Origin of the sequence: Labilibaculum euxinicum (assembly GCF_009795715.1) — a bacterium.
Classification (GTDB): Bacteria; Bacteroidota; Bacteroidia; order Bacteroidales; family Marinifilaceae; genus Labilibaculum; species Labilibaculum euxinus.
In genome coordinates this window covers 115,343-173,013 of the sequence record NZ_WTCR01000001.1, presented here as the reverse complement: position 1 = coordinate 173,013, position 57,671 = coordinate 115,343, and the positions used below count along the sequence as shown (strand labels likewise).

Below are 57,671 nucleotides of genomic sequence, written 5' to 3'. Positions count from 1 at the left end.
AGAAGCTATGAGATGCTGACCCGTTACCTGAATGAGAGTCTCAAAGAGCAGGGAGGAGCCATGATGGTGGAGTTCACAACGGAAAACCCCATCTCTTTTAATCCTTTTGTGCTGGAAGGGGAACTCAGTGTGGAACGCAAACAGACCATACTGTCAGTCATTTACACCATCTACAAGGAACAACTCTCGGACATGGAAAAAGATGTGATTGCACATTCGGTTACGGACTTTTTGCAAACGCCGGGCCTGGAACGCTCTTTCAATGGCTACTACAGCTTTTGCAGGGACTATATTCCTGATTTGGTGGAGAAGCAGTCCCTGGAATTCAACAGCCATGAGTATTTTTTTATTCTCAGCAAATACTTTGAGGGAGGAGAGTATGATTACCTGCTGAATAAACCCATGAAGACGGATGAGTTTTTCAATTGTCCTTTTCTGGTGTTTGAACTGGATAACATCAAGGATCATCCGGTGATTTTTCCGGTAGCCACCCTGATCATCATGGACATTTTTCTTCAGAAAATGAGACGACTCAGCGGCGTGAGAAAAGTGATCTGCATAGAAGAAGCCTGGAAGGCGATTGCCACTCCTCAAATGGCTGCCTATCTGAAATATTTTTTCAAGACCATCCGCAAGTTCTTTGGGGAAGCCATGGTGGTGACTCAGGAAGTGGATGATATCATCTCTTCTCCCATTATCCGGGATGCCATCATCAACAATGCAGATACCAGAATCCTGCTGGACATGAGCAAGTTCAAAAATAAATTTGGACAGATCAGTCAGCTTCTGGGACTGTCAGATTTTCAGAAAGAACAAATTCTATCCATCAATAAGAATCTACCGGGAGACCGGAAACTCAAGGAGGTATTCATTGCACTGGGTTCCTATTCCCGGGTCTTTGCCCTGGAGGTGAGTCGTGCTGAATACTTCTGTTATACCACAGAACAGAAGGAGAAAGAAATGATCCTGACCAAACTCTCCGGGGAGAATTCCCTGATTGAAATTCTGACAAATATGTAATCAAAAATGAAAAGAAGATGAAAACAAAATTAATTGTACTGGGAGTGCTTGTACTACTCATGGGAAGCAGCTTGCAAAAAGCTCTTGCTCAGGCACCTGTTACCGATGTGGGGGCAGGAATCCAAAGGGAAGCTCTTTGGACCAAGGAAAAAAGCATTCTGTCCAAAATCAATTGGTACAATGTGCTGATCAAAGCCTTGAACGGAGACATCAAAGGCCTGACCGGAGAAATGCTGGGCATCGACCAGAAGATGCTGGAAAGCCTGGAGAAAGTATCTGCTCTGATCAAGGACTACAAAAGAGTGCAGGAAACCAAAAATATGCTGGGCAAGATCACGGACATTTATACCCATAAATTGCCACAGCTCATCAAGGATGAGAACTTCACCAATCAGCAGGCCGTGGCCATCGTTCAATCCTTTGATTTGATTCTGGACGACAGTAGTCAACTGGTGAATACCGTCCTAACTACCATTCTGAAAGACAATCTTCTGATGATGGATGACAAGCAGCGCTACGATACTATCAATGGGGTGTACCTGAATGTGAAACAGCATTACGGAACCATTTGTTACCTCTACAACAAGCTGCTTTATGCTTCCTACCTGAAAAGTTATGAAAGCAATACGCTGGAAGGCTTTGCCATGTATTACTCGTTGTACAAATAATTTGATTCTCATGAAAAAATCAAAATTAGCCGGCATCCTGTTTGTTCTGTTTTTGCTTTTTCAATCAGCAGGAATAGTAAGCGGACAAGCCGTTGCCATCAAAAAATGGAAGGGTAGATACCCACAGATGAAGAATGATTACCCACTAACTTTTATTGCCTTTAAGGGGTGGTTGCCTCCCGTGCCTCACTTGTTTATCAAAACACCGCTCACGCATTACTACTGGAAAGTGAAATCCATGCCGGTAACGGATTCTGAGGAATTGGTAGGAAAAACAAAAACGGGATTGATGCGTCTGGCAGCAAAACTCATGGAGCGTTCCCAGTTCAAGGGAAGATACCAGGAAACAAACTGGATTAAAATACTGAATGCAGGGCAAAAAGAAATCGGCCAAAAATTATTCGACAGCCGCTTTGATCAATTGGAAGACCTCTATGGCCTTACCGAAACATTCATTGCCTTGTATGAGAATCTGGATCGTTTGGATCATCTGGAAAAAGGAGGGGCTGTCAAGAAAGTGCTCAAACAGGAAGCCAATGAAATGCTGGAGCAGTTTCTAATGGTCAATTTTTTGGAATCCGAACAGGGAGAGAAGCTGCAGGCTTTCACAGATCTGAAAATGGCTGTACACAAATTCAGTGGTGAGCTGGATTATACCTACAACAAACTGAAATACTTCAATTTATTTACGATGCAGCATAGCGGTTCTTATGCTTTTTTAACCCAATAAAACGAATGTCATGTTCTTACAAGTACTCACAACAGATGATTTTTTTGCCTTTACAGATACTTTGATTGTCGGCGGAATCGACCATGCCCGGCTTTTGGTGGACATGGCCAGAGCCATTGGGGGAATTGCAGCCTTCTTTTACATCTCCAAACGGATTTACGAGGAGCTCATTGCAGACAATCCCATTTCCCTTTTGCCTCTATTGCGTCCCTTTGCCTTTGTGTTGATTCTAAGTTTTTGGGGTGTTTTTGTGAATCTGCTCCTCGTGCCGACCAAAGGCCTGGCTTCCCTTTCAGAAAGCATATACGCCAACAAAAAGGCGCTGGTGGCCCTCTTGCTGGAGCAGAAACAGGATGCCATGCTGGCATCGGATTTACCCATTTTCTATGAAAATGAGGAGAAGGAAGCAGCTCTTTGGGACAAGGGTATTAATCTAATGCTGACCAGCTACAACATTATCACCGGAAGGGCCATTCAAAACCAGATTAACTTTTACATCATGGATGCCATCCGGCAGGTGCTGGAATCCATGTTTGAGGCTATTGTTTATCTGATTGCTTTTCTGCGAACGGTCTTTTGTGTCCTGCTGGTGATCTTTGGCCCCCTGGTTTTTGCCCTGTCCATTTTTGATGGATTTCAGGACAACTACCTGCAATGGATCGCCCGTTTTATCAATGTAAACCTCTATCTGCCCATTGCTCTTTTGATTCTCTCATTGGATCAGGAGGTGCTAATTTACATGCTGGAATGGGAGATCATTCAGATCAACAGCATGCTGATTTATCAGCCTCAAATGCTCTATGTCTCCAGCCTGATTGTTCCGGTTTGCGGAATCATAGGCCTGAGTATGGTGCCCAGGATTGCCTCCTGGATTGTACAGGCCTCGGGAACAGGTTCCGGAGGAGGAAGAATGGTCCGGACTGCTGCCACCATGGCAATTACCAAAGGCATGTTGAAATAAATACCAAAGGAAATTATGCGAAAAATATTCGACATTCAAAGAAAATTCCGATTCACCGTTTATGTGCTGCTCCTTACCAGTCTCTCCCTGATCGGGTTAAGCGTTTATGTGTTCTCCATTTCCCTGGATCTGGTGGAACGTTCCAAGCAAAAAATCTATGTGCTGGACAATGGAAAATCTCTTTTGGTCGCCCTTCGGGAAGACATCACAGAGAACCGGAATGCGGAAGCCAGGGATCATGTGAAACGCTTTCATGAGCTGTTCTTTACCCTGGAACCCGATAAGGAGTACATCGAAAACAATGTGCGGGAAGCCCTGTATTTATCGGATCGTTCGGCCATGGATCAATACCAGTCCTTCAAGGAGAACAATGTCTACAATCAGGTGATCGCCTCCGACATCAGCATGACCCTGCAGACCGACTCGATTGATCTGGATTTTTCAGCCTATCCCTACCGCTTCCATTTTTTTGGAAAGCAGAAGATTGTCCGCAAGTCCAACATCACCATTCGGAATTTAAGCACTTCCGGAGCTATGCGGAACATCTCCAGAACGGATAACAATCCCCATGGCTTTTTACTGGAGAACTGGAGGATAGAGGACAATAAGGATTTGGAAACCACCAGAAGAAAACAATTCTAAAAAAACATCATTATGGAAAAGAAGAGATCTACTAGGCAGATCAAAAGTCTTACAATGCTTTTTGATGACTGGCTAAGCAAAGCCGATGAAAAGGACAAGGCCTTGGCTCCGAATGTGAGAAAAGGAAAATGGGCACTGATTCTGTTTGCATTTTCCCTTCTGTTTGCCGGCTCTTTTGTCTGCTTGCCGGTGGCGCAGTTTTTAGGGACCAGGTTGGAATCACCCTCTGGAAATGCCTGTGAAACAAGAGAGATAGAATCCGGTACGGCAACATTTGAGATGCCGGTGGATTCATTTGAAAATCAACTTAAACGAAATTTACATGAGAACTTACCTGAAAAAAAATAAGGCCTTGCTGATCCTGCCTTTGCTACTGCTTCCCTTTGTGATCCTCATTTTTTACATTCTGGGAGGCGGAGAAAAGGCGCTGAATCAAAAGGTCCTGGCAAATCAAAATGATGGAAAAGAAGGAGCCAATTACATTCTTCCCGAAGCGGAAAGGAACATTGTGATTTTTGATAAAATGGAGGCCTATCAGCAGCAGGATCTGGCTGTTCAAATGGGAAATGAAAACTCCCAGGAAGAGCTGGATTCTGCAGAAAGCAGATTGTCCGGCAGTGAAAGACTGAAAGAGCCGGACAGTCTTTTGGTCCTTCTGAAAAAAGGATCCGAAGAAGATATTTCTGAACCCTTGCTGGCACACATCCGGCAAAAGCAGGAGCTGATGAAAGGGGAACTGGAAAAGGAAGCTTCCCGGGAAGAATTCCCCAATCAAAAGAAGATCCAAAAACGGCCTGTTAAAGAGCCGTTTACCGACATGCATCAGGAAAAGGAGTTGACAAGAAGTTTGCTGGATTCGGAAACAGGGCTGGAGGAACTGGAACAGGTCTTTGAGGAGAACAGCCGTCTGAATCAGGAAAATGATTCCCTGAAATTTGATCTGGAGCTGTCAAAAAGGCAGCTTTCCCTGCTCAAAGAAGAAGGACTCAGCAGCTTTAACCTGGAACAAAAAGAGGAGGTGAACTTCAACGGAAAGAGGACTTCCCATGCCATGATCCGGGCCGAAATTTATGAAAGCAGCAAGGTGCTGGACGGGAACCGCATCAAAATGCGTCTGCTGGAAGATGCCTGGCTGAACGGACAGAAAGTTTCCGGGAATACCTTTTTATACGGGATTTGTAAAATCAATAATGAGCGCCTGCACATCCGGGTTTCCAGTTTTCCCATTGCAGATTATTTTTTGCCCGTGGATTTGCAGATTCATGATTTGGATGGTCTGCCGGGTCTCTATATTCCGGACAATGCGGCCAGAAAGGTGAGCAAGGAGGTGGGGAGCAGAACCAATGCTTCAACGCTATGGGGAATGAGCAGTGATCCGCTGGCCAATATGGGTATTTCAGCAGCTGACCAAACTACGCAAATCCTCCTGAAAAGAGTCAGACTAAAAAAAATCAGCATCAAAAAAAATACCCTTGTTTATTTAATCAATCAAAATCAGCAGCCATGAAAAAATACAGCATTACCTTTTTTCTTTTGTTTCCCTTGATTCTGTTTGCAGAAAATCAGATCAAGGTCTGTGAGAACAAAGTCATCCATCTGATTTCAGAGGAGAAGATCACCTATCTGCAGCTGGGCAATCAGGATGTTGTCTTGGCTGAAATTGTGCCGGAACATCCCAATCTGGTCCGCATCAAAGCTTTGGGCGGATTTGAAGGAGAAAGCTCCATTACCCTGGTTTCTGGCGGACAGCTCTATACGTTGCTTCTGACTTATGGCACAGACCCGGAAAACGCTTATCTGCTTCAGGAATTTGAGTCCCGGGAGGCCGATCTGTACCTGGGCCAGCTGATGAGCAGGGAGGATCTGGATGAGAACTGCAGAAGGATTTTGGCAGATCAAAAGCGAAGCGGCAGAAGCCACAAAATGGCCAAAGACGGCATCAGTCTGCACTTGAGGAACATCTACCTGAGCAATGATGTCCTGTTTTTTGAAGTCGGTATTACAAACCATACGGACATGGGCTATGATGTGGAGAGTTTTCAATGGTGGATTGCTGATAAAAGGCAGTTTCGGGCCAGCAATGCTCAGGAGTATCAACTGCATCCCCGCTTTCAGTATTACTCGCAGGCTTACATTCCTGCTCAAAGCTCTGTCCGGGAAATCTTTGTGCTGCCCAAGCTGAATGTTCCCGATCAGCGGATCCTGCGCATTGAAATGCTGGAAAAAGCCTTGGGGAACACCGGACGAAAGCTCAGCCTGGAGCTTGAAAACAGGGATATTCTAAAAGCCGAAAATTTATAAGTCATAAAGGACAGGAAACAATGAGTGATGAATCCAGAGAATTGGTAAAGCTACATGAGGGATTTCGGTTTTTTTCCTACTCCCTTTTGATTCTGTCTTTGTACCTGAGCCAAATGACTTTTTTTAAAGGCGCAGGGATCTACCAGGAAGAATTGGAAGCCCTGTTCACCAAACTGATGAATCTTGAATTTTTAAGTTCGCCACTTTACTCCAAAACGGTCTGCCTGGTGTTTTTGATCATCACCTGCATCGGCACCAAAGCCAAAAAGGACAGGGAACTGAAGATTTCCACTCTGATCTTTCAGGTTCTGTTTGGCTTGCTTTTGTACTGGGGAAGCTTGCTGCTGGTCAAATGGCAGGCAGGACTTTATCTTTTGTTTTCCTTTTGGGGCTTTGTGCTTCTGAACATTGCCTTTGACAACATTTCCAAACTGATCAATGTAAATCTGATGAAAGATCGTTTCAACAAGGAGAATGAAAGTTTTCCACAGAACCAGGAGCTGAAAGAAAATGAATATTCGGTCAATCTGGCGAGTCTGTTTCAGTACCAGGGAGAAGTGAAACAGGGATGGATCAATGTGGTCAATCCATTTCGGGGAAGCATGGTGATCGGAACACCTGGATCGGGAAAATCCTTTTCTGTGGTACTTCCTTTTATCAAACAGCACTTGAACAAGGGCTTTTGCATGTGTGTGTATGATTTTAAATTTCCGGATCTGTCTGAGGTGGCTTACAATCATTTTCTGAAGGCCAAAAAGAACCGGAAACTGCCGGCCGCTTCGGCTTTTTACATCATCAACTTTGATGACATCCGGAAATCCTATCGATGCAATCCCCTGGCCCCGGAACTCATGGAAAGTCCCATTGATGCCTTTGAATCTTCCAGAACAGTTCTCTACAATTTGAATCGGGAGTGGATCCGAAAACAAGGGGAGTTCTTTTCCGAATCTGCCGTCTCCTTTTTTGCCGCGGTCATCTGGTTTTTGAAGCGCTACCAGAATGGGCAGTATTGCACCCTGCCTCATGCCATAGAACTTCTGCAGCTGGACTATGATGATCTGTTTGAAGTGCTTTCACAGGAAAAAGATGTGGTGAACATCATCAACCCTTTTCTCAATGCGCACCATAGAGGAGCCAGTGAACAGCTGGAGGGACAGTTGGGGAGTTTAAAGATTGCCATTTCCAAGATCAGCAGCCGGGAGATTTACTGGATTTGTTCCGGGAATGATTTCTCACTGGACATCAATGATCCCCAACGGCCCAAAGTAATTTGCCTGGCCAACAATCCGCTTCGCATTGAAATGTACGGAGCCGTACTTTCCCTCTACATCACCAGAATGCTGAAGGTGATGAACCGAAAGGGGCAGCGCAAATCCTCTTTGATTTTTGATGAGCTGCCGACCATTTATTTTCGGGGTTTGGATACCCTGATTGCAACGGCCCGAAGCAACCGGATTTCCACCCTGCTGGGCATGCAGACCATCGATCAGCTGATCCGGGACTACGGGAAGGAGCAGGCCAATGCCATTCTGACCAACATCGGGAATGTGTTTGCCGGTCAGTCGGTTGGGGATACGGCCAGGTTCATTCAAAGCCGAATGGGTAAAATTCTGCAAGAGAGACAGTCCGTTACGATCAACAGAAACACACAATCCACTTCCTTCTCCACCCAGATGGATTATCTGGTTCCGGAAGGGAAAATTGCCACCCTGCCGCAAGGAGTGATGGTGGGACAGATCGCCGATAATTTTGGAGAGGAGGTCGGCCAAAAGAATTTCAACAGTTTGATTCAGGTGGATGCCCGTCAGGTGAAAACAGAGGAGAAGTACTATCAGTCCATCCCTGATATTTATCAATTTGATAATGTGGAAGCTGTGCTGGAAAACAATCGCAGCCAAATCTGTGAAGACATACAGAAAATCTTATTGGAAAGTAAAAGAAATACGCAATAAGTGAAGCCTGTGTAAGTAGAATGCTAACAAGTAAAATTTGAAATGATGGAACAAACAACAAGAATTACCAAGGAAGAGATCCCTTTTGAAAAGCTGGAGAAAGCCGGGATCAAAAAAGATTTTGTGGACCGCATGGAAAGTCAGGAACTGAAAGATTTCTTAAATGGCTTCCGGTCTGCCAAACTCTATACGGTCAATGCCAACATCAATGAAGAGAAGTATCGGATTCCTGCGAAAATCAGGTTGCAGCAGGCAGAAGATGGCAGCGTGAACGTAAAGGTGCATCCCATTCAACGCCTGCACATTCCCGATGAATATCTGGGACACAAATTTACCAAGGAAGAAAAAACGGCTCTTTTGGAAGACAAACATTTGGGAAAGACCATTGAGATGACCAATCAGAAGGGAGAAAAGGACAATTACTATCTGTCTTTGGATGCCAAAACCAATGAGCTGATTCCACTTCGTTCCAAGCACATCCGGGTACCGGAAAAGATCAAGGGAGCAAGTCTTTCCGAAGAACAAAAACAGCAATTGGCAGCTGGAAAGAAAATCCATCTGGATGGGATGACCGGGAAAAACGGAAAGAAATTTTCGGCCTCTCTTCAGGTGGATGCAGCCAATCGGAGCATCAATTTTTCCGGTTTCAAACAGGAGAAAGAAAAGGAGAGGGAGCAGAAGACCGAAAAAAAGAAAGGAACAAAACAGAAAGTAGGATAAGATAATCGTGGTTGAGTTAAGGTGAGGGAGGACAAATCCATTTGTTTGGTGGTCTTCCCTTTTCTGAAAAAAGGAGCTTCAAACTTGACGACTAAAAAAATGTAAAGAGGGGAATGCAAGATGTGTTTTTGTTCCACAAAAACTCTTGTGCCTTCCGGCAGGGACTTTTCATCTGGGGATGAAAAGCTTGATTGTCCATAGGACAAGGAGGAATAGATATGAGACCTAAAACAGAAGAATACGATAAGTTGGAACATGGAGTTCGGATTCGTTTGACCCAACTGGAAAAGAAACTACTTCTAAAAAGATGCAAAAAGGAAGGCTACCGAACGCTGAGTGATTTTTGCAGGGCAAAGTTGGTGAAGAAACGAGAAATCCGAAAAATTGAGGTGAGTGAAGACTTTGTTCAGATCACCAAAAAACTGGATTACCAGCTCAATAAAATTGGCGTGAATCTCAACCAGGTTTCCAAGAATATCAATTCCGGTCAGGTTCATCAATTTGGAGCTTCGGATCGCGAAGTCTTTCTAAAAGTTTTGCAGGAACTTCGAAACTGTTTTTCCGTTTTGCAAAAGTACATGGATGTTATTGAATAAAAGCAAAAGCTTCACTCATGGTTATCGTTATCCATCAAACTGCCAGTACCGAGAATGCCTTCCTTTATAACGAAAAAAAGGTGGAGCAGAAAGCAGCCGTTTTTTTTCACAGCAGGAATACCAAAGCTATTAATCCCTTTTTTTTCGATAAAAGCCATCGTTTGAAAGAGCTTACGAACATTGAAAAGCTAAATCCTAGAGTGAAAAACAAATGCCTTCACATCTCCGTAAATCCATCTGCAGATGATTCTCTGAAATTAAATAATCCGATCATTCGAAAGGAAATTGACCAGTTTATGCAACACATGGGCTATGGCAATCAGACGTATTTCGTCTACAAACACAAAGATTTGGAGAGGACTCATTTTCACATCGTATCCACTCGGATCGACAAACAAAGCGGTAAGAAAGTCAAGGACAATCATGAGCGGCAGAAGGCTCAGAATTTCATTAAAGAATTAGAACTTAGACATCTCTTGGATAATCGTAAAAGATCAGAGAAACCTGTTTTTAAATTTTCAGCCCAAAGCCGAAACATCAAACAAAGCCTGGAGAGCCTTTTCTATCATATCAACCAAATGTCGGAGGTAAATTCCAAAGCACTGTATAATGAAACCTTAAAACTATTTAATGTGGAAATCAGAAAATCGGGTAGAGGACATATTGTGCTTGTGACCGATGGGAATGGAAAAGTAATTCGTTATCCGATTCGCCTGTCGAAGTTTAAAGAGAAGCCGAATTTTTATCAGGTGGAAAAAAAGACATCAATAAAAGAGAGAATTGCCACCAGTAAAGATGAAAGATTTAGTCAGGGCTTTAAAAGTGCATTTATGAAAGAATTATTGTTGCAAATTCGAAAGAAGGACTTAACTAAAGATATTTCTAAGCAATATCGATTAAAGAGAAAATCCAAAAGAAAATAAAACTCATGCTACCAAATAAGGACTTTCTGTTGAACACACCTATTTTGTACAATGCTAAGTTGTTTTCTCTGACTTATACAAGGGCACACTCTAAAAAGAGCACAAACAAGAAAAAAACTCATTCAGAAATAACAAGACTGCAAAAAATGGAATACAAAACAATGAACCGAAAAGAGCTTGCCATGAAATTAGATATTTCCACTTCAACTCTTGGGCGAAGAATGAAAAAATTGAATCCTGACTTTTTGGAACACATCAAAGGACATTATCTCTTACTTGAAAACGAAGTCAAATATATTCATGAAAATGTGGAGTGGAGAACTCAGTGGGAAATTGATACAGGTGCAAAATACCACTCCCAAGAAAATTAGAATCAATAAAATAAACCAACAACTAAAAAAGAACCAGAAAATGGAATGTGAAATTTGTGGAAACCCGATTGAAAATAAAAGGCGCGATAGTAGATGAATTTGGTGCTTATCCGATTATGGACATAGACAGTAGGGGAAATCACTAAATGATCAAAAAAGCTTCGGCAGAATTAAGAACCGTAGAACGGGAACATTTTAATACAATCCTTAACCTAAGAACCGAATACGGGGATAAGATCAGAACTTTGGAAGATACGAATCTAAAGCATGAATTTACGATTGAAAAGCTAAATGATAAAATAAGCGACCTAAAGGACAAACACACCTGAGATATTGCCGGGGCAAGTACTAGCACAACCAAGGATACTGTAACTGCAATTACTCAAATGCCTGCAATTCAATCGGTATTAGGGGCTTTTGCGAACAATCTGGTTCCTAGTAAAACAAATGCTTTAGGCGGTGTCGAAGATCAATTCAATGTACAGGAAAAACAAATTATTGATGCCATTCGAAGAATGCAACCCGATGTACAAGGCTATCTGGTTCAAATGCTCTATGTACTGTTTGCAAAATCTCATGAAGAGCAACTGGAAATATTCAGCACCTTACAAACTTACATGATGCAATCCGAGCAAAGCTCGGATGTGTAATTGCCAGGCAATTTGTATTCGAGCCAAATAATATTTTAGACTTCGGGAAATTGAGACCTGAATCACTAAAATATTAATTGGCTTTTTTCATACCCTCCGAAACGGATAAGCGATCTAGATAAGATCGGGATAGAAACTATTTAAGACCTAGATAAACACCCTTAAAACCCCTTTATTATAGCTCTATTTGTAGCCTTTATTCTCTGCAAAGGCTTCTTTTACTAGAGAAATAGAAATTTCCATCAAATTAATTTGTTTTGCTATCAGAAAGATCGTTTAAGTAGAATAAACGATCGAGATAGAATAGATAAGATCTGGATAAATACCCCTTAAAAACTCTTTACAAATAGCTCCATTATTACGTTTCACATTCTGTTTATGCCTATTAATCTACAGAGGTAGTTTTTATCACCGAATAAAAATACATCGTTTCTTGATTCAATATTTAGCTTATCCAGTTTTCAAAATAGCGACTTATTTAAAATGTGATTTCCCATGTCGGAAAGTTGACAGGTTTGACAATATGAATCTTAGTTTAGATTTAATACTTTAGTAAAAGTATTAGTGTCGTTTTATTGATGATTTTTAATATTAAAAGCATAATAATTGTAGACTCCCGCTCTATATAGGTCCGGAAATAAACTTTTATTATAAATATGAACGCCATTGCGTTTATTTAGAAGTTGTGCTTAATGCCAAAAAACAGAATGCCAGAAATTGAGAACCTAAAATATTTTGCGCTTTTAGAGGAATTTGAAACCTCTGACAAGTTGATTAAATTAGGTTTTGGCGAACTTCAAAATATCAATCTCAACAACGATTTTTACTTTCTTCCTTTTCAACTTTTATCGCAAGAATTTGAGAGATTTATGAAAGCCTACATTTGCTTGGGTTACTTCCACAAACACGAAGAACTTCCGAACTTTAGGTATCCTAAAAACTTAGGGCACGATTTAGAAAAATTACTAAAGGAAATAATCGACAATTATTACTTCGATTTCGACAGCCCTCAGTTTGATTTATACAATGAGTTTATCCAAACAAATTCTGATTTAAAAGAACTTCTATTTATACTTTCTGAGTTCGGTAAATTGGCAAGATATCACAATTCCGATTTGATTCCTGACAATGCGCAAATTGGAATCAATACAAAAAAAAACTACGGGAAGAGACTGAAAACGAGGCTCTTGATCCAGGAGATTATCGAAAGATGATGGGTTTTAATTTAAGTCACTAAGTTTATCAAAAAATATCCACTTACATAATTGTAGTCTTTGAAAAGTATATTTCCGCAATTCCGAGACAGTTATTTTTAAATGTTTAGGTCAAAAAGGTTTACAATTATCATCATTATCGTTTTTTGATTTTGGAATATCATATGAAAAAGATTTCGGGTAAAAGGATTATCGAAGTCAAACCACAAAATATTAAGAGACACCGAAAAAGGTTCATAAGAGAACAATGCTTGACGAAGTTCAGCGAAAAGTAAATCCTGAATATAAATCAAAGAAAATTTTGAAATCCGAATATAAGGGAGATTGGCCTTTTTATGCTGAAGAAGTAATTATTGAGTGTAGGCGAAGTCATTGGTGTATAGTAATAATTGATGGATTCGACTATGCTTCAAATGGTTTGGCAAAATGATGCTATAAATTGGAAAATCCTCACGATGCAGGAATGGCAGTTTTAGGAAAAAGCATATCTGATTTTATAAAAATGACTTTGGAATTAAGCAAAGCGGAAAAGCACTAAACACTAAGCATAACGTGTATGAAACATAGCTAATATAGGCTTTTAGAGAGGTTTGTGTATATTTACGAAGTTCGCCAAATTTTTAAATTTGGCTTTTAAGATTGATAAATTAAAAACAAAATATAAAAATTCGGCTCTGTGTTTATCCGAAAAGTTAGCGTCTTTTTATACGCTACGTTTCATACACAAGACCGTACCTGTAAATACAATTTTTGACATAGAAACATAGCCGCGTTTCTTCAACCTTTCCAATGTAATTGTAGTAATAAGAATTGGACTCTGAGCAATCGCCTATCTACCCTTTTGAGTTCTACTCCAAGCATAGACTTGCCCAGCTTCAATTCCCAATCTGATAAGGCTTCGCCTTTTCTTTTCAAAGAAGAGACGTTTGGTCAAATTTTTAGTTTGCCTGCCATTATCTAAATTCAAAATAAATAAAGATTTTTAGTTTATTTTTTAAAATGCATGAAGATCTTGTTTTTTTTCACTTAAAATCGGTGCTAATACAGGGGGTTGCTGCATTGGTGAGCTAGCATGGTTGACTAGAATCCTTAACTATAAGTGGATTTCGATTCATCATTAAATTGTTATGAATTTGGAAAGACGGTGAAAGCACTTTATGTTTGTGTCGTCAAATTCAATTAGAAATAGTTGATTTATACAGAAGAGTGGAGAGACAGGTTCGATGAAACTCTTGCAACCTGACACCAGTTAAGCTGCTAAGTCCTGATCCGATAGCTTATGGAAAATATAAATTAAATTAGAGATAAAAAACACATTCAACACTTTCGATCGCAACACTTTATTTAAACTCTGGGGATTATACCTGAAATCATAAAAAAAGATTTGCATTCCGAAAACATTAACATATTGTTGCTAAAACAACATCAGACACCTTAGACAAAAATGAGAAAAGTAAAATTACATATCGTGAAATTGAAACAGAACAATTGTTGCTGCTGCATGTACATACCTATCGACAAAGGATGAGCTCATAACGTGTAATTTAAATAATTATATACTAAGCCTTTCTGTGTCATCAGAAAGGCTTTTTTTTTTACAGTTAAATTTCAAAAGAAACATCCGCTAAATAAAAATTTAGATGAAAAGTACAATACAAAACATAGTTAAAAACCGTATAGATTCTTCTAACACAATGATGTGCTGCATTTGCTGTATGTGCTGTTGTATGCGCATTATTTTGACCTATCCGGGATATTATAACTATGATTGTACTATGTTCTAAAATCAAAACATATCACTTATAGTAAAGTCTTCCGGATACTCGGAAGGCTTTTTTTTTGCATAAAATCAAACATCCAAATATTTTTTTAATAAATTAAAAACATGACTATTCTAAATTCGACTAATCCATCCCAATCAGTAAAAAATGATATAAAAGAACTGGAATCAAAAATCCAATTATTTAAAAACGGCAGTATTGACCAAGAGAGTTTCAAAGGATTTCACTCCATAAGAGGTATTCATGGTCAGCGTCAAAAAGGAGTACAGATGGTTCGAATTAAGATTCCTTATGGAAGAATAACCGGACAACAGCTGACTAAAATCGCTGAACTTGTAGACCAATTCGCTAATGGCATGTTACATATCACCACAAGACAGGATATTCAGATTTATTCAGTAAAAATTAAAGATACTCCAGCTATTTGGAGTGAACTTGATAAAGTTGGATTAACAATTAGAGAAACCTGTGGTCATACTGTTCGAAACATAACAGCCTCCCCTTTTTCCGGAATTGATCCAAAAGAAATATTCGACGTTTCACCCTATGCTCAGGCGCTTTACGAATACATATTGTGGAATCCTTTTGGGCAAAAACTGGGAAGAAAATTAAAATTCTCTTTTTCATCAAATGAAGAAGACGAGGGACTGAGTTTTATTCAGGACCTTGGTTTTATTCCGAAAATTAAGATTATTTCAGGAGAAGAAAAAAGAGGTTTCAAGGTCATGATTGGTGGCGGGCTGGGAGTCTCTCCAAAACTAGCCGATGTTGCGACAGAATTTATTCCGGAAGACGAACTGATACCCTTCACTGAAGCTGTTATTCGTGTATTCGACAGATATGGAGAAAGAAACAACAGAGCAAAATCGAGATTGAAATTTCTAATTAAAGAGCTTGGTCTTTCGCTTGTAATTCAATTAATAAATGAGGAAAAAATAGCCGTTAAACATGAGAAATTCGTTATTAGCAGAGAATCTTACAATCAAATTGTTCCCAATTTAAAAGCAGGCAATACAAAAGATATCGAAATTTTAAATGAAGACAAATATTTATTGTGGTTACAAACGAATGTATCGAAACAAAAGCAGGAAGGATTTAATGCCATTCAAATTAAGCTGACGATGGGAAACATCGATAGCGATACAGCTAGAAAATTAGCCGGTATTGTAAAGCTATACGCGGCTGATGATATCAGACTAAGCATTACTCAGGGACTTATTCTGAAGTTTGTAACTAATGAGAATTTAAAAGGAATTTTCAATTTGCTAAACGAGATTGGATTGGCTGAGCCTGGAGCCGATAGCACTGCAGATGTGACATCATGTCCGGGTACAGACACTTGTGTCAGAGCCATAACAAACACAAGCAAATTATCTGGAGAAATTGAAAGAGTGATTATTGATGAATTTCCTGAGCTTATCGGAGATAAGAATTTAAGGATTAAACTAAGCGGATGTCCAAACTCTTGTGGGCAACAGTCAATAGCATCAATTGGTTTTCACGGAACAATATTTTCTGTTGATGGTAGACAAGCTCCAGGAAGCCAAATAATGTTAGGCGGAGGTATAACAGGTGACGGCAATGGTGTCTTTAGTGAAAAAGTAATTAAAATACCTGCCAAGAGGGTACCTGATGCACTTAGGATAATACTTTCAGATTTCACTAAGAATAATTTGGACGATAAAACATTTAATGAATACTATAACGAAAAAACTAAGACGTTTTATTTTGAGCTTCTTACTCCCTTAACAATTAAAACAAATCTTATTGAAAGTGATTTTTATGACTGGGGAAACGATAAAAAGTTTGAAACTAATAAGATTGCAACTGCCCCAGTAGTTGATATCAATTGGGCAGAAAGATTTACGAATGAGGCAAAAAATAGATTTGAAGAGTCTGATATTGCTTACGAAAACGAAGAATACGCAGATGCAATATTTCATAATTATGCTGCTCTTATTTCAATCGCAAAATCGATTCTTATAAAAAACAAGATTGCTGTAAACACGGAGATTGAAGTAATAAATGACTTTGATAATTTAATTACAAGTAAAAAGATAACAAGCAAGGAAAATAGCTTTAAAGACACAATACTTCTAATTAATAAACAAAGGCCAGCCAAAGCGTTTGCAAACAAGTATATAAGCAAAACAAGGAAGTTTATTGAAATCGACTTTTAAGATAAAGACATGGAAGCCAAAACAAATAAATATGACAAACCGGTTCTGACATTAGTAGGTGCAGGACCGGGAGATCCTGAACTAATAAGTATAAAAGGAACAAATGCACTTAAAAGAGCTGAAGTAGTCCTTTACGACGCTTTGGTTAATCCTGAAATTCTGGAATATGCACCGAAAAACAGCCTGAAAGTATATGTAGGTAAGCGAGCCAATAATCATAGTCACACTCAGGATGAGATAAACAAATTAATTGTTGACTACTCATATAAATATGGTAATGTAGTCCGATTAAAAGGAGGAGATCCTTTTATTTTTGGTCGTGGCAAAGAAGAGGCTGAATATGCTGAGTTGCATGGAATAAAGGTCGCCGTAATCCCAGGACTTTCATCAGCAACAACACTACCTGCACTTAAGGGCATTTCTTTAACCAGCAGGGGAATCAGCGAAAGCTTCTGGGTTTTAAGCGGGACAACACAAAATAATCAACTGGCTAATGATATTAAACTGGCAGCAAAATCATCTGCAACTATAGTTATACTAATGGGAAGAAATAAACTTTCCGAGATCGTTGAAATTTTTAAGAATAATAACAAATCAGGAGTTCCGGTTGCTGTAATACAAAACGGTTCGTTAGCAAATGAGAAAACGGCCATTTCTACAATAGAAAATATTGAAAAGCTCGTAGAACAAAAGAATGTGGGAACGCCAAGTATTATAATTATTGGAGAGGTTGTAAGGCAACATACCGAATACGTGTGTGAATATCTGCATTGCAATTTACTTCAGAACCAAATTAAAGAAAATGAAACGAGCCATGACTAGTGCTTTCGACACACAGGGAGGTGCTTATTGGCGACTTTCATATGGCCTTAACTAGAAAATTATAAACATATGAAGATGACGGATAAAATAAATATAAATCCCCTGTTGCCAATATTTATAAACCCGCTAAAGGTTAAATATTTAATTATTGGTGGGGGAAAAGCAGGAACAGAAAAATTGTTTTTTTTATTAAAAAACAGTCCTGACGCAAATATTACGATTGTCTCTCTTGAGGTTTCACTTAAGATTTATGAACTGTCAAATAAACATTCAAATGTTAAAGTTCAAAATAAGAAATTTGATCGTTCAGACCTCATTGATAAAGATATTGTGATAATTGCGACAAACCATTCAGACTTAAACCGCGAAATCAGACTTGAAGCTAAACAAATGCGACTATTGGTAAATGTTGTCGACAAGCCGTTGTTATCCGATTTTTATTTCGGATCTGTTGTTACCAAAGGAAATCTAAAGGTAGGTATCTCCACAAATGGGAAATCTCCAACATTCTCAAAAAGATTCAGAGAAATTCTTGAAAGCATTTTACCCGATGAAGTGGAGAGTGTTCTTGATAATCTCAATAAGCTTAGAAACAGTCTAAAATCGGATTTCACTGTAAAAGTGAGAGAATTAAATAAAATAACTTCAAATCTTATCATAGACAATGAAAGAATCTAAACAAAGAAGTATAATAAAGGGGCTTTCGTATCGCTTTATGGCAACATTCGCAACCATGAGTGTTTTACCTACGCGTTCACTTCAAATATCAGTTCAGCCTTTCATATTGGTGTTGCCTATTTTGTTGTGAAGCTTATTCTTTATTTTACAAATGAAAGAATATGGGCACGCGTTCGCTGGAGGTATTAAGCTACCAAAGGATATAGTCAAATGCAAAAACGGCTTTTAAAATCATAAACAATATTATAACTAATCCCAGAACAAATGAAAGCTAATATTAAAGAATTAAATGCAAAATATTCCCCACTGACGCCTGATGAAAGGATTCATGAGTTATATAAAGATTTTAGTTCCAATGAAATAATGATTACATCATCGTTTGGAACGTCTTCAATTCTGCTCTTGCATATTATTAATAGTATTAACCCACAACAAAAAGTTCATTTTCTGGATACTTCGTTTCACTTTCCTGAAACATTGAAGTACAAAGAGACATTAAAACAGCTATATAAACTTGATGTTGTTGATATAAAACCTGATGAATATCAGAATAGTTTTACCAAAAAGGAGAAAGTATGGAAAAGTGATCCCGACCTGTGTTGTGCTGTAAATAAAGTTGGTCCACTTGCCTCTGTAAAATCGGGATATAAAATCTGGATTTCAGGACTTATGCAGAATCAAAATAATGTAAGAGAAGACTTTGGAATTTTTCAGGAGGCTGACGGAATAATAAAATTTCATCCTTTAATAGACCTGACAGAGGAAGAAAAGAATAAGATAATTAAAGAAAACAATCTTCCTGAACATCCCCTTTTTGCCAGTGGTTATGAATCTGTTGGCTGTACACACTGTACAATAAAAGGGAAAGGACGTTCAGGCAGATGGTCAGGAAAATTAAAAACAGAATGCGGTTTACATTCTAAACCATCAAAACCAAAAGAGTAAATCACAAAATTGGAGGTAATCGTGAAAAAAGCAACAAATATATTCCCCATATTCGAAAAAACGGTCCCTCGTGCTTACAAGGAATCTGTTCTGAATCAGAGGGCAAAAGCAGTCTGGTTTACCGGACTATCGGGGTCAGAAAAATCGACAATTGCCATTGAACTGGAAAAAGAACTTTTCAAACTTGGCTATTTTTCCAACATTCTTGATGGTGACAATATAAGAAGCGGTATTACCCAAAATCTCGGTTTCTCCGATAACGACAGACTTGAAAACATTAGACGTATCTCTGAAATTTCAAAATTATTTGTTGAATCAGGTATTATTACAATAAACTGTTTTATCAGTCCAACTGAGGATGTTCGGGATCTTGCCAAAAATATCATAGGCGATGATTTTATAGAAGTATTTATCGACACGCCACTACATATTTGCGAACAGCGCGATATAAAAGAATTATACAAAAGGGCCCGAAATGGAGATGTTAAAAACTTTCCAGGCATCAACTCTCCTTTTATCAGCCCGAAGAATCCTGACATCGTGATAAAAACTGAAGACAGGAGTGTCAAAGAATTGGCAGAAGAAATACTTGAACATATCATAGATAAAATAATCGAAAAAAGATATTGAACCCCTTGAGAATTAGCTGAGTTTTAAGATCGAATACTGCTGTTTTGAAATTTCAATTTATATTAAAACGATACAAGATTTACAGAATAAGAAGCTGAATCGTTTTTGAATTGATCCCCTTATTATTTAACAAACTAAAAAAAAATACAACATGAAAAAATATAAGCTATCCAATTTACAGGAATTAGAATCCGAAGCCATATATGTCATCCGGGAGGTGGATTCTCAATTCGAAAACCCAGCCCTTCTTTTCTCAGGAGGAAAAGATTCTATTGTCATAGCACATCTTACACGAAAGGCTTTTTGGCCAGCGAAGATCCCTTTTACATTGGCACATATTGAAACGTGCTATTGTCTGATGGTACAAAACATGCTATGAAGGTTCCTAGTGGAGCGCAGACGGGTATTAAGATATTTATAAGCCATCTTTGAAATAGCTGGAGGGCTGACATCTGACTTACTTCTTGATTTTGATGTAAGTAAATCATTCGTAGTGCAGGGAAATACTAATTCACCAGCAGGTATTAAAGGATTTATTTTTAAGCCAGTAATAAAAGCTTCAAACTTGTCTACAGCAGGACGATTAACAGGTACTGTTTTTGATGCAGAGGAGTTGGCTATTGATGGCGCACAGGTTTCAATTATTGCTGCTGACACTGTATATACCACCTCTTTTACTGATGTTAATGGTGATTATACAATTATAGGTGTTGATGCCGGCACTTACAATCTTGAATATGCAAAAGAAGGTTACCAAATTACAACTATCGAGGGCGTTGAGGTTGTTGCAGGTAATGCAAATACTCAGGATGCTCAATTACTTACAAACTAAAAGCTAATTATAATCTTAATATCAGGCCTGTTTTCAACATTGAAAACAGGCCTCTTCTTGTATACATGTATTAGGTCGAACTAAGAGGCAGTATGAAAATTGAGAAAGTAACTAAAACAGTTTAAATCTAAGCCATAGAACAACAAGGCGGATTTTTCTTATCTGATATGTGTTAAACTTCAATTTTGTCATGCTCTGACTATTGGTAAGCTGTAAAATGTCAGGGTATGACTATTCAATGATTTTTAGGCTTTTGTCATTTTATTAGTCTTAACTGAAAATTGATGGCTTTACTTTAAGCTTGTGTATTTCAGAATAAGGATGTTTAAGATGACGGTTAATGTATATGCCTAAATATCGGTGCATATTTTGCCTCTGTGAAAGATTATAAAAGAAATAACATCAATCTGATCTTATTAACTGGTTCAGACATAGAACCAATAATGTAATTGAAATATGACTCTTTATCTAAAATTTATATGATTAGCTTTTCTTTGAGAGATTCTGGAATATTTTATGTTGATTTTTCTGACACTGTTACTGTGGAAGATATAAAGAATTATCTGTTCGAATTTGAGAGGCTTGATAATTTGCCGAAAAATATTTACTTACTATATGATTTAAGGGAGGTTGATATGAACCTTGAAATTGATGATATATCTTTTATTTCAAAATTAGCTGAAAAAGGGACTTCTTCATACAAGACAATTAGGACAGCTTTTCTTGTAGACACACCAAAGATAACCGCTTATTCTATTCTGTTTAATTTAGATACTTCTTCTGAAAAAGTATTAATAAATGTATTTTCTACAGAGGAAGCTGCATTAAAATGGCTTAAACAGCAAGTATCATATAACAATTATCTAAGAGAATTTTAGAGCTTTAAAAAGCCCAGGCAAGCTATTATGTGTAAATAACCTGTCCTAACAATGCATAAAAAATCATTGGCGTAAAATTTGAATAAGAATAGTAACGGTTTTGAAAAGTAGAAGCAATATAGTGCCAAAGATTTTTATACTAACCAGTTGAACTCAATAAACACTGAATATTTATTAGGGGACAAATAAGGGGGATATTAAAATATATTTAAGCAATCCTAGATTGCTGGCATACACTGCTTAATGCCTTTCGGGTTAGGTTCTGTTGGGACTATGACCTACCTTAATTCGTGTTGATATTATAGGTAAGGTTTAATTTGCACTTCAAATTTAAGTAAAGACTTTGTTCCAGCTATAGAAAATACAATTATAGGGCCTTAAAATGCACGATAATACTGGAGAGTAGCTTTAACTTGTTAACTCAGCTAAAAAGAGTAGTATATTGCACAAATCGTGGTATTTTAATGGAATAATGTTATATTTACACTTAAAAGAGCAATATAATGCACAATTACGAGATAATTCAAATACTAAAAGAACGCCGAATTATGATGCAGGTTACTCAGGAAACTTTGGCCGAAATTTCAGGTGTAGGATTACGAACTTTAAAAGAGTTCGAAAGTGGAAAAGGAAATCCAACCTTGCAAACCTTGCAAAAATTGGCAGATGCATTGGGCTTGGAGTTTTGCTTACAAGTTAAAAAAACTCCTAATCTATGAGACAGGCTCGTGTATTGTACAAAGAGAAGGAAGCGGGAATTTTAGCTCAGCATGATGATGCATCATTCACATTCCGATACAATGATCTTTGGATGACAGATGATGGTAAGCCAGGCATAAGTCTGACTTTACCTAAAACAAAACAGGAGTATAATTCAAAATACTTATTCCCGTTTTTCTATAACCTGCTTCCTGAAGGATCAAATAAGCAGGTAGTCTGCAAACTTTTGAGAATAGATGCAGATGATTATTTTGGTTTGCTGTTAACGACAGCAAAAACCGATACCATAGGAGCTGTTCGAATCATTAAAATTGAATAATGAAATGAGTTTACTTGAAATTAAATACTGCCCTGGTACGTTGGCAGAAGGTTATCAGACCTACAGCAGAACTTGTTTAAGTAGGGTTTTTAATGGAAAAAAGGTTCATCATGTTTTACCATATGATTCTCCTGCAAGTAATCAACTAACAGATGAATTATTCGATAATAGCAGAAAACAAATGTCTATTTCCGGAGTTCAGCAAAAGTTTTCCGTATTGCTTGACAAAAATAAATTGAGACTAATTAATCCAGGGGAGCGAGGAGCTTATATTCTAAAACCTATTCCTGGTGTTGGCAATAGGGCTGATCAGATGCCCGCAAATGAGCATTTAACGATGCAAATTGCTCGTCAAGTTTATGGAATTGAAACAGCCGAAAATGCTTTGGTTTTTTTTAAGAATGGATCACCATCATATATCACCAAGCGATTTGATGTAAAAGATGATGGAAACAAGTGGGCACAGGAGGATTTTGCATCATTAGCTGGAAGAACTCCTCAAACCCACGGAGAACATTATAAATACCAGGGGAATTATTTGGACTTGTTTCAATTGATACAAGCGAATGTGCCGGCTTATAAAATTGAAGCACCTAAATTATTCAGGCTGATATTATTTAATTATCTCTTTTCAAATGGAGATGCCCATTTAAAGAATTTTTCTTTATTGGAAACTCCAATGGGAGATTTTCGATTGAGCCCGGCATATGACTTATTAAATAGCCGAATACATATTGAGGACAGTGATTTTGCCCTTGAAGATGGTTTGTTGCCAAAGAATCTTGCACAAGGAACAATTACAAAACAGTTTTTTAAGCTGGCAGAGTTGGTTGGTTTAAAAGAGCAACAAGTAAAAAAGATATTTGATTTATTAAGCTCTGGTTCTGAAAAAGTAGAAAAGTTAATTGCAGCTTCATTTCTTGATGATAAAACCAAGCGCAATTATTTACAGTCATATCAGACTAAATTAAAAAAGCTTACCAGATAGTAAGACATTTGTCCGAAAAATAAAAATTGGATCACTGTCAATAAGTTGGTATCTTAGAGTGTGATTTATGTACAGTAAAAGAGTCGCTTTTAATTGTAGAGAGACAAAATCGAGACCTTTTAAATTTAAAGATTTCTATATGGCTGGTAATGAGATGATAATGAAGCCTGTCGTGCACTTTTCCTGGGCACAATTAAGATAAGCAGAGGGGTAACCCTCTGTTTACAAGACGTTCCCCAACGTTCTGGCGTTAGGTTCAATCAAAAGTTTAATCACTTTTTTTTGAAAATCAGAACTTAAATGATATTCAACAGCCTGATACACTAAGAGTTATGGTTTTTGCATTCCGATTTACTACCCAACACAAGTGATAGTAAACAATTTCAAGGAGATATCAATCACCACAAATCAAAATAAGATCGTATAATAGAATGAACTTTTCGATGCTGTACTTTGCTTGTTAAAGATAAAAGAGGAGTTGAATCCGTTTATTGATGAAACAGAAAAGGAATATAATCGCAAGACTTTACATGATTTTTTTAGAAGACGTGCTTTTATTCCTAAAACAGCAAGGCAATTTACCGATTATTTATTGACTGAAGGAAAGCATCAGGAAAGATCTTTAATTCAATGATCGGATTTTTAAAGACCTTTTTTAATGTACTTATTCCTTGTGAACTTATAGAAAATAATTCAGTTTAAACTCTCTTGTAAATGTTCTTCTTTCATAATTATTAGATAATCATATCTTAAGTCTGTGTCTATGCAAGGGTTTTACTTTCAGCAAATTGAAATAGTCAGAAAGTATACAAAATACAATTCCATCATTATTGGAAGTGTTTCATAAGTCTGAAAGTAGTTAAATGAATAGTATTATTTATTAAGTTGCTAAAATACTTTTAAAAACACAGAATTGATTCTTTTTTAGTTGGCATTTCTTTGTATTGTATGTTTTTATTTTATCTTTAAATTGGCATTTTGAAAATTTAACAACAAATCATGAGCTCGTCAATTCAACATATAGATTATCATTCTGTGAAAAAATTGAAGAGTGGAGATACAAATGCATTTGATGATTTATTTAAAAAGTATTCTTCACGTTTATTCAAATTCTCTGTTAAATATTTAAAGTCAAGTGAAGAGGCCGAAGAGGTTGTACAGGAGGTGTTTCTGTATATTTGGGATAAAAGAGATGGTTTAAAACCAGAACATTCTTTTAATGCTTATATTTTCACAATAGCCTATAATATTATTAAGAAATACTTCATCAAAAAATCTAAGGATAATGCTTTTAAAGATGATTTGATTTATTCATTACTTAAAGAGGAAAACAATCTTGATAAAACGATAGATTATAAATTTCTTCTTGAAAAAGTTGAGCTAATTATTGATGCTTTACCGAAAAGGCGTAAAGAAATTTTTATCAAAAGAAAGTATTACGGACTTTCAATTAAACAAATTGCCGAAGAACTTGAAATCTCTCCTAACACCGTAGAAAATCAGTTGGCTTCCGCCCAGAAGCAAATTCTAAAAGAACTTTCAAAAAGAAAATTGGCTGGAGCACTCTTTTTTGCTTTTTTTGTTTCAATTTAATGAAAATATAATGTACTGATATTTAGTGTCATATGTTTCTTTTTGATTTTTTTATCTTTTTTTTCACCTTTTCCGATAGTGGATATTTCGCTTAAATGGACATTATAGATATCATGCAAACAAATAGGGAAAAATTAAATCGCTTTTTATCGGGTAAATATTCATTCAATGACTATTTATCCATATCCTCTTATTTCAAAAATGAAGAGTGTAATGAAGAATTAAAGAAACAAATGGAGGTGGAGTGGAATGAAACTAAACCGACTGAGGATAACAAGGAACGCCTGGCTGGAATTTTGAACCGTTTGCATGATCATATAAATAGTACAGGCAGAATAAAAGAAACTGTCTTTCAATCGTTTTACAATGTATTCTCAAAAATTGCCGTTGTTTTACTGATTCCTGCTTTAATTACCGTCGGTGTTTTATCTTACTTTTCAATTAATTCTCCTAAAAAGGTTGAATCCTGGGCTGAAATTCATTCTCCAATTGGATCCAGAGTGAAATTCCAGTTGCCGGATGGAACTCAAGGATGGCTGAATAGCGGATCCTCCATTAAATATCCAGTCAATTTTGCACAGAATCGGAAAGTTGAGATGTCCGGCGAAGCCTGGTTTGATGTTGTACATATCAATTCGGATGGATTTAGGGTACTGACTCCATATCTTGATGTTAAGGTATTGGGTACTCAATTTAATGTGAATGCATATGATGATGATATAACTACCGGGGTTATCTTGGAAAGAGGAAAAGTAATTGTTCTTGGTAAAGATGAAAGTGTGAAAGGGGAACTTGATCCTAACCAGCAACTGATTTATAACAAATCAACAAAAAAACTTGTTAAATCAAGTATTGACGCAAAAAGCTACACAAGTTGGAAAGAAGGATTGCTGGTATTTAAGAATGCTACTATGGCAGAAATAGCAAAAAGACTGGAACGAAGATATAATGTGGAAATAATTCTTCATGGTGATGCGTTGAAAGCCTCTATATTCAGAGCTTCATTTCAAGATGAAAATCTCGAAGATATTTGCAAAATGTTATCAACTGTGGCTCCCATACAGTATAAAATTCACAAAAGACTACAACAACCAGACAGCACTTTCCTAAAAAAGAAAATAGAAATGTGGTTAAAATAAAATATAAAACAAAAAAAATGCCTATGACAATGTTATAAAAAAAACAGGGAGGTATTTGCACTACCTGCCCTGTCGATTAATTAGAATTTAACTTTAAGAAGTAGTAAATCCGTTAATTACAAATTTATGAAAAAAAACAAAACCTACAGGCTGCTGGAAGACAACGGCTTGTTAAAAATGCTTAAGATTATGCGTTTTACCATTTTTATCTTATTAGTTTCTGTATCGCAAACGTTCGCGGTTAAATCTTACGCTCAATTGACTAAAATATCATTAGACATGACGAATGTAAGTGTGGAAGAAGTTATTGATCAAATAGAAAGTAACTCAGAGTACTTTTTTATGTATAATAATGATTTGATTGATGTTAGCCGTAAGGTAGATATCAAGGTCGAAGAAATCAAGATTGATCAGGTATTGGATAAACTATTTGAAGATACTGATGTTTCTTATTCGATTCTCGATCGCCATATCCTGCTGGTGAACAGTGAGGGAAAAGAAAAAAACAACTTGCAGCAAAAGTCAGTTTCTGGAAAAATCAAAGACTCTTCCGGTATTCCGCTACCAGGAGCAACTGTACTTGTAAAAGGTACTACAAACGGTACAATAAGCGATATTGACGGAAATTATGTTCTTTTAAATGTTCCAGCTGACGCAATTCTTGTGTATTCATTTATTGGAATGAAATCGCAGGAAATTTCTTTTGATGGAAGTGCAAACGTTAATGTAACATTAACCGAAGAAACAATCGGGTTGAATGAAGTGATAGCTGTTGGTTATGGCACACAGAAAAAAGCAAATTTGACTGGAGCCGTAGGAAGTGTTCAGATGGGGGATATGGAAAGCAGACCTTTGACTAATGCCAGTTTGGCTTTACAAGGTACTGTTTCTGGAGTATATGCTTTGCAAAGTTCAGGAAAACCAGGAGATGATGATGCGGTTATTTCCATTAGAGGTGTTGGAACATGGACTGATAATTCACCATTGGTACTGATTGATGGATTTCCTGGCAATATGTCTGATGTTAATGCAACTGACATTGAATCAATATCAGTATTAAAAGATGCAGCATCTTCTTCCATTTATGGAAACAGGGCTGCCAATGGAGTTATTTTGATTAGCACAAAAAAAGGAACTGCCGGCAAGATGAAAGTGAGCTATAACGGCTATTTTGGCGTACAGAAAGCAACCCGTTTGCCAAGTGTTTTAAATTCGGTAGAATATGCCACTCTTCGTAATGAGGCATCGGCAAATTCAGGGAGTGTTCCAAATTACACCGATGAAGATATTCAAAAGTATGCAGCACACAATGACCCAATGTATCCTGATATTGATTATTTTAAAGTTTACTATGGTCAGGCAAATACACAGAATCATCGTGTAAATATGTCTGGTGGTAATGAAAATGTGCAGTACGCGTTTATGCTTGGGCATTTAAATCAAGATGGTATTATGGTAGCAACCAGTTACAAAAAGACCGATTTTCGTTCGAACATAGATGCTTTTTTCTTAAAAGATAAAAAATTAAGGCTGTCTACTAAATTGGCTGGTAACCTTGGTGTTAAAGGTGAGCCTACCAGTGTTTGGAATGCTACATGGTATGCCACACTCGCCCCAATATATCCCCTTAAAAACGCAGATGGAGAGTATATGAGCGTAAACGGGGAATTAAATCCTTATGCCGAAATTAAAACTGGTAGTACAGCAGAAACGAAACGCTATAATTTTAGTGGGCAGGTTGAAGCTGAATATGAAATTGCTAAAGATTTAAGTGCGCAGGTAACATATGGATATAATGTTGTTACATCAAACGGGAATCGTTTTAATGCGAATGTAGTATTAGCAAATAAGGACGGAAGTTCAAAAACAGAATCATCAGATTTGGATGTTCGTAATAATACAGATGTTCAGACAATGTTGACTTCTTTATTGAAATACAACAAAAAATTTGGAAAACATGAGTTAAAATTGTTGGCCGGTTATTCTGAAGAAGAGTTTACTTACGATTGGCAAAGTGGCTATAGAAAAAACTTTGTTAACAATGACCAGCGAGTACTCAATCTTGGTGATGCTGCTACTCAGAAAAATAATGCCGGAAGTTACGACCTTGGTTTGCGATCCTACTTCGGGCGTATAAATTATGTATTTGATAACAAGTACTTGTTTGAAGCTAACATTAGAAGAGATGGATCTTCGCGATTTGCTTCAGGAAATCAGTGGGGAACGTTTCCATCTTTTTCAGGCGGTTGGATTATTTCGAAAGAAGATTTTATGCAAGATGCTAATTGGCTTAATTTCTTGAAGCTACGTGCCTCTTGGGGACAGCTTGGAAATGAGAAAATACCAAACTATTATAACGGGAGTGATATCTTGCAGTCAGGTAAAGATTATTCGCTTGGAGGTGCCCTATATTCAGGTGTGGCTTTAGAAGATATGATCAATAAAGATTTATCATGGGAAACATCAGAACAATTGAATTTTGGTATAGATATGACATTGAGAAATGGCATGGAACTGACCGTTGATTATTTTGACAAAAAAACAAAAGGTTTACTTTTAGATCGACAAATTCCATGGACTATGCAATTGAATGCACCTTTCGTAAATGCCGGTGAAGTTCAGAATAAGGGAATTGAAGCTTCTTTAACCTACCGGAAAACGTTTTCAAATGGTCTTAAGTTCCGTACTACGTTTAACGCATCTCACGTTGTAAATAAAATTACAAAAATGGATCCGGAGAAACTTACTTCTCCCAAGGCTCAAAAAGTGGGGGACGCCATTAATTCATTTTATGGCTACAAGATGGATGGAATTTATCAGGTCTCTGATTTTGACTATGATGGAAGTACGTATACTTTAAAGCCTGGTGTTGTTTCTGTTTCAAACTATGTTGCGCAGCCGGGAGACATTAAGTTTAGAGACCTTAACGGCGATGGCGTTGTAGATCAGAATAACGACAGAACAGTAATTGGGAAACAATTCCCGGATCTTACTTATTCGTTGAACCTAAATTTGGAATGGAAACAATTTGATTTTAGTGCATTCTTTCAAGGTGTACAAGGCATTGATGGCTATTTTTATTATGAAATTGCTACGCCATTTAGTGGTGTTGCCAATCTAGGCTCATGGTGGAAAGACAGATGGACACCTGAAAATCCATCCAACACTATGCCACGGGTAACTTTAGACGAATATCGTACGAATGTTCATTCGTCTTTCTATGTGGAAGATGCATCCTACCTCCGTTTGAAGAATATTGAATTGGGGTATACCCTTAGTCCTGAAATTGTTTCCCGAATCGGATTAGGTTCCGTACGAATTTATGGAAGTATCCAAAATGCTTTTACCATCACGAATTTTAAAGGTTTTGATCCTGAGCAAAAAGTTGATCAAACCAGAGCTGAGGCTTTTCCTCAGGTTCGTGTGATGACTATGGGTATAAATGTTAACTTTTAAAAGATCCTAACGATGAAAAATACAAATAAGATCATTACTATATTTTTTCTTTTATCAGTTTTGTTTGGTTGTTCAGACGATTTTCTCGATAAAACGCCTCTTGATAGGTTGTCCCCTAACACATTCTATAAAAACGAAACCCAGGCTAAAATGGCACTGATGGGTATTTACAATGCCATTCAGCCAAATGCCACACCAACTCATTTTTATCAGTTTGAATTTATGTCGGATAACGGTTATTGTCAGGCAGCATGGCAGGGTTCAAATGAAATTGGCTCATGGAGTACCAATTCAAACAGCTGGGCTCCGAATGCAAAATGGCAACAAGATTATAAAATCCTTACCAGGGCAAATCAATTTATGAAAGACATCAGCACAGCTCCGGTAAGCGACGAAGTGCGAACTCAGATGGTGGCGGAAGCAAAATTTTTACGAGCTTATGCCTATTCTGATTTAATTACTTTTTTTGGAGATGTGCCACTTATAACCGAGGTGCTGACACTTGATGAAGCCTACGTGTCACGAAATGCTAAAAGTGAAGTTCTTACTCAAATTCTTTCTGATTTTACTGATGCTATCGCTGTATTACCAAAATCTTATTCTGAGGTAGGACGTGCGACTAAAGGTGCAGCATTGGCCTATAAAGCAAAAATCTTGCTTTATAATGAACAATGGGATGAGGCTGCACAAGCAGCTAAGGATGTTATGGATCTTGAGGTTTATGATTTTTTCTCAGACTACTCTGGTCTTTTCACAGAAGCCAAGGAGAATAATAGTGAAGTTATTTTTGATATTCAATACACAACAAATCAACCCCAACCATGGCCGGCAGAGCCATTTGTTCTGGGTACCTGGCAAACATCGAACATTACAGCCGATATGATTAATTCATATTACATGACCAATGGGTTGCCGATAACAGATGCAACATCCGGTTACAATGATCAGGATCCTTATACAAACAGAGATCCAAGACTTGCTAGTACTGTAGTTCTGCCGGGTTCAACATATGGCGATGCTACTTTTATTCCTGCCAGTTATGCTGAATACCCTTGTGGCGCCAAACCACGTAAGTATGCGGAGTATGGAGTTGCCGACGTTAACACCAGTACCCTGAATACGATCTTGATGCGATATGCAGACATCTGCTTGATGCGTGCTGAAGCGCTAATCGAATCTGGTAGTACGGATCAGGAAATTTATGACCTGATTGATGCTGTTCGTGCAAGAGTGGGAATGCCTGCTGTTGAATCTGTTGAAGGAACCGGGCTTAACCAAACTCAACTTCGTGAAATAGTAAGACATGAAAGAAGAGTCGAATTTTGCATGGAGGGAACACGGTATGCAGATATGCTGCGTTGGAAAGATGAATCCTTAGTACATGATGTGTATGGTTATGACAAATCGAAATTGTCTGATCCTTCAGATCCTGCTAATTGGGTGTTTGAACAAATTAAAATAACTACCATAAATTTTAATGCAGCCAAGGGGTGGTTGTGGCCAATACCTCAAGGAGACATTGATATTAATGAAAATTTACTCCCTAATAATCCCGGGTATTAAAAATATCAATTAATAAGGCTAAGCCAAGGTCTTTTTTAAGATCTTGGCTTTTGTTTTTGAACTAATTCTTACGCTTTTTGGTTCTTATTGATCCACAAAATAAACCACTGACAAGATTTGCAAATGGAATCGATTTCATTCATTTTAAAATCAAATTTCCGGGAATTTTAAAATAGATATGAATCGAAATTAATAAGTATAGATTTTTAATAGTTAATAAAACTTTTATTGTCGAATAAAAAAACATTTCGACAAAAACATCGATTAATGAGAGGAAATTCACAAATGGGTTCGCTTAAAACTTGCAAATTCCAAAAATATACATTTCAGAAAATCAATTTGTAAATTAAATGGTAAGGTCTGTATTGGTTGTCGCATGGTGTATAATACGCATCTCCAAATTATAAGCAATAATTTGACCTCCCTGTGTGGCAACTTCCTATATTTTTTATTTATTTTCGGAATTCGTATATTAAAAAGTATTTTAAACCTTTTTTTTTGAAAGTGTGAATAAATCAAAACTAATGGACAGGTCGTATGGTAAATATTTGTAATGGAAATGTTATTTCTGCGAGAAAAATTCACTCTTAAAGCAATACTTTCAGCTGAATCTGTTAAATACAGTTTCTCGCTATCTGTTTTTAATTCGTTTGTCCAACAAGCTGCTGCAACCCAAAAACCAATAGTAACTCAAAGAAACAAATTATGCGAAAAATTATTTACCTGTCTTTTATTTGCTTGTCAATATGGATGGTTTCTTGCGCTCCTGACGGATATGAGAAAACTCAATTTGGAATAAAAGCAGCGGTTGATTCAACCGAAATTGAAGTACAGTTTTTCTCACCTGAAATTGTTAGGATTATCAAATCGAAGCAAGGCTTCAATTTCGAAAAAAAATCTCTTTCGGTAATTAAATCGCCGGAAGCACAACTACTGGAAATAAATAAAACAGATCGGTTGATTATTGTAAAAAGCAGCGCACTTCAGCTGACCCTCGATCTTGTAAGCGGTAAGATTGAATTTGCTGACCTGAACGGAAATGAATTGCTGGCAGAAAAAGAAGCCGGTTCCAGATTTACTCCGTTTGATGATGCCGGCAAAGCCAGTTTCACGGTAAAACAAGCCTTTGCATTGGAAAATGATGAAGCACTTTACGGACTTGGGCAGATTCAAAATGGCAAGCTGATGCAAAGAGGCCAAACCCTCGAAATGAAGAACTCAAATCTGAATATTACGATCCCTTACTTCTATTCCTCAAAAGGTTATGCTCTTTATTGGGATAATTATGCCGTAAACACTTTTGTAGATAATGATGAAGAAACTTCGTTTGAGGCAATTGGTGATTGTGCCGATTATTATTTCATGTATTCAGGGATAGGAACAAAGGCAGTGGCACAAATGCGAGACTTAACAGGTCAGGCGCCCATGATGCCATTATGGACATTTGGATATTGGCAATCCAAAGAACGCTATAAAAATCAGGACGAGCTGGTAAATGTATTGAAAGAATACAGAAAATTGCAGGTTCCGATTGACGGAATGATTCAGGATTGGCAATACTGGGGCAAAGACAGTATGTGGAATGCCATGACTTGGAAACCAATTGAATATCCTAACCCGAAAGTCATGGCTGATCAGGTTCACGGAATGAACGGTCACCTGATGGTGGTTGCATGGCCTGGATTTGGTCCGTTAACCAAGCAATACAAAGAATTTGAGTCGAAAGGCATGCTCATCAATTTTGATACTTGGCCACCCAATGGAGGCGTTAAACCTTATGATGTTTATAACCCGGAAGCCCGCGATATTTATTGGGATTATTTGAACAAGGGTGTATTCTCGATTGGAACAGATGCCTGGTGGCTTGATTCTACAGAACCTGACCATATTAATGTGAAAGAGAGCGATTTTGTAGAACCTACTTTTCTTGGGTCATACCAATCGGTGTCTAATGCTTTCTCTCTGGAACATACCAAAGGAATTTACGATCATCAACGGGAAACGACCTCTGAAAAGCGGGTGTATATTTTAACCCGTTCATCATTTGCCGGACAGCAACGAAATGGTGCCAATTCATGGTCGGGAGATACCGGTTCCAGTTGGGAAAATCTGGGAAAACAAATTCCGGCTGCCGTAAACTTCTCATTGAGTGGTGTACCATATTGGAATGCAGACATTGGGGGTTTCTTTGCCGGCAGATTCAATAAAGACGGTGGTGCTAAAAATCCTGAATATCAGGAGCTTTATGTGCGTTGGGCTCAGTTCGGTGCATTAACTCCAATGATGCGTTCGCATGGAACAGATATTCCTCGTGAAATTTATCAGTTTGGTAAACGAGGAAATTGGGCTTTTGATGCCATTGAAAAGATGATTAAGCTGCGTTACCGAATGCTTCCTTATTTGTATTCAACAGCTTGGCAGGTAACCAGCAATTCAGGTTCGTTTATGTATGCGTTGCCCTTGCTTTTCCCTGATGATAAAAAGGTTGCTGATTTGAATGATGAATATGTATTTGGTCAGTCTCTGTTGGTAGCACCTGTTATAAAACCTATGTATACCGGTAAAAATAATGATAAGGTTTTCAGTAATTTTAGTAAAACCGATATTCGCCGGATTTATCTGCCTGCCGGGACTGAATGGTTTGATTTTTGGACAGGCGAGAAATTGGCTGGCGGTCAGGAAATAAACCGAGAAGCACCAATTGATCTGATCCCATTGTATGTGAAAGCCGGTTCTATTTTACCATGGGGCCCCGAAGTGCAATATGCATCAGAGAAAAAGTGGGACGATCTGGAGATTCGTATTTATCCCGGTGCTGATGGTGAATTTACTTTGTATGAAGATGAAGGAGACAACTACAATTACGAAAAAGGAGCTTATTCAACTATTTCTTTCAAATGGGACGACGCACAGCAAACATTGAGTATTTCAGACCGAAAGGGAGAATTCTCAGGCATGTTGTCTGAACGTCAGTTTCGTTTGGTCTTGGTGAATTCAATTTCAGGAACTGGTTTGGCAGAAAATACTCCTGTGAGAACAGTAACATACATCGGTAAAGCTCTGTCAGAAGAACTTTAAATCATTGTTTAATATGAATACAAACCGCAGAAATTTTCCAAACAAGCCTGTATGGCAGAAGGATTTTTCTGTGGTTTTTTCTTTTGGGGGTTTGATTTAAAGTCTAACTCTCTTTTGGGAAATTAACAGGCGACTTCATTATTTCATCATATAGATTATTTATCTGTTGAAATAATGAGATATGGGGATAGAGAAGAATTTGGTGATCTGTTTAAAAGTGTTCTTCACGTTTATAGAATTTGTGAATATTAATATGTTTACATGCAGCTATTTTTGATTAAGTGACTTTTTTGTTTTTCGAATAGTGGAAATTGATCTTAAATGGACACTATAGGTATGGCATATTCAGAGTGCCATTTAGATTTTTGCATTGATTCTTTTCTTTATTCTGAAGAACATCCAATTAAAGTTGTGCAGATATTGAAGAAAACGTATTTTGTACTTTTATTTTGAACTTTACAATTTAATAGAACCTAAACCCAAAACTGAAATGAGATCATCTATTTTTTTCTTATCCATTTTTATACTGGCTTTCTTTACTTCCTGCCAACCTAAAAAGACGATTAAAACTTTCAATAAAGACGAATTTAAATCCTGGGCACAAACTCCACCTATGGGTTGGAACAGTTGGGATTGTTATGGTCCAACCGTTGAAGAACATGAGGTGAAAGCCAATGCTGATTATATGGCTGAAAAACTAAAAGCTTATGGTTGGGAATACATTGTGGTGGACATTCGCTGGTTTGTCGAAAATGACAAAGCAGGAGGATACAACCAAACCGATCCACACTATGTGATTGATGAATACGGACGTTACCAACCTGCGGTAAATCGGTTTCCTTCAGCAAAAGACGGTAAAGGGTTTAAAGAACTAGCTAACTACATTCACAATAAAGGTTTAAAATTTGGGATTCATATCATGCGTGGAATCCCGAAAGTGGCTGTGGAAAATAAATTACCGATTAAAGGAACAGATGGAATTACAGCCGATCAGGTCTATTCTACTGAGATGCAGTGTAAATGGTTGAAGGACAATTATACAATTATAGCAAATAAACCAGGTGCACAGGAATATTATAACTCGATTTTTGAATTGTATGCCGAATGGGGGGTTGATTTTATTAAAATTGATGACTTGTCGCGCCCATATCATCAAGGGGAAATTGAACTGATTCGAAAAGCGATTGACCAGTGTGGTCGTCCGATTGTACTTAGCACTTCACCGGGCGAAACACCGATTGAAGCAGGGAAACATGTGCAAAAGCATGCCAATATGTGGAGAATGGTTGACGATGTTTGGGATACCTGGCCACACATCACTCATTTAATGGATATTTGCCAAAAATGGTATCCTTACATCGCACCTGGCACCTGGCCCGATTGTGATATGATTCCATTGGGACGCATCTCTATTCGCGGGGAACGTGGAAATGACCGCATGACCCGTTTGAGCAAGGATGAACAATATACGCTGATGACTTTGTTCTCAATTTTCAAATCACCTTTAATGTTTGGAGGTGATCTTCCAAGTAATGATGAGTTTACACTTTCCTTGCTGACTAATAAAGAAGTGTTGGAAATGCACCGCGTAGGAATTAATGTACATCAGCTTTTTCAAAAGGATGGAAAGCTTGCCATTACTTCTAAAAATTCCATTACCGGTGATGTATATCTTGCCCTTTTCAATATCTCGGATTCGCCTGTGGAAGTTGCTGTCGAGATAAATGAAATTGGCGTAGATTCAAACTGTAAGGTGATTAATTTGTGGACGGGCGAAGAAATCAGTACGACTTCGGATACATTTGGCCGTGAATTAGATGCTCATGCTTGTGGATTGTTCAAATTAAGACAGTAAATAATTTTAAGACAGAAATATAATACTCTATGAAACGATTTTATTTATTGCTGAGCCTGATTGTTTTATCGTTATTTCAGACCGTGTTCGCTAACGAACCCGATTCAGCTTATGTGTTTTCTTATGCTACAGTTAAAAATAACGGCAGCAACGGATTGCATTACGCCTGGAGTACCGATAAAAAAAACTGGCATGGCATTGGTCCGGAATATAGATTCCTTTTCAGTGATTTTGGGCGTTGGGGAAGTCAAAAAAGATTGATCACACCCTATCTATTTCTGGATCAGAAGGAACAGTGGCACTGCATTTGGACTTTAAATGAAGAAGTCGGGCAGTTTGCACATGCAGCCACCAGCGATTTATTTACCTGGGGCAGACAAGCCTATCCTTATGTAATGGACAAAGGCAATGTTCTTTTGCCGGAAATTTCCTTTCAGACTGGTTCAGGAAATTATCTGATTAGCTGGCTGAGCGATCAGGATGGAAATCAAAAGGTATATAAAACAACGACTACAGATTTTAGAACCTATACAACGACAGTTGAAGGAAGCGAAAGTGATCGTTTAAACGACCGCGTTGTTGTTATGATTGATGGTGAAAAACAAACAGGTATCATTCAAAAAACATCATGGAAAACAATTGATGGTTTGATTAAACATTATGAATGGAGTCAGTACCATGAACAACAAAGAAATGAAAGTCTGAGTGAAGATTCTCAACGATTCAAATCATTAAAAGCGCTGGATGCTGAAATTTCCATCGATTTGGAAAAAAGTAAGTCCATTAGCGATTTATTGATTGGAATATTTTTTGAAGACATCAATTATGCTGCCGACGGTGGTTTGTATGCCGAATTAGTTCAAAACCGTGGATTTGAATATACTCTTAGTGACAGAGAAGGGCATGACAAGAATTGGAATAGTACAACGGCATGGAATTTCACCGGTGATAAAAACAGCTTCAATATTGATACGGTCACTCCAATCCACTTCAATCAAAAACACTACGCTGTTTTATCTATTAAAAAGCAGGGTGAGGCCTTGGTTAACGAAGGTTTTGATGGCATTCCTATGAAAGCCGGTGACAAATACAATTTTTCTGTTTTTGTTCGCGGATTGGATGGGGCTAAAGGGAAATTACTGATTCGTTTGGTAGATGAAAACGGGAAAGTATATGCTGAAGCTTTCAGCAAAAGCATTAGTGCTGATTGGAAAAAACAGGAATTTGTGATCATTGCAAACGGTGATTGTGATAAAACTCATCTGGAAATAGTTCCGCAATTTACGGGCAAAGTGGCATTGGATATGGTTTCTCTTTTTCCAAAGAATACATTCAAAGGGAGAAAGAACGGCTTGCGGGCAGATTTGGCTCAAACAATTGCTGATATTCATCCTCGCTTCATCCGTTTCCCGGGTGGTTGTGTGGCCCATGGCGACGGTCTCAACAACATCTATCGCTGGAAAAACACGATTGGCCCGCTGGAAGCCCGGATGCCGCAACGGAATATCTGGGGGTATCACCAAACTGCGGGCTTGGGCTATTTTGAATATTTTCAGTATTGTGAAGATACCGGGGCTGAACCATTGCCGGTGCTGGCTGCAGGTGTGCCCTGTCAGAACTCCGCAACCGGAGGTGACGGACAACAAGGCGGCATTCCAATGTGCGACATGGGTGATTATGTGCAGGAAATTCTCGACCTGATTGAATGGGCCAATGGGGATAAAAATACCACATGGGGAAAACGAAGAGCTGAAGCCGGCCATCCTCAGCCTTTTAATCTTAAATACATTGGAATTGGAAATGAAGATCTGATTACTGATATTTTCGAGGAACGTTTTACCATGATTTTCAAAGCTATTCAGGAAAAATATCCTGAAATCACAGTGATTGGTACTGTTGGCCCAACTTATATGGGCACCGATTACAGAGAAGGCTGGGAATTGGCTGTAAAATTAAATGTCCCAATGGTAGACGAACACTACTATCAGTCTCCTGGCTGGTTCTTAAATAATCAAAACTATTACGACAAATATGACCGTTCCAAACCCAAAGTTTATTTAGGAGAATATGCAGCACACATAGCCGGCCGTAAAATGAATATTGAAACAGCACTTTGCGAAGCATTGCACCTGAGTAACGTTGAACGCAACGGCGATGTGGTTAGCATGACATCTTTTGCACCGTTACTGGCCAAAGAAGGACATACGCAATGGAATCCGGATCTGATTTATTTCAACAACACAGAAGTGAAGCCTACGGTTGATTATTACATACAAAAGCTTTATGGTCAAAATTCAGGCGATGAATATATTCCTTCAACAATCACTTTGTCTGATAACCGGAAGGAACTAAAAAAACGAATAATTTCATCGCTGGTGCACGATAGTAAAACAGGTGATTATATTTTGAAACTAACTAACCTGTTGCCGGTTGAAGTGAACTCAACGATTAATTTGGAACAACTTCAGATAAAAGAAACAGAAGCAGTTGTAACAATTTTAAAGGGTGAACTTATCAACGAAAACTGCACTCCGGTAAAAAGTTCAATGGTTATCAATAAACAGTTTAATTATCATATACCTGCGCACTCCTTCTCTATCATTCGAATTAAATCAGAATAAAAATAATATTTACTAAAATGAAATTAAAAAAACAGATTAAAAGGCCGTTGATATTTATATCACTCTTCATTCTACCTTGTTTTTCGATCTTCGCTCAGAATAATTTTGTGATTGATGTAAAGAATGTTGGTGCAGAAATACAGCCTGAAATGTACGGCGTGTTTTTCGAAGATATCAACTTTGGTGCCGATGGCGGATTGTATGCAGAGTTGATTAAAAATCGTTCTTTTGAATTTGAACATCCCTTTTTAGGGTGGACCCCTTTTGGTGATGTAAAAGTTCAGCAGGAATCGCCTTGTTTCGATAAAAATCCAAATTATGTCCGTTTTAACGAAAAAGGTCTTAGAACAGGTACCGGACTCGAAAATAATGGTTTCACAGGCATTGGATTTCATCAGTATGATGAATATTTGTTTTCATTTTATGCGAGATCAATTAGCAATGATGAAAATAAATTTAAGGTAGAATTACTAAATGCCGGCAATGCTGCAATTGGAACCAGCGAAATTTTAGTACAAGGAAATGCCTGGAAAAAATATACGTGTACAATAAAAGCTAAGGAAACTGAAGCAAAAGGTAAAATCCGATTTATTTTGGAAACAGCAGGAACAGTTGATGTAGACCACATTTCTCTATTTCCGAAAGAAACATGGAAAGGCAGGAAAAATGGATTGCGCAAGGATCTTGCTCAGGCATTATATGACTTGCACCCGGGCGTTTTACGTTTTCCAGGTGGATGTATTGTTGAGGGAAATACCTTAAAAACCCGTTATCAATGGAAAAATAGTGTTGGTCCTGCTGAGAACAGACCTTTGAATATCAACAGGTGGTTTTATACTTTCAAATATCATTTCTTTCCGGATTATTATCAAAGCTACGGTTTAGGCTTTTTTGAATACTTTTTGCTTAGCGAGGATATTGGAGCAGAACCTTTGCCTGTATTAAGCTGCGGTTTGGCTTGTCAGTACGAAAGTAAAGAGTGCGTTGCGGTTGACAGCCTTGATTCATATATTCAGGATGCTGTCGATTTAATTGAATTTGCCAATGGGAAAGTTAGTACTAAATGGGGAAAAATGCGGGCAGAAATGGGACATCCCGAACCATTTAATTTGAAAATGATTGCTATTGGCAATGAGCAATGGGGAGATGTATATGTAGAGCGACTGGAGAAATTTGTGAAAGTAATACGGGAAAAGCATCCTGAAATTAAGATCGTTGGAGGTTCCGGTCCTTCTTCTGATGGCAAGCAGTTTGAATACCTGTGGCCTAAAATGAAAGAATTAAAAGTTGATCTTGTTGATGAGCATTATTACAAAAATCCTGAATGGTTTTATAAGAATGCAAAGAGATATGATACATATGACCGAAAAGGGCCAAAAGTTTTTGCCGGTGAATATGCAGCACACGATTCAGATAAGGCAAATAATTTGCGTGCAGCATTGGCTGAAGCGGCATTTATGACAGGATTGGAGCGAAATGCTGATGTCGTTCACATGGCAACTTACGCTCCGTTATTCGCCCATGTTGATGCATGGCAATGGCGTCCGGATATGATCTGGTTCGATAATCTTTCTGCTGTTTGCACTCCAAATTATTACGTTCAAAAAATGTATGCTAAAAATGCTGGAACAAACGTGCTTTCAATAAAATCGAAGGATGAAAACATTACAGGACAAGATAGTTTGTATGCAAGTGCCGTATTGGATCATGAAAACTTAGAGATAATCGTTAAAGTGGTAAATATATCTTCTGTTAATCATGAAATAAATATCAAACTGGATGGATTAAAAAAATCATTTGAAGACAAAGAGGTGAAAATAACTTGTCTGCATTCTAATAATCCTGACTCACAAAATACATTGGCTGCTCCATTGGCAATTGTACCGGGAAATTATTCCATTAGCTCTGAAAAAAACAGCTTTAAACTTTCGGTAATGGGCAATGCTTTTTATGTGTGCCGTCTAAAAATTAAACAATAAATCTAAACTTGAAATATATGTTTTCAAAACCAAAAAAACACATGATATTAATTTCCGGACTCTGTTTTTTTGTATTCAGTGTCTTGTTTGGCTGTAGCTCTGATAAAACAGGAAATGATACCAGTGCCTATTTATTTGCCTATTTTACAGGCAATGCTCCCGGCGAAGAAGCCATTCATTTTGCAGTAAGCGAAGATGGTTATCACTATCGGGCTCTCAATAACAATAAGGCAGTAATTGATTCAAAACAAATCAGTACTTCGGGTGGTGTGCGCGATCCTCATATTTTGCGCGGAGAGGATGGAAAAACCTTTTATATGGTAGCTACCGATTTGTATGTGCCGGAAATGGGTTGGAAAAATTATGCTATGGTACTGATGAAATCTACCGATTTAATTAATTGGACTTCTTCAGTTGTGAATATTCCCAAAGCTTTTCCTGATCAGTTTGGCGATGTCTGGCGAGTTTGGGCTCCGCAAACCATTTATGACGAAGAAGCCGGCAAATACATGGTTTATTTTTCGATGATTCAGAAAGATGGTCCTGATATAATTTATTATGCCTATGCCAACAGCGATTTTACGGCTTTGGAAGAAGCACCCAAACAGCTGTTTTTTAATCCTGCAAACAATGCCTGTATTGATGCAGATATCATAAAAAAGGACGGTAAGTTTTATTTATTTCATAAATCGGAAAGTGGTGACCCTGGCATTAAATTGGCTGTTTCAGATAAATTGACTGAAGGTTATGAGTTCGTAAATACAGATAGAGTGGACAGAGAAACGGAAAATGTTGAAGGTTCTGGTGTATTTAAATTAAATAATTCCAATGAGTGGATATTGATGTACGATGTATACGGACTTGGGCGTTATCAGTTTACAAAAAGTTCAGATTTTGAAACCTTTACTGTAATCGATCAGGATATTTCGATGAACTTTCACCCAAGACACGGTACGGTGATGCCAATTACTGATAAAGAATTAAAATTACTGGTATCAACTTACAGCAATTACGACGATTTACTGGTTGATGCTAAATCTCCAGTGCTGAAGAAAAACAATGTCTGTTTTAAAAGTGAAGATAAAACAATCTATTTGCCTGTAAAAACCGGAGCAGACATGAATCATTTCGATCCGGAATTCAAAGCCTTTTCAGGAATCTCTTATAGTCCTAAAGGGCCACAGGATTTCTCGAAAGGATCGGTGAAATACACGTTTAAAATTGATGGAAAAGAAAGTCAAAGCTTCGAGGTATCGGTTTCTGAAGATCACAACCCTGTTTTAGAAGGTTACAAAGCCGATCCTGACATTCTGTATTCTGAGAAAACAGGCAAATATTACATTTACCCAACCAGCGATGGTTTCAATAACTGGTCGGGTTATCAATTCAGTGTGTTTTCATCGGATAATTTAGTTGACTGGACTGACGAAGGTGTTATTATCGATCTGAAAAAAGATGTTAGCTGGGCCAATCGAAATGCCTGGGCGCCCTGTATTGTCGAAAAGAAAATTGACGGACAGTACAAGTATTTCTATTATTTTACTGCAGCACAAAAAATAGGTGTGGCTGTAGCCGATAACCCTACGGGGCCGTTTGTTGACAGTGGAAAAGCATTAATTGATAAAAAGCCAAAAGGAATTACAAATGGGCAGGAAATTGACCCGGATGTATTTACCGATCCAAAAACCGGCAAAAGTTACCTGTATTGGGGGAATGGTTATATGGCCGCAGCCGAATTGAATGATGATATGGTTTCTATCAACGAAAAAAACACAAAATTGATGAATGTTGATAACACTTATCGTGAAGGCAGTTATGTGATTTATCGCAATGGTACGTACTATTTTATGTGGTCGGAAGATGATACCCGAAGTCCGAATTACAAAGTACGTTATGCCACTTCAGATTCGCCGATGGGAAAATTGACGATTCCAGAAAATAACATTGTAATCCAACAAGATAAAGATCAGGAGATTTATGCCACAGGACACAATTCAGCCATTCAAATTCCAGGCAAAGATGAGTGGTATTTGGTATATCATCGTTTTACCCGTCCGAAAGGAATTACAATGGGACGAGCCGGTGGATTTCACCGCGAAGTGTGTATTGATAAATTGGAATTTGATGCCGATGGAAGTATTAAAGAAGTAAAGCCAACTCTTTCAGGTATCGATGCTGTTAATTAAGGATGGATTGCTGAGTGTTTAATTATCAAATACTGTACACGATGAAAAAATTGTTTTTATATACGATCCTTTTGTTCACATTCTTACTGAATGCTTGTTCGCCCCAAAAAAGTGAAGGAACATTTGAAGTTGGAGATAAAACATTTCTGCTTAACGGGAAACCATTTGTTGTTAAGGCAGCCGAAATGCATTATCCCCGCATTCCGAAAGAATATTGGGAGCAGCGCATCAAGATGAGTAAGGCTCTAGGCATGAATACAATTTGCCTGTATGTTTTCTGGAACATTCATGAACCTGAAGAAGGTAAATACGATTTTACCGGAAATAATGATGTGGCAGAATTTTGTCGTTTGGCTCAAAAGAACGGGATGTATGTGATTGTTCGTCCCGGACCATATGTGTGTGCCGAATGGGAAATGGGAGGTTTGCCCTGGTGGTTGCTTAAGAAAAAAGATATTAAGCTGCGCGAGCAAGATCCCTATTTTATGGAAAGGGCAAAACTATTTATAAACGAAGTAGGAAAACAGCTGGCCGATCTCCAGATTACCAAAGGTGGAAATATATTAATGGTGCAGGTTGAAAATGAATACGGTTCTTTTGGTACAAATAAGCCCTATATTCAAGATATCCGCGATATCGTAAAAGGTGCAGGATTTAATGATGTCCTATTATTTCAGTGCGATTGGAGTTCCAACTTCCAGAACAATGCATTGGATGATTTGCTGTGGACCGTTAATTTTGGGACAGGAGCCAATATCAATGAGCAGTTTAAAAAACTGAAAGAGCTTCGTCCTAATACGCCTCTTATGTGCAGTGAATTTTGGTCAGGCTGGTTTGATCATTGGGGAGCAAAACATGAAACCCGAAGTGCAGCCGATTTGGTGAACGGAATGCAGGATATGTTGGATCAGAATATCTCGTTTAGTTTATATATGACTCACGGCGGAACCAGTTTCGGACACTGGAGTGGTGCCAACTTTCCTAATTTCTCGCCAACTTGTACATCGTACGACTACGATGCGCCAATTAGCGAATCAGGAAGAACAACTCCCAAATATTTCGAAGTTAGAAAATTGCTGGAAAAATATTTGCCTGAAGGTGAGTTGCTAAGTGAAATTCCCGATTCAATACCAACCATTAGCATACCAGCTTTTGAATTGGATGAAACAGCTCTCTTGTTCGACAATCTTCCTGAACCAAAAATGAGTGAAGACATTAAATCAATGGAATTTTTTGATCAGGGATGGGGAAGTATTTTATACCGGACCAAGCTTGAAAAATCGGATAAACAGCAATCTTTAGTGATAACTGAAGCTCATGATTGGACACAAGTTTTTATCGATGGTGAAAAAATAGCTTCTCTTAGCCGGCTAAGAGGAGAAAATACAATTTTATTGCCTCCTGTAAAAGAAGGTGCCGTTCTTGATATTTTAGTTGAGGCCATGGGACGGATGAATTTTGGCAAAGGGATTTACGACTGGAAAGGGATTACAGAGAAGGTTGAAATAAAATCGGATAAGGAAGTAAAGGCACTAAAAAACTGGCAGGTATACAGTATTCCTACCGATTACAGTTTTGCTAAAAACAAGCATTATACCAAGCTGACAAATTCTGAAAAACAACCTGCTTTTTATAAAGGAAGGTTTGTGGTTGATAAAAAAGGAGACACTTTTCTGGATATGAGCAACTGGAGCAAGGGCTTGGCCTGGGTGAATGGACATGCCATTGGCCGCTATTGGGAAATTGGCCCACAACAAACACTTTACGTTCCGGGATGTTGGTTAAAAGAAGGTGAGAATGAAGTGATTGTTTTTGATTTGGCATCGCCGACAGAAGCTAAAAGCCAAGGATTGCGCCACCCAATATTAGATGTTTTAAAAGGAAATGGAGCTTATGCCTGCCGTAAACCAGGAGAAACTCTTGATTTAGCGAATGAGACGCCGATTTATAAGGCTTCATTTACAAAAGGAAATGGTTGGCAGCATATTAATTTTAATAAACAAGCGAACACCCGCTACTTTTGTTTGGAAGCCTTAAATTCCTTTGGAGACGATAATTTTGCTTCCATTGCCGAACTGGAAATTCTTGGTAAAGATGGCAAACCCTTATCGCGACAGCATTGGAAAGTAATATATGCCGATAGTGAAGAATTAGATGCGGCCAATAATACGGCAAGCAATGTATTCGATTTACAGGAGTCAACCATATGGCATACAAATTACTCAACAACCAAAGCAGGTTTTCCACATCAGATTGTAATTGATTTGGGAGAAGAAAAGCTTGTTACAGGGTTCTGGTATTTGCCTCGTGCCGAAGAGGGGAAACCGGGTATGATAAGAGATTATAAAGTATATCTAAAGCAAACGAGGTTTAAATTATAAAAGCAGAAAAAACACAAGATGAACAACAGTAAAAACCATTATTCCTTAGCTGGAATAATGGTTTTGTTTTTTCCTCGTGTATACGGATAAACGAAAGTGAGTTCTCAGAACTAAATGAATACCATCACCACAAAGAAAGTCTGATTTTGTTTCGTTTTTATATATTCACTTAATAATTGTTTTCTTCAGCAGATAAATTAAGGTGCTCCGCTAAATCATCACAATAATTATTTTATTAAATTACATCATCAGATGATAAAATTCTTTCTTCTGCTGAATAAAATAACACATTAGATGTCATCTGATATAATTATTCTTACAGCTGATATTATAATTTAATTCGCAGATTATATAATCTATTCATCTGACTTATATATTTATTACGCAATAGATGTTATTTTATATGCTGATGCATTAATAAGATCAGCAACAATTCTATAATTCCTAAATTAAAAGGAAAAAAGAAGCCAGCATTCCTGCAAATTAGGGACAACTGGGATCAATCGATTCACTCTCTGTGCTACTCTGTGTTCTCCGCGCACTGAAAATCAGAGATTAACAGCAGAAATTAAATAGAGCTGACCACAAAGGACAAAGGGGTGCGCGGAGAAGAAAACACCATTTTCAGAACTGAACAGAGCATCTGTTTGAGGAAAAAGGAGAATGTTCATAATTCTGTGTCAAACTATTTCAGGATAAGTCACAATCGGTATTACTGTTTTTTTGAAATTCACTTGGCGTGATGTTGAACTCCGCTTTAAAGCAGGATGCAAAATATTTAGGATCTGAGAAACCTACAGAATATGCTACTTCTGAAATGCTAATGTGATTTGATTTTAACATTTTGGAGGCATGTTTTAGTTTAATGTTACGAATAAATTCAATAGGCGATAATCCTGTAATTGTTTTAATTTTCCTATATAGTGTTGATTTGGATAGGTTTAGTTGTCCGGCAAAAGAGTTGATGTCAAACTCTGTTTCCGTTAAGTTTTTTTCAATAATGAGAATGGCATTTTTTAAAAATTGTTCATCCATTGACGGATAATCTAATGAAGAGATATTTATTTCTTGATTAGATTTAAATTCCTGTTGCTGCTGTTTCTTTTGCAAAGTGAAATTCTGGATTCGTGCCTGTAACACATTTATTTCAAAAGGTTTGGAGATGTAGGCATTTGCTCCGGCATTATAACACTCAATACGATCATCTATGCTGTTTTTGGCGGTAAGAAGAATAATCGAAATATGATTTGTTTCTATATTGTTTTTTAGTGTTCGGCACAGCTCGAGGCCATCCATTTCGGGCATCATTACATCACTAATAATTATATCTATATCCGTTGATTTTACGAGCTCAATAGCTTCTAAACCATTTTGGGCCGTTAATACGTTATAAGATTTGAGCAGGCGTTTTTGAATTATTTTAAGTAGTTCAACATTGTCTTCAACCACCAAGATATTTATGTTGCTGATTTTTGAAGATGTTTCCGGATATTCCTGAAGTTTATCATCTATATTATTTAAATCTAAACTTTGTGCTTCCGGATATATTTCTTCAATTGTATAACTTTTTTTATCAATAGGAATCTCTATGCAGAATGTGGAACCAGTTTTTGGTATGCTATTAACGGATATTTTCCCGTGATGAAGTTCTACTAAATCTTTTGTCAGAGATAAGCCAATCCCATTTGTTTCGCTTACATCAGTTGTTTTGTTATTATAAAATCGCTGAAAGATATGTTCAATATCTTCGGGTTGAATTCCTATGCCTGTATCTGATACTTTAATCGAAATAAATTCTGTGTTTTCTCTGATGAGAAGAGTAAGCTCAACAATAATTTTTCCATTTCGAGGGGTATATTTAAAAGCATTTGATAGAAGATTAAACAGGATTTTATCCATTTTATCAGCATCAAAATAGGCGCTTATTTCTTGAGGTGTTGAATTTAATTCAAATAGAATATTTTTTTTATCAAACATTGGTATAAAGTGGTTGTAACAGATATCATTTATAAAGGATGAAATGTCCGCCTTTGCAACACGCAATTCCATTTTACCACCTTCCACTTTTCTGTAATCAAGTATTTGCTGAAGTAATCTTTTGAGTCTGACAATGTTCGATCGTATAATTCCAAATTCGGGCATGTTTTTTTGAACTGTGGTTTCAATATCATCTATCAAACAATTAATTATCGTTAAGGGGGTTAACAGGTCATGAGAAATATTTGTAAAATATTTTAGTTTTGTTTGGGTGATTTCCTCAGATTTACTTTTCTCTATTTGGGTGATTTTTACTTCATTTTTCAATTTACTTCTACCCAGAATTATTTTGAACAGCAGGAATATTCCTAGAGTGAAAGACGAAAAATACAGGAGGTATGCAATGTTTGTTTCATAGTATGCCGGTTTACGGTCAATCGTAAGTTTTGTGATGTTAGTACTCCATAGGTTATGTGCATCAGTAGCTTTAATACAGAAAGTGTAATGTCCTTTTTTTAATTGATTGTAAACCGCAAATTGTCTGTCGTTTTTAGGATAAACCCAATCATTATCTACTCCTTCCAATTTATATGCATACTTTATTTTTTTTGCATTTATATAGTCGAGAGTAGAAAAATAAATTTCAATGTTTTTATCCTCTGGTCTTAAAACAAGAGAGTTGTTTTTGCTATCGAATTCAACCTCATTGTTTTGGCTAAGGATCGATTTGTTTTGTACTTTTATATCTGTAATTTTTGTTTGTACTTTAGTTAAGGGAGAGTTTAATTTTTCTGAAGGGATAAAACGTGAGTATCCTCTGTTTCCACCAATATATATGTATTTTGAATCTATTGTTTTACAGAAAGATCCTTTGAGATGTGAATTGATTTGAACTCCATCAGAGGCTGAATAGACAAAATAGGCATTGTTTTTTGGATTAAATTCTATTATTCTTTTATAGGTAGTAATCCAAATATTATTGTATTTGTCTGAAATAATATCTAAAATAGCTTCTCCTTTTAGTCCGCAATCTACAGTTCTGTTTGTAAATGATTTATCAGTAGCATTGTATGCAATTAAACTACCTTCTTTTGTGCCAATCCAAATGTTTTCACTCAAATCGGCAGTAATGGATTGGATATGGTCACTCAATAACTTACTTTGAATGTTTTCGATTTCTAAATTGGAAATTTCATCTTCTGTTACTATTTGCGGGATAGCTATTTTATATATTCCTTTATTATTAGAGATTATCCATAAGTTATCATTTGTATCCTGCGTTATTTCGTTTATTGAACCGATTTTCTTATTTATCAGAAATATATTCTCAGATCCTCTTGGTTGAACAAATAAGGCGTTCTTGGTACCGATCCAGATATTAGACTTATTATCTTCAAAAATATGATTTATCTGACCAGGGGCTTTGTATGTATTATTTAGAAAGCTTTCTTTTAGAGAAGTAATGTCAGATCCCTTTTTTTTAATTTTTACAATTTTCGTGTTTTGATCATTTGTTATCCATATTTCATTTAGGCTTGAAATATAGATGATGTTATTCGTTTTGAGTAATTCCGGTATATTTTTTAATTTTTCGAATTCTGTGAAGTATCTAATTGTTTTTGTTTCTGGTGAATATATAAATAGACCTAACCTATTTTGGTTAACCCAAATATCCTTATCGTTATCAACACATATTGAGGTGAAAGAGGGGGCTATGTTGTTTTTGGTATTAAGAACATCTATTGGGAAATTACTAATTGCAGGTTTGTCAAAATCAATTTTAAACACCCCTTCGCTAAAGGCTCCAATCCATAAACTACCATCTCTGTCTTTTATAATTTCACTAAAAATATTGTTGGTGTTTTTAAGTAATTCCTGTGTGTTGACTGGAATAAGATCACCTGATTTGTCATACATATATGTACTTAATCCAGACAGAGACATTGACCAAATATATTCAACATTATCGTCCTGAGTAAAGCTAAAGAAGGTTTCTTCTTCCTCAGAATAATTCGTCTTAGGAATTGTTATTTGTGTATACAAATCATCATTTTTTGCATTAGGGGTAAATTTATACAAGCCATCATTCCAGGTACCTATCCAGTAATTATTCTGATTATCCTGAAATATTTTAAATGGATTGTTTGTACGTCCAATTTTAGGGTATTGGATAAATCGATCACTTTCCGTATCATATTTATGTAATCCTTCTTCCCATAATGTTAACCAGATATTATGATATGAATCTTCAAAAAGTTTATTAATTCCGCCATTAGGAATTGATTTTGAGTCATTCTGATTATGCGTATATCTTTTTTTTCTTGAAAAATCAGGATTGTATCTGTACACAGCATTTGATGCTCCAACCCAAATGGTACTATCACTGCCAATTAATATATCACGAATGACCATCGATTGCAATATACTATCAGGATGAGTTTTAATTTGATAGGTGTTTCTGTTTAGAATACTTAAACCTTCATTCGTTCCTATCCAAAGGTTATTATTGTTGTCTTCAGCGATACAGGAAATTTCGTTACTGGCAAATAAGTTTGGAGAATAAATATCTGATCTGAAAATTTTTATTCTATTGCCATCATATCTGCACAGTCCTTCGGGAGTTCCAAACCAAATATACCCTTCGCTATCCTGAAAAATTCGATGAACAGAATTGGAGGGTAATTGATCCATTATTGGCAGTTGAGAAACTGAAATATTCTGCGATTTCACATGATTGTTTGAAGCATATAATAATATCAGGAATGATAATGTTAGTATTTTAAATTTCATGGCTGCGTTTATTTTACTCTTGAATAAGCGATATGTAATTTATGGAACTTTTCTCCTCTGTTAATTAATGTCAAATTCCCCTGATCAAATATTACGATGTTGTTACGATATGGGAAATTAGAGGTGAAGTATATTTTAATTGAAAGTTGATAATACGATTCTTATCTGGTTTTCTAAGGTGAATAATCATTCAAAAAGGATTAAATATCTGTCTTTTTATATCTGAAAGCCTCTGAAATTAAGCGTTGAATGAATTCTCCCCCATTCGGAATGATCTTTCAACTTTTATCCTGACAAAGATAGACATATTTGTAATGTTAATTTTTCCTAAAAAATATAGCTAATTTAAATATGAGGCGAATTGCACTTATTATTATATCTCTTTGTTTGTTTGAGAATATTGCATTTTCATCGAGTTATTATATTGACTCCCGTAGCGGAAACGATTTAAATAAAGGGGTGAATATTTCGAAACCCTGGCGTAGTTTAAAAAATGTAAATCTTTTAAAATTTAATGCTGGTGATTCTATTCTTTTTAAAAGAGGGTCCGTTTTTAATGGGCAGTTAGTTCTTAATTTGGAAGGGGAAAAAGGGGCATTAATTGTGGTTGGAGCTTATGGAAATACATCGCTTCCTTTTCCCCAAATTAATGGAGCCGGTGATAAAAAATATACACTGTTATTAAATAACCCAGCCTATTGTAAAGTATCTCAGCTTGAAATAACAAATAACGGAGAAAATAGAGCAGCTGGCAGAGTGGGTGTTTATATAAAAGCTGAAGATTCTGGTGAGCGTTTTGATGTAACATTAGATGATTTGGTAATTAGAGATGTAAATGGAAGTTTAGCGAAAGAAGAAGGTGCTGGAGGGGGTATTTTCTGGGAGAATAAGGGTTCTAAAGTAAAATCAAGATTTGTAGGATTAACAATACAAAATTGCCATATCATAAATTGTGGAAGGAATGGCATTTATTCTGGGGGGTATGCTAGTCGGGATAAATGGCATCCCAATTTGAAAATTCTTATATCACACAACCTGATTGAAAGTGTACCCGGTGATGGAATTGTACCTATCGGATGTGATGGTGCTGTAATAGAATATAATGTCATGCGAAATTGTCCTGACATTTTATCACCAAATGAAGCTGCAGCAGGTATTTGGCCATGGAGTTGCGATAATACGATTATCCAGTATAACGAAGTAAGTGGGCATAATGCCAAATGGGATGGACAAGGATTTGACTCAGATTATAATTGTCACAATACTATTATTCAATATAATTATAGTCATGATAATGCGGGTGGATTTTTATTAGTGTGTAACGATGGAAATTCTCTTGGGAAGAGCTGGAATAAAGGCACTCTAAAATCTACTGTTCGTTATAATATTAGCGTAAATGATGGAATAAGAAATTACCCGACCAAACAAAGTGGGTGGTTTACGCCAGTTTTACATATCACAGGGCCTGTTAAAAATACAACGATCTCTAACAACTTGATTGTACAATATCCAAAAGAAAATGATTCCATTGATTCGCGGATATTAAAAATGGGAGATTGGGGGAATAAATGGCCGGAAAATACTCAATTTAAAAACAATATATTTTACGCTGACAGTGGCTTAAAAAGCAAATTTGACTTTGGTGGAGATATTAACACTTCCTTCATCGGGAACTCATTTTTGGGAGATTTTGAAAACCAACCTCAAGGAACAGATCTTACTATTTCAAAAAAAAATATCTGTGAAATATTGCAATCCAAATCTATAGAAGCGAAAATTTCGAGATTAAAGAAATTATTTGATGAGCCGGAACAAGAATATCAATCTTTTCATCCTGGCGAATTATGGTTAGATGATCAAGGAAATCATATCAACGCACATGGAGGAGGTATTCTGTATTATCAAGGAAAATATTATTGGTTTGGAGAACACAAGAGTGCGAATACCAGTCAGGCATTGGTTGGGGTAAGATGTTATTCTTCCAGTGATCTGTATCACTGGAAAAATGAGGGTGTAGCTTTATCTGTTGAGGAAAATAACAAATTAAGTCCAATTGCAAAAGGGTGTACCATTGAACGCCCTAAAGTAATTTATAATGCAGTCACAAAGCAATTTGTCATGTATTTCCATCTGGAATTAAAAGGGCAAGGTTATCATGCAGCGCAAGTAGGAATAGCAGTAAGTGATGATATGAAGGGACCATATAAATTTGTAAAATCATTAAGACCAAATGCTGGTAAATGGCCTGTAAATATGAATCAAGATCAACGGACATCAAGGTTGACGGCTAATGATTTTAAAGAATGGTGGACTCCCGAATGGCGTGCTGCCATTGTAGATGGCCTATTTGTGCGACGGGACTTTGAGGGTGGACAGATGTCGAGGGATATGACATTGTTTGTAGATGATGATGGAAAAGCATATCATATTTATTCTTCCGAAGATAATTTAACCATTCATATTGCAGAGCTAACTAATGATTATTTGAATTATACAGGTAAGTATGTTCGTTTATTTCCTGGCGGGCATAATGAAGCACCTGCTTTATTTAAAAAAGAGGGTAAATATTATTTAATCACATCCGGATGTACAGGATGGGCGCCTAATGCAGCACGTTCAGCTGTAGCTTCATCCATTTGGGGACCGTGGGAAACTCTTGGGAATCCCTGTCGTGGAGAAGGATCGGAGTTGACTTTTTCATCGCAAAGTACCTGTATATTTCCTGTACATGGAGAAAAAAAATCATTCATTTTTATGGCTGACAGATGGAATCCTAAGAATCACTTGGATGGCCGTTATGTTTGGTTGCCAATTTCGTTTGAGAACGGTAAGCCAATCATTAAATGGGCAAAAGAATGGGATAAATATGTTTTTGACTAAACTGGAAATGAGAACTGTGTATGTTTTTGTTGCTGGTTTTAAGATAGTTGAATAAATAATTTACTAAGTAAAAATTTTAATTTATGGAAAAACGATTTACAAGGTATTGGTTTCCTTTGGGAAGCAGTACAAAAACCTTGTTGCGATTAACGTTGACTAATCTTTTTGTTTTTGCAACAATGCTTACCGGATGGGCGGATGATCATAATCCCCAAGGTGAGGGGTATCAGCTGTTATCTGATAATAACAAACCCTCTCTGTATGAAAATTCGTCGCTGGAAGTTCAGAAAAAAAAGGAGATTAAAGGATCTGTTAAAGACAAGAGTGGAATGGGAATACCTGGTGTTAATGTATTTGTTAAAGGTACATTCATTGGTGTAACCACTGACATTAACGGTTATTATGCGATAAGTGTTCCAGCAGAATCTGAGCTTCTGGTTTATTCTTTTGTGGGGATGCTTGAAAAGGAGATGGCTATTGGAAACAAACTTACGATTGATGTTGTAATGGAAGAATCAAGCATTGATCTGGATGAGGTGGTTGCCATTGCCTATGGTTCGCAAAAAAAGACTACAATTACTGGAGCTGTGTCTACAGTTTCAGGAGAGCAATTATTAAAAACTCCAACAGGATCTTTGTCTAATGCATTATCTGGTTCGGTAACAGGATTGTCATCAGTACAATATTCCGGAGAGCCGGGAGCGGATGATGCTGAGATTTATATTAGAGGTGTTACGACATTGAATAATTCGTCTCCTTTGATTCAGGTAGATGGTGTTGAACGTGAGTTTTCTCAGTTAGATCCGAATGAAATAGAAAGCATTACTATTTTAAAAGATGCTTCGGCAACGGCTGTTTTTGGTGTGCGTGGAGCCAATGGTGTTATATTAATTACTACCAAACGAGGAAAAGAAGGAAAGGCTAAAATATCTTTTTCATCTTCTACTGGTTATCAAATGCCCACAAAATTACTTGAATTTGCAGACAGTTATGAATATGCAAGTTATTATAATGAAGCGCAGGCTAACGATGGTGTGAGCGCTGGTAGTTATAAATTTCAGCCTGATGTTCTAGAAGCTTTCAAAACACATTCTGATCCAATACTATATCCGGATGTAGATTGGCTCGATCAATTATTAAAGAAGGGAGCAATTCAAACTCAGCATAATGTAAATATCTCTGGAGGAGCTGAGAAAATAAGATATTTTGTGTCTTTAGGAGCTTTTACACAAGAAGGTTTATTTAAAACTTTTGATTCGGGATACGATTTTAATTTTGATTTCAAACGATATAATTACCGTGCTAACCTTGATTATGATATTTCAGAAAGCACTCTGTTAACTCTAAATTTAGGTGGCCGTATTGAAGATAAAAACACGCCGATTTCTAACGAAGATCAGAATCAGTTATTTCGCCAGCTTTATTGGGCAACTCCTTTCGGAGGTGCAGGTATAGTTGATGGCAAAAGGGTTGTGACAAATACTGATTATTTGCCGGATGCCGGTAGTGATGGACTTTCTCCTTACTATGGAAAAGGATTTAATGCTAAATCAACCAATGTTCTTAATGTTGATTTGGCTTTAAAGCAGGAACTTGATTTTGTTACAGAAGGTTTATTTTTTAAAGTTAAAGGATCCTATAACAGCACATTTTACCATACAAAAACCAGAAGTTCATCCACTCCTTTTTATACTCCGATTAAGACAAGTGATGGGGGAGTTGAATACAAGAAAAGCGGGGATGACGCAGAACTGAATTATGGTGAAAGTTTTGATAAAGGACGTAATTGGTATGCTGAAGCAAGTATTAACTACGATCGTAAATATGGAAAGCACACTATTGGCGCTCTTGCTTTGTACACTCAATCTAAAAAATATTATCCAAAACAATATACAGATATTCCCTCAGGTTATGTGGGAATGGTTGGTCGTATAACATACGATTGGAGTACCCGCTATATGGCAGAATTTAATGTTGGATACAATGGGTCCGAAAATTTTGCACGTGCTAAGCGATATGGATTCTTTCCTGCTGGATCTTTAGCTTGGGTTGTATCTGAAGAAAACTTCATGAAGGAATTTAAAAATGTCATTAATTACATGAAATTGAGAGGTTCTTATGGAGTTGTAGGAAATGATAAATACTATGTAGGAAATACGCAGCAACGATTTATGTACATTCCTGATTCCTATGTACTTGGTGGAAGTGGGTATAATTTTGGAACCAATGTAGGTTCAAATCAACCAGGAGCCTATGAAAGTTCAAAATCGAATAAAGATGTAACATGGGAAAAAGCTTACAAGCAAAATTATGGAATTGATTTGGCATTCTTAAAAGAGCGTTTTAAAGTGTCTGTAGATGTATTTAGTGAGCACCGAGAAGATATTTTAGTGAAGTCTGAGACGACACCTAATATTGTAGGCGTTTCTTTGCCAGTTATAAATATGGGGGTGGTTGATAGCCATGGTTATGAGATTGCCTTGAAATGGAGTGATGAGATAGGCGAAAATTTTAAGTATTGGGTGAACACGAACCTCTCATTTGCAAAAAATAAAATCATTGAAAAAGGAGAAGTTAAGCCCAATGAGGATTATATGTGGCAAACCGGCAGACCAGTGGGATCTAATATCATTCGTAAATTTTGGGGTTTCTATGATGAAACAGCTAATGACCGGTATAAAGCACAATATGGGCAGGATATTGCTGTACACGCAGGAGGTTTAGAGCCGGGAGATGTTGTTTATGTTGATTTAAATAAAGACGGAACAATTGATTCGGATGATGTAACAAAAGCTGGTTATACCAATAATCCGGAGTATGTGGCAGGTATGAATCTTGGCTTTTCATGGAAAAATCTGGATTTTAGTATGCAATGGACTGGTGCTTGGAATACTTCCCGCTTACTTCAGGAAACATTTCGTAATCCGATGGGAGATACGAATACAAAAGGTTTGTTATCGTATCAATACAAACAGCGTTGGACTCCGGAAACTGCTTCAACAGCAAAATTACCGCGTGCTACTCTTGCTCATAAAACAAATAATTATCAAAGTTCTGATTTGTTTTTAGTTGATGCCAGCTACCTGCGGTTGAAAAATATTGAAATAGGCTATAAGTTAAATCTTCCGGTGTTTCAAAGAGCTGGTATAGACAATTGTCGCTTATATCTTAGTGGTTATAACTTACTTACATTTTCAAAATTTAAGTTAGGTGATCCGGAATCAAAAACGAGTTCCCGACCAGCGTATCCATTAACAAGGGTGATAAATCTAGGATTGAAATTGGCTTTTTAATTCTTTAATGTATACTACTATGAAAAATATAAAATTATTACTTGTGTCATTTGTAATTGGCACATTAACAGTTGTTTCATGTGTTGATGATGTAACAGTTGGAGATGACTTTTTAGAAAAGCAACCAGGTGTTGATGTTACTCAGGATACGATATTTAGTAATGCAGAATATTCACGACGTTTTTTGTGGAATACATATAGTAAACTGTATTATGGACTGCCAGTTTATTGGAATAGTATTGACAATAAAATGAACATGGGAATGTTCGAAACTTTGTCTGACTGTTGGCATAGCCATTTAAGTTGGGATGGAGTTAATAGGAGCTATTATTCGGGAAGTTATAGTGCTGGTACCGAAGAGTCGAGTGATGCTACCCGTTTTGGTTTCACAAAAGAGGAGGTATGGGAAGCCGTTCGTCAGGCTTGGTTATTTATTGAAAATGTCGATAATGTACCTGATATGGGAACGGATGAAAAAGAAAGGTTGAAAGCCGAAGCAAAAGTAATTATTGCATCAAGATATTTTGATTTGTTTCGTCACTATGGAGGTTTACCTATTGTTGATCATGCATTTGAAGTTAGCAGCGACGAAGCGGCTTATTATACCAAACGTGCTACAGTGGATTCCACAGTTCTGTTTATGACTGGATTATTGGATGAAGCAGCAAAAGTTTTGCCATGGTCGTTAGATGCTGAAGATATCTCAAATTGGGATGGTCGTTTTACATCAGCATCCGCAATGGGTTTAAAATGTAAAGTTTTATTATTTGCTGCCAGTCCTTTGTTTAATGATAGTGAGCCTTATTGTACTGAAGGAACCCAAGATGCAGTAACTAACCTTCAAGTTTGGTATGGAGGATATAAATCGGAGTTATGGGATGAATGTTTGTCTGCTTGTACCAGCTTTTTTCAGGAATTAAGCAATAATGGAGTTTATTCTTTAGCACAGGCATCGGGAACTGATGTTGATGATTATCGAGATGCTTTCCGATCTGCTTATTTTACACGTGGAAGTGGCAGTAACAATCCTGAAATGTTAATATCAACACGCATACGTTATACCTATGGTAACAATAACCAATGGGATTATTACTTCCCGCAATCTTGCCAAAATGGGGCTTTTACTCCAACACAGGAATTTATAGAAATGTTTCCTATGGCAGATGGAACTGCTTTCAATTGGACTGATCATGTATCAGATATGTTTACAAATAGAGACCCTCGCTTGTATGAAACTGTTTTGGTCAATGGGGCTAAATATCAAGGACGTCAAGCAGAATTGTGGGTAGGTGGTCGAGAAGCTCAGCAAAATCCGGCGCAAGAAACCGGACAATACGCTACCGGTTATGCAAATTTCAA

Annotated in this window: 43 protein-coding genes and 1 riboswitch (2 of these 44 running past the window's edge); of the genes, 42 read left to right on the top strand and 1 reads right to left on the bottom strand. The window is 37.2% G+C overall.

Going from position 1 to position 57,671, the window contains the following annotated elements; genetic code table 11:
- The 39 genes from GQR60_RS00595 to GQR60_RS00405 form a co-directional block, all read left to right on the top strand.
- A protein-coding gene (locus tag GQR60_RS00595) for a TraG family conjugative transposon ATPase (RefSeq protein WP_124991085.1) crosses the window boundary here: on the top strand, positions 1-1,020 show its 3' end. Its footprint begins 1,392 nt before the window's first position; 1,020 of the gene's 2,412 nt are visible here — the last part of the coding sequence; its start codon lies off the left edge, out of view; its stop codon occupies positions 1,018-1,020.
- A gap of 17 nt (positions 1,021-1,037) precedes the next feature.
- Positions 1,038-1,688: a hypothetical protein gene (locus tag GQR60_RS00590; protein ID WP_124991084.1), complete on the top strand. Its 651-nt coding sequence runs from the start codon at positions 1,038-1,040 to the stop codon at positions 1,686-1,688.
- A gap of 10 nt (positions 1,689-1,698) precedes the next feature.
- Positions 1,699-2,418, top strand: coding sequence for a hypothetical protein (locus tag GQR60_RS00585; protein ID WP_124991083.1), 720 nt, complete (start codon positions 1,699-1,701; stop codon positions 2,416-2,418).
- A 10-nt stretch (positions 2,419-2,428) separates the two neighbouring features.
- Positions 2,429-3,379 carry a hypothetical protein gene (locus tag GQR60_RS00580; protein ID WP_124991082.1) on the top strand — a complete coding sequence of 317 codons (951 nt, stop codon included), beginning with the start codon at positions 2,429-2,431 and terminating at the stop codon, positions 3,377-3,379.
- A gap of 15 nt (positions 3,380-3,394) precedes the next feature.
- Complete coding sequence (traK, locus tag GQR60_RS00575) at positions 3,395-4,021, top strand: conjugative transposon protein TraK (protein WP_124991081.1); 627 nt, start codon at positions 3,395-3,397, stop codon at positions 4,019-4,021.
- Positions 4,022-4,033: 12 nt separating this feature from the next.
- Complete coding sequence (locus GQR60_RS00570) at positions 4,034-4,369, top strand: hypothetical protein (protein WP_124991080.1); 336 nt, start codon at positions 4,034-4,036, stop codon at positions 4,367-4,369.
- A complete protein-coding gene (gene traM, locus GQR60_RS00565; protein ID WP_124991079.1) occupies positions 4,344-5,528 on the top strand; it encodes a conjugative transposon protein TraM in 1,185 nt (394 codons plus the stop codon). Before GQR60_RS00570 ends, traM begins: the two co-directional genes overlap by 26 nt.
- On the top strand, positions 5,525-6,322 hold the full coding sequence (locus GQR60_RS00560; RefSeq protein WP_124991078.1) for a DUF4138 domain-containing protein: 798 nt from the start codon (positions 5,525-5,527) through the stop codon (positions 6,320-6,322). Before traM ends, GQR60_RS00560 begins: the two co-directional genes overlap by 4 nt.
- A gap of 20 nt (positions 6,323-6,342) precedes the next feature.
- A complete protein-coding gene (locus GQR60_RS00555) occupies positions 6,343-8,274 on the top strand; it encodes a YWFCY domain-containing protein (RefSeq protein ID WP_124991077.1) in 1,932 nt (643 codons plus the stop codon).
- 45 nt (positions 8,275-8,319) lie between these two features.
- Positions 8,320-8,994 carry a DUF3945 domain-containing protein gene (locus GQR60_RS00550; RefSeq protein ID WP_160463376.1) on the top strand — a complete coding sequence of 225 codons (675 nt, stop codon included), beginning with the start codon at positions 8,320-8,322 and terminating at the stop codon, positions 8,992-8,994.
- A gap of 218 nt (positions 8,995-9,212) precedes the next feature.
- Positions 9,213-9,590, top strand: coding sequence for a plasmid mobilization protein (locus tag GQR60_RS00545; protein WP_124991075.1), 378 nt, complete (start codon positions 9,213-9,215; stop codon positions 9,588-9,590).
- Between the two features lie 17 nt (positions 9,591-9,607).
- Positions 9,608-10,513: a relaxase/mobilization nuclease domain-containing protein gene (locus tag GQR60_RS00540; protein ID WP_124991074.1), complete on the top strand. Its 906-nt coding sequence runs from the start codon at positions 9,608-9,610 to the stop codon at positions 10,511-10,513.
- Positions 10,514-10,659: 146 nt separating this feature from the next.
- The gene (locus tag GQR60_RS00535; protein WP_124991073.1) at positions 10,660-10,884 is read left to right on the top strand and encodes a hypothetical protein; all 225 of its coding nucleotides are present in this window, start codon (positions 10,660-10,662) and stop codon (positions 10,882-10,884) included.
- Between the two features lie 146 nt (positions 10,885-11,030).
- Entirely contained in the window at positions 11,031-11,213 is a 183-nt protein-coding gene (locus GQR60_RS00530; RefSeq protein WP_124991072.1) for a hypothetical protein, read from the top strand.
- 57 nt (positions 11,214-11,270) lie between these two features.
- Complete coding sequence (locus GQR60_RS00525; protein WP_124991071.1) at positions 11,271-11,534, top strand: hypothetical protein; 264 nt, start codon at positions 11,271-11,273, stop codon at positions 11,532-11,534.
- A 692-nt stretch (positions 11,535-12,226) separates the two neighbouring features.
- On the top strand, positions 12,227-12,748 hold the full coding sequence (locus GQR60_RS00520; protein WP_124991070.1) for a hypothetical protein: 522 nt from the start codon (positions 12,227-12,229) through the stop codon (positions 12,746-12,748).
- 247 nt (positions 12,749-12,995) lie between these two features.
- On the top strand, positions 12,996-13,178 hold the full coding sequence (locus GQR60_RS00515; RefSeq protein WP_148096527.1) for a hypothetical protein: 183 nt from the start codon (positions 12,996-12,998) through the stop codon (positions 13,176-13,178).
- 761 nt (positions 13,179-13,939) lie between these two features.
- A riboswitch (SAM riboswitch) is annotated at positions 13,940-14,043 on the top strand.
- 590 nt (positions 14,044-14,633) lie between these two features.
- On the top strand, positions 14,634-16,709 hold the full coding sequence (locus GQR60_RS00510) for a nitrite/sulfite reductase (protein ID WP_124991069.1): 2,076 nt from the start codon (positions 14,634-14,636) through the stop codon (positions 16,707-16,709).
- A gap of 9 nt (positions 16,710-16,718) precedes the next feature.
- On the top strand, positions 16,719-17,531 hold the full coding sequence (gene cobA, locus GQR60_RS00505) for a uroporphyrinogen-III C-methyltransferase (RefSeq protein ID WP_124991068.1): 813 nt from the start codon (positions 16,719-16,721) through the stop codon (positions 17,529-17,531).
- Positions 17,532-17,606: 75 nt separating this feature from the next.
- Entirely contained in the window at positions 17,607-18,209 is a 603-nt protein-coding gene (locus tag GQR60_RS00500) for a precorrin-2 dehydrogenase/sirohydrochlorin ferrochelatase family protein (RefSeq protein WP_191991573.1), read from the top strand.
- Between the two features lie 45 nt (positions 18,210-18,254).
- Positions 18,255-18,398, top strand: a complete 144-nt coding sequence (locus GQR60_RS20300) for a DUF2061 domain-containing protein (protein WP_124991333.1) — start codon at positions 18,255-18,257, stop codon at positions 18,396-18,398.
- Between the two features lie 75 nt (positions 18,399-18,473).
- Positions 18,474-19,154 carry a phosphoadenylyl-sulfate reductase gene (locus GQR60_RS00490; RefSeq protein WP_124991067.1) on the top strand — a complete coding sequence of 227 codons (681 nt, stop codon included), beginning with the start codon at positions 18,474-18,476 and terminating at the stop codon, positions 19,152-19,154.
- A gap of 21 nt (positions 19,155-19,175) precedes the next feature.
- Positions 19,176-19,784, top strand: a complete 609-nt coding sequence (cysC, locus tag GQR60_RS00485) for an adenylyl-sulfate kinase (RefSeq protein ID WP_124991066.1) — start codon at positions 19,176-19,178, stop codon at positions 19,782-19,784.
- Positions 19,785-19,935: 151 nt separating this feature from the next.
- Entirely contained in the window at positions 19,936-20,163 is a 228-nt protein-coding gene (locus tag GQR60_RS00480; RefSeq protein WP_124991065.1) for a phosphoadenosine phosphosulfate reductase domain-containing protein, read from the top strand.
- Positions 20,164-20,277: 114 nt separating this feature from the next.
- Positions 20,278-20,616, top strand: coding sequence for a carboxypeptidase-like regulatory domain-containing protein (locus tag GQR60_RS00475; RefSeq protein ID WP_160463375.1), 339 nt, complete (start codon positions 20,278-20,280; stop codon positions 20,614-20,616).
- A gap of 479 nt (positions 20,617-21,095) precedes the next feature.
- Positions 21,096-21,494, top strand: coding sequence for a SpoIIAA family protein (locus GQR60_RS00470; RefSeq protein WP_124991063.1), 399 nt, complete (start codon positions 21,096-21,098; stop codon positions 21,492-21,494).
- A 503-nt stretch (positions 21,495-21,997) separates the two neighbouring features.
- Entirely contained in the window at positions 21,998-22,213 is a 216-nt protein-coding gene (locus GQR60_RS00465; protein WP_124991062.1) for a helix-turn-helix domain-containing protein, read from the top strand.
- On the top strand, positions 22,210-22,533 hold the full coding sequence (locus GQR60_RS00460; RefSeq protein WP_124991061.1) for a HipA N-terminal domain-containing protein: 324 nt from the start codon (positions 22,210-22,212) through the stop codon (positions 22,531-22,533). The genes GQR60_RS00465 and GQR60_RS00460 overlap by 4 nt, the downstream gene beginning before the upstream one ends.
- A 4-nt stretch (positions 22,534-22,537) precedes the next feature.
- Entirely contained in the window at positions 22,538-23,521 is a 984-nt protein-coding gene (locus GQR60_RS00455; RefSeq protein WP_124991060.1) for a type II toxin-antitoxin system HipA family toxin, read from the top strand.
- 999 nt (positions 23,522-24,520) lie between these two features.
- Positions 24,521-25,114, top strand: a complete 594-nt coding sequence (locus GQR60_RS00450) for an RNA polymerase sigma factor (protein ID WP_124991059.1) — start codon at positions 24,521-24,523, stop codon at positions 25,112-25,114.
- A 113-nt stretch (positions 25,115-25,227) separates the two neighbouring features.
- Positions 25,228-26,253: a FecR family protein gene (locus GQR60_RS00445; RefSeq protein ID WP_160463374.1), complete on the top strand. Its 1,026-nt coding sequence runs from the start codon at positions 25,228-25,230 to the stop codon at positions 26,251-26,253.
- 126 nt (positions 26,254-26,379) lie between these two features.
- A complete protein-coding gene (locus tag GQR60_RS00440; RefSeq protein WP_124991057.1) occupies positions 26,380-29,709 on the top strand; it encodes a TonB-dependent receptor in 3,330 nt (1,109 codons plus the stop codon).
- 12 nt (positions 29,710-29,721) lie between these two features.
- Positions 29,722-31,272 (top strand): RagB/SusD family nutrient uptake outer membrane protein, encoded by a 1,551-nt coding sequence (locus GQR60_RS00435; protein WP_124991056.1) that lies wholly within the window; start codon positions 29,722-29,724, stop codon positions 31,270-31,272.
- A 705-nt stretch (positions 31,273-31,977) separates the two neighbouring features.
- On the top strand, positions 31,978-34,350 hold the full coding sequence (locus GQR60_RS00430; protein ID WP_124991055.1) for a glycoside hydrolase family 31 protein: 2,373 nt from the start codon (positions 31,978-31,980) through the stop codon (positions 34,348-34,350).
- A gap of 490 nt (positions 34,351-34,840) precedes the next feature.
- On the top strand, positions 34,841-36,205 hold the full coding sequence (locus GQR60_RS00425) for a glycoside hydrolase family 27 protein (RefSeq protein WP_124991054.1): 1,365 nt from the start codon (positions 34,841-34,843) through the stop codon (positions 36,203-36,205).
- Positions 36,206-36,234: 29 nt separating this feature from the next.
- The gene (locus GQR60_RS00420; RefSeq protein ID WP_124991053.1) at positions 36,235-38,826 is read left to right on the top strand and encodes an alpha-L-arabinofuranosidase C-terminal domain-containing protein; all 2,592 of its coding nucleotides are present in this window, start codon (positions 36,235-36,237) and stop codon (positions 38,824-38,826) included.
- A 17-nt stretch (positions 38,827-38,843) separates the two neighbouring features.
- Positions 38,844-40,805 (top strand): alpha-L-arabinofuranosidase C-terminal domain-containing protein, encoded by a 1,962-nt coding sequence (locus GQR60_RS00415; protein ID WP_124991052.1) that lies wholly within the window; start codon positions 38,844-38,846, stop codon positions 40,803-40,805.
- Positions 40,806-40,846: 41 nt separating this feature from the next.
- Positions 40,847-42,991 carry a family 43 glycosylhydrolase gene (locus GQR60_RS00410; RefSeq protein ID WP_124991051.1) on the top strand — a complete coding sequence of 715 codons (2,145 nt, stop codon included), beginning with the start codon at positions 40,847-40,849 and terminating at the stop codon, positions 42,989-42,991.
- Positions 42,992-43,032: 41 nt separating this feature from the next.
- A complete protein-coding gene (locus GQR60_RS00405) occupies positions 43,033-45,372 on the top strand; it encodes a beta-galactosidase (protein ID WP_124991050.1) in 2,340 nt (779 codons plus the stop codon).
- Between the two features lie 690 nt (positions 45,373-46,062).
- Here the strand turns inward: GQR60_RS00405 and GQR60_RS00400 are convergent.
- Positions 46,063-50,139: a hybrid sensor histidine kinase/response regulator transcription factor gene (locus GQR60_RS00400; RefSeq protein WP_124991049.1), complete on the bottom strand. Its 4,077-nt coding sequence runs from the start codon at positions 50,137-50,139 to the stop codon at positions 46,063-46,065.
- 351 nt (positions 50,140-50,490) lie between these two features.
- On the opposite strand from GQR60_RS00400, the gene GQR60_RS00395 reads away from it, so the two are divergent.
- The 3 genes from GQR60_RS00395 to GQR60_RS00385 form a co-directional block, all read left to right on the top strand.
- Positions 50,491-53,019: a family 43 glycosylhydrolase gene (locus GQR60_RS00395; RefSeq protein ID WP_124991048.1), complete on the top strand. Its 2,529-nt coding sequence runs from the start codon at positions 50,491-50,493 to the stop codon at positions 53,017-53,019.
- Positions 53,020-53,102: 83 nt separating this feature from the next.
- Entirely contained in the window at positions 53,103-56,312 is a 3,210-nt protein-coding gene (locus GQR60_RS00390; protein WP_225441291.1) for a SusC/RagA family TonB-linked outer membrane protein, read from the top strand.
- 19 nt (positions 56,313-56,331) lie between these two features.
- Positions 56,332-57,671: the 5' portion of a RagB/SusD family nutrient uptake outer membrane protein gene (locus tag GQR60_RS00385; protein ID WP_124991047.1), read on the top strand. Its footprint extends 544 nt past the window's final position; 1,340 of the gene's 1,884 nt are visible here — the first part of the coding sequence; its start codon is at positions 56,332-56,334; its stop codon lies off the right edge, out of view.

Coding starts and splice junctions, on each gene's coding strand:
- GQR60_RS00465 (WP_124991062.1), top strand. CDS start 21,998: ATGCACAATTACGAGATAATTCAAATACTAAAAGAACGCCGAATTATG.
- GQR60_RS00430 (WP_124991055.1), top strand. CDS start 31,978: ATGCGAAAAATTATTTACCTGTCTTTTATTTGCTTGTCAATATGGATG.
- GQR60_RS00590 (WP_124991084.1), top strand. CDS start 1,038: ATGAAAACAAAATTAATTGTACTGGGAGTGCTTGTACTACTCATGGGA.
- GQR60_RS00440 (WP_124991057.1), top strand. CDS start 26,380: ATGAAAAAAAACAAAACCTACAGGCTGCTGGAAGACAACGGCTTGTTA.
- GQR60_RS00545 (WP_124991075.1), top strand. CDS start 9,213: ATGAGACCTAAAACAGAAGAATACGATAAGTTGGAACATGGAGTTCGG.
- GQR60_RS00555 (WP_124991077.1), top strand. CDS start 6,343: ATGAGTGATGAATCCAGAGAATTGGTAAAGCTACATGAGGGATTTCGG.
- GQR60_RS00585 (WP_124991083.1), top strand. CDS start 1,699: ATGAAAAAATCAAAATTAGCCGGCATCCTGTTTGTTCTGTTTTTGCTT.
- GQR60_RS00425 (WP_124991054.1), top strand. CDS start 34,841: ATGAGATCATCTATTTTTTTCTTATCCATTTTTATACTGGCTTTCTTT.
- GQR60_RS00400 (WP_124991049.1), bottom strand. CDS start 50,139: ATGAAATTTAAAATACTAACATTATCATTCCTGATATTATTATATGCT.
- GQR60_RS00480 (WP_124991065.1), top strand. CDS start 19,936: ATGAAAAAATATAAGCTATCCAATTTACAGGAATTAGAATCCGAAGCC.
- GQR60_RS00550 (WP_160463376.1), top strand. CDS start 8,320: ATGGAACAAACAACAAGAATTACCAAGGAAGAGATCCCTTTTGAAAAG.
- GQR60_RS00500 (WP_191991573.1), top strand. CDS start 17,607: ATGACGGATAAAATAAATATAAATCCCCTGTTGCCAATATTTATAAAC.
- GQR60_RS00445 (WP_160463374.1), top strand. CDS start 25,228: ATGCAAACAAATAGGGAAAAATTAAATCGCTTTTTATCGGGTAAATAT.
- GQR60_RS00390 (WP_225441291.1), top strand. CDS start 53,103: ATGGAAAAACGATTTACAAGGTATTGGTTTCCTTTGGGAAGCAGTACA.
- cobA (WP_124991068.1), top strand. CDS start 16,719: ATGGAAGCCAAAACAAATAAATATGACAAACCGGTTCTGACATTAGTA.
- traM (WP_124991079.1), top strand. CDS start 4,344: ATGAGAACTTACCTGAAAAAAAATAAGGCCTTGCTGATCCTGCCTTTG.
- GQR60_RS00535 (WP_124991073.1), top strand. CDS start 10,660: ATGGAATACAAAACAATGAACCGAAAAGAGCTTGCCATGAAATTAGAT.
- GQR60_RS00410 (WP_124991051.1), top strand. CDS start 40,847: ATGATATTAATTTCCGGACTCTGTTTTTTTGTATTCAGTGTCTTGTTT.
- GQR60_RS00570 (WP_124991080.1), top strand. CDS start 4,034: ATGGAAAAGAAGAGATCTACTAGGCAGATCAAAAGTCTTACAATGCTT.
- GQR60_RS00520 (WP_124991070.1), top strand. CDS start 12,227: ATGCCAAAAAACAGAATGCCAGAAATTGAGAACCTAAAATATTTTGCG.
- GQR60_RS00395 (WP_124991048.1), top strand. CDS start 50,491: ATGAGGCGAATTGCACTTATTATTATATCTCTTTGTTTGTTTGAGAAT.
- GQR60_RS00560 (WP_124991078.1), top strand. CDS start 5,525: ATGAAAAAATACAGCATTACCTTTTTTCTTTTGTTTCCCTTGATTCTG.
- traK (WP_124991081.1), top strand. CDS start 3,395: ATGCGAAAAATATTCGACATTCAAAGAAAATTCCGATTCACCGTTTAT.
- GQR60_RS00525 (WP_124991071.1), top strand. CDS start 11,271: ATGCCTGCAATTCAATCGGTATTAGGGGCTTTTGCGAACAATCTGGTT.
- GQR60_RS00510 (WP_124991069.1), top strand. CDS start 14,634: ATGACTATTCTAAATTCGACTAATCCATCCCAATCAGTAAAAAATGAT.
- GQR60_RS00435 (WP_124991056.1), top strand. CDS start 29,722: ATGAAAAATACAAATAAGATCATTACTATATTTTTTCTTTTATCAGTT.
- GQR60_RS00490 (WP_124991067.1), top strand. CDS start 18,474: ATGAAAGCTAATATTAAAGAATTAAATGCAAAATATTCCCCACTGACG.
- GQR60_RS00460 (WP_124991061.1), top strand. CDS start 22,210: ATGAGACAGGCTCGTGTATTGTACAAAGAGAAGGAAGCGGGAATTTTA.
- GQR60_RS00580 (WP_124991082.1), top strand. CDS start 2,429: ATGTTCTTACAAGTACTCACAACAGATGATTTTTTTGCCTTTACAGAT.
- GQR60_RS00455 (WP_124991060.1), top strand. CDS start 22,538: ATGAGTTTACTTGAAATTAAATACTGCCCTGGTACGTTGGCAGAAGGT.
- GQR60_RS00530 (WP_124991072.1), top strand. CDS start 11,031: ATGATCAAAAAAGCTTCGGCAGAATTAAGAACCGTAGAACGGGAACAT.
- GQR60_RS00540 (WP_124991074.1), top strand. CDS start 9,608: ATGGTTATCGTTATCCATCAAACTGCCAGTACCGAGAATGCCTTCCTT.
- GQR60_RS00420 (WP_124991053.1), top strand. CDS start 36,235: ATGAAACGATTTTATTTATTGCTGAGCCTGATTGTTTTATCGTTATTT.
- GQR60_RS00470 (WP_124991063.1), top strand. CDS start 21,096: ATGATTAGCTTTTCTTTGAGAGATTCTGGAATATTTTATGTTGATTTT.
- GQR60_RS00450 (WP_124991059.1), top strand. CDS start 24,521: ATGAGCTCGTCAATTCAACATATAGATTATCATTCTGTGAAAAAATTG.
- GQR60_RS00415 (WP_124991052.1), top strand. CDS start 38,844: ATGAAATTAAAAAAACAGATTAAAAGGCCGTTGATATTTATATCACTC.
- GQR60_RS00405 (WP_124991050.1), top strand. CDS start 43,033: ATGAAAAAATTGTTTTTATATACGATCCTTTTGTTCACATTCTTACTG.
- GQR60_RS00515 (WP_148096527.1), top strand. CDS start 12,996: ATGCTTGACGAAGTTCAGCGAAAAGTAAATCCTGAATATAAATCAAAG.